The sequence below is a fragment of the Pseudomonas sp. sp1636 genome, assembly GCF_030376615.1.
Taxonomy (GTDB): domain Bacteria; phylum Pseudomonadota; class Gammaproteobacteria; order Pseudomonadales; family Pseudomonadaceae; genus Aquipseudomonas.
In genome coordinates, this window is sequence record NZ_JARRAB010000010.1 from 57672 (window position 1) to 115062 (window position 57391).

Here is a 57391-nt window from a genome sequence, read left to right on the forward strand (position 1 = left end):
AGCTTCACCCGCGCCGCCGAGGAGCTGTTCCTGACCCAGAGCGCGGTGAGCAAGCAGGTCGCGCAGCTGGAGGAGATGCTCCAGCACCTGCTGTTCCGCCGCATCCGCCGGCGCCTGCAGCTGACCCCGGCCGGCTCGCTGTACCTCACCGAGGTCAACAAGATCCTCAAGCAGGTGGAGATGTCCACCCGCTATATCCTCTCCTACGGCGGCGAGACCGAGGTGCTCAAGGTCGCGACCCAGCCGACCTTCGGCGCGCGCTGGCTGATCCCGCACCTCAAGGGCTTCGGCGCCGCCCACCCGGGCATCCACCTGGACATCTGCAATGAGCTGGAACCCTTCGACCTGTTGCAGTCGCGTGCCGACGTGGTGTTCTTCTTCGGCCAGGGCACCTGGCCGGGGGCCGAGTGCATCGAGCTGTTCGGCGAGGCGGTGGTGCCGGTGTGCGCCCCGGATATCCTCCCGGCCGCGCCGCTGGACAGCCCGCTGCAGTTGACCGAGATGCGCCTGCTGCAATGCGCCTCGCGCCCCGAGGCCTGGCACGAGTGGTTCCAGGGCCTGGGCCTGCAGACCGAGCACAGCTACCACGGTCCGCGCTTCGAAACCTTCTATATGTGCATCCGCGCCGCCCAGTCCGGCTGCGGGGTGGCGCTGGTGCCGCGCTTTCTGGCGGCGGACGAACTGGCCGAGGGCAAGCTGGTGATCCCCTGGGATCATCCGGTGAGCAGCAGCGGCGCGCATTTCCTGGCCTACGCCGAGCATGCGGCGGAGGTGCCGAAGATCCGCAGCTTCGTCAGCTGGATCGAGGAGCAGGTCAGGCTCGAACAGAAGCGCTGAAGGACGCGATCTCGGAATTTAAGGAATAACAGCCGCGCTTTTTTTCGTTTGTACGCCGGGTTGAACTCTCGCTTTCATAGCGGCCTATCCCACTAGGCCCAGAGGATTCGCCCATGCCCGCCTGCCAGACGCCCAGCCGTTATCCGTTCCCTTTGCGCCAGTCGGTCGCAGCGGGGGCGCGCCCATGAGCCAGGCGCCGATCAGCAACTCCCTGGCCATCGTCCATCCGATCAGCCTCAGCCATGGGCGCAATGCCGAGGTCTGGGACACGGCAGGCAAGCGCTATATCGACTTCGTCGGCGGCATCGGCGTGCTCAACCTCGGTCATTGCCACCCGCGCATCGTCGCGGCGCTGCGCGAACAGGCCGGCCGCCTGACCCACTCGGCCTTCAATGCCGTGCCCCATGAGGGCTACGGCCAGCTGATGGCGGCGCTGGCGCGCTTCGTGCCGGTCAGCTATCCGCTGTCGGGGATGCTCACCAACAGCGGCGCCGAGGCGGCGGAAAATGCCCTCAAAGTGGTCCGGGCCGCCACCGGGCGCAGCGCGGTGATCGCCTTCGATGGCGGTTTCCACGGCCGCACCCTGGCCACCCTCAACCTCAACGGCAAGGTCGCGCCCTACAAGCAGAAGGTCGGCGTGCTGCCGGGGCCGGTGTATCACCTGCCGTATCCCAGCGCCGACAACGGGGTCAGCCGCGAACAGGCGCTGGCGGCCATGGAACGCCTGTTCAGCGTGGAGATCGACCGCGCCGAGGTGGCCTGCTTCATCGTCGAGCCGATCCAGGGCGAGGGCGGTTTTCAGGTGCTGGATGCGGCCTTCGCCCAGGATCTGCGGCGTTTCTGCGACGTCCACGGCATCCTCCTGATCATCGACGAGATCCAGTCCGGCTTCGGCCGCAGCGGCCAACGCTTCGCCTTCAGTCGCCTGGGCATCGAGCCGGATCTGCTGCTGCTCGGCAAGAGCATCGCCGGCGGCCTGCCGCTGGGCGCGGTGGTCGGCCGTCGCGAACTGTTGGACGCGCTGCCCAAGGGCGGCCTGGGCGGCACCTATTCGGGCAACCCGCTGGCCTGCGCCGCGGCCCTGGCCAGCCTGGCGGAGATGAGCGATGCCAACCTGGCGACCTGGGGCGAGTTGCAGGCCAGCACCATCGAGGCGCGCCACCGCAGCTGGCAGGACAAGCCTTGGGCGCCCATGATCGGCCGGCTGACCGGGGTCGGCGCCATGCGCGGCATCGAGTTGCGCAGCGCCGACGGCGGGCCGGGCAGCGAGCGCCTGGCCGCGCTGCTCGGCGCCGCCCGCGAGCAGGGGCTGCTGCTGATGCCCAGCGGCAAGGCGCGGCACATCATCCGCCTGCTGGCGCCATTGACCTGCGAACGCGAGCTTCTCGAGGAAGGCTTCGACATCTTCGAGCGTTGCCTGGCCGCGCTGGCCTGAGCCGGCCAAGGCGTGGAGATGTGCCCTCGCCGCGCCTGGGGCAGTCTAGAAAACTCGGGGCAGGGCTTTTGCCAGGACCTGCCGGTGAGTTTTCAGGAGAGCCTTGATGCACCCGCTGAGAGAAAGCCTGCACGATGAACTGCACGCGCGCCCGTCGATCTATTTCGCCGGCCCGGCCCATGTCTACCACTTCGCCCTGCTGGATGACGGCCTGTCCCTCGACGGCCTGGTGCGCCAGCTCGACGAACTGGCCGACAACCCCGGGCGAGGCGTGCAGCGTCACGGCCTGCTGCGCATCGCCGGGCATGCGTTCAAGTGGGAGCGTCACAGCGAGTTTCTCTCGCTGACCTGGGTGGTGCCGCGTCAGGCCGACGGCCCGCGCTGGGCGGAGCTGCCGCAACCGCTGCGCGGCCTGCTCGATGCGCACCGCGAGCTGATCATCAATGCCCTGGTGATCCTGGTCGAGGACGAGCAGGACGCCGATGGCCAGCCGTCCAGCTACGGTTTCAAGGATCCGGCCGGCTCGCATGTCGGCGGCGGCGATGCCACGGTCTGGAGCGACTTTCGCCTGTCGGCGCAGGGCTTCAACCGCCTGCTACTGGTCAATCGCGGCCTGAATGCCTACCGGCTGGGGCGGATGGTCCGCCGCCTGGTGGAAATCGAAACCTACCGCATGCTCGCCTCCCTGGGGTTGCCCGCCGCCCAGGAGCTGAGCGGCAGCCTGCAGGAACTGGATCGCGAGCTGATCGGCCTGGCCGAGCGCAATGCCGCCGCCGACAACAGCCAGGCCAAGGCGCTGCTCGACGGCCTGACCTCGCTCTCGGCCCGCTTGATGCGCTGCTCGGCCGGCTGCCGGCAGCGCTTCAGTGCCACCGCGGCCTATGCCCAGATCGTCTTCGAGCGCATCGCCGAGCTGCGCGAAAACCATGCCGACGGCCATCAGCGCCTCGGCGTGTTCATCGAGCGGCGCTTCAAACCCAGCGTGCGTTACTGCGCGGCCACCGAGCAGCGTCTCGACCGCCTGGCCGCCGGCATCGCCAACCTCGGCGAGCTGCTGCAGGCCAAGGCCCAGGTCGAGGTGGAGGAGCAGAACTCGAAGATTCTCGAGAGCCTCAATGCGCGCAGCAGCACCCAGTTGAAGATCCAGAAGGCGGTCGAGGGTTTCTCCCTGATCGCCATCAGCTACTACCTGATTGGTCTGCTCAAGATGACCCTGGAGGGGCTGGCGGCACTGGGTTCGCCGCTGTCCGGCAAGGTGCTGTTCGCCCTGCTGGCGCCGCTGTTCCTGCTCACCCTGGTGCTGCTGGCGCGGCGCCTGAAACAGGCGGCGCAGCACTGACGGATCTGGCCGCAGCGGCCTTGGAAGATTCGTTTAGGGAATGATCAGGAGAAGATTAGTCGTTTGAAACGGGCTATTCGGCTCGCCAGAATGTTTCGCATGAATCACCGGAATAGGTCTCCGCCCTGGAGACCCCGGTCAGAGCGATCAGGCGAAGCGAGGAGTCGAACCCCATGAGTGTGCAAGCGGCCGCCCACCGAGACGCGTGGGTTCACCCGGACGAGATCCGTGCGCAGTTTTCCCGCGCCATGTCGGCCATGTATCGGGCCGAAGTGCCGCTCTACGGCGAACTGCTCGATTTGGTGAGCCAGGTCAACCGGCAGGTGCTGGCGCAGGATGGCGAGCTGGCCGAACGGCTGCAGCTGACCGGGGAGATCCAGCGCCTGGACATGGAGCGGCATGGCGCCATCCGCCTGGGCAGCGCCGTCGAGCTGGCCACCATGCGTCGGCTGTTCGCGGTCATGGGCATGTACCCGGTCGGCTACTACGACCTGGCCTGCGCCGGGGTGCCGGTGCATGCCACCGCGTTCCGGGCGATCCACGAAGATTCGTTGCAACACAGCCCGTTCCGGGTGTTCACCTCCTTGCTGCGCCTGGAGCTGATCGACAATGCCGAGTTGCGCGAATTGGCGCGCAGCGTGCTCGAGCGCCGATCCATCTTTACCCCACGGGCCATCGCGCTGATCGAGCGTTTCGAACAGGCCGGCGGCCTGGCGCAGGCCGAGGCGGACGAGTTCGTCGAGCAGGCCCTGGAGACCTTCCGCTGGCACCGCGAGGCGACGGTCGGCGCGGCGCTGTACCAGCAACTGAGCGAGCAACACCGGTTGGTCGCCGACGTGGTGGCCTTCAAGGGCCCGCACATCAATCACCTGACCCCGCGCAGCCTGGATATCGATGCGGTGCAGGCCGGCATGCCGCAACGCGGCATCGACCCCAAGGCGATTGTCGAAGGCCCGCCTTTGCGGCGCTGCCCGATCCTGTTGCGCCAGACCAGCTTCAAGGCCCTGCACGAGCAGGTAGTGTTCGTCGAGGACAATGGCGAGCGCGCCCTGGGCAGCCATTCGGCCCGTTTCGGCGAGATCGAGCAACGCGGCGCGGCCCTGACCGCCAAAGGCCGCGCGCTCTACGACCGCTTGCTGGACAACGCGCGCCAGGCAGACGGCGACTATGGATCGGCGCTGGCCGAGCAGTTCGGCGAATTCCCGGACGACTACGCCAGCCTGCGCCGCCAGGAACTGGCCTATTTCCGCTACTTCGTCAGCCCGGCCGGGCTGGCGGCCAAGGCGCGTGGCGAGCTGGCGAGCGACCTGGAAGCGCTGCTCGCCGCCGGGCATCTGTGTTGCGAGCCGCTGGTCTACGAAGACTTTCTGCCGGTCAGCGCGGCGGGCATCTTCCAGTCCAACCTGGGCGATGCCGCGCGTGACAGTTACGGCCATTCGGCCAATCAGGACGCCTTCGAGCGCGACCTGGGCGCGCCGGTGTTCGACGAGCTGGCGTTGTATGCCGAGACCCAGCGGCGCTCGCTGGTTCAGTGCGCCGAGCGGCTCGGGTTGGCGGAACTGTTCGGCGACTGACGGCTGGTCGCGTGCTCGGTGTATTGAATAGTCACTTGCCGCCGGGCGCGAGCCTGGCCGTTTTCGAGGAGTCGCATCATGGATAACAGCAAGGGCGTCCGCAGCGGCGGGCAGATTCTGGTCGATGCCTTGCGCATCAATGGCGTCGAACGCGCGTTTTGCGTGCCGGGGGAGAGCTACCTGGCGGTGCTCGATGCCCTGCACGATGCCCGCGACGAGATCGACCTGGTGGTCTGCCGCCAGGAAGGCGGCGCCGCCTATATGGCCGAGGCTTACGGCAAGCTGACCGGTAAACCGGGGATCTGCTTCGTCACCCGCGGCCCCGGCGCCACCAATGCCTCTGTGGGCGTGCACACCGCCTACCAGGACTCGACGCCGATGATCCTGTTCATCGGCCAGGTGGCCCGCGACCAGATGGACCGCGAGGCCTTCCAGGAAATCGACTACCGGCGCATGTTCGGCCAGCTGGCCAAGTGGGTGGTGCAGGTCGACGATGCCCGGCGCCTGCCGGAGTTGCTCAGCCAAGCCTTCCACCGCGCCGTCAACGGCCGGCCCGGGCCGGTGGTGGTGGCGTTGCCGGAGGACATGCTCACCGATTGCGTCGCGGTGGCCGATGCCGGGCCTTGTCGGCGCATCGAGGCGAGTCCGGCCGCGGCCGACCTGCAAGCCATGGACGAGCTGCTGAACCAGGCCCAGCGGCCCTTGCTGATCGTCGGTGGCGGCGGCTGGACTGCCGCGGCGGTCGCAGACATCCAGCGCTTCGCCGAGCGCCGGCAGTTGCCGGTGGCGGCCTCGTTCCGCTGCCAGGATCTGTTCGACAATGGCCATCCTAACTACGCCGGCGACCTCGGCCTGGCGGCCGGGCCGAAACTGCTGCAGGCGGTGCGCGATGCCGACCTGCTGCTGGTGGTCGGCGCGCGCATGGGCGAGATCACCTCCGGCGGCTACAGCCTGCTGGAGATTCCCGTGCCGCGCCAGCAACTGGTGCATGTGCACGCCGGGATCGAGGAACTGGGCCGGGTCTATCAGCCGACCCTGGCGATCAACAGCGGCATGGCGGCCTTCGCCGCCCAGGCCGCCACGCTCGCGCCCGACCGCAATCCGCGCCATGCCGACTGGATCCACAGCCTCAATGGCCACTACCTGGCCAATCTCGACTGTCCGCCTTCGCCGGGGCCGGTGCAGCTCGGCGAGATCATGGCCTGGCTGCGTGAGCGCCTGCCGAGCGACGCCATCCTGACCAATGGTGCCGGCAACTATGCGGTCTGGGTTCAGCGTTTCTACCAGTACCGCGGTTTTCGCACCCAGTTGGGGCCGACCAACGGTTCGATGGGCTACGGCGTGCCGGCCGGCATCGCCGCCAAGATCAGCGCGCCGCAGCGCATGGTGGTGGCCTTTGCCGGCGATGGCTGCTTCATGATGAATGGCCAGGAACTGGCCACCGCGGCCCAGTACGGTGCCAACCTGATCGTCATAGTGGTCAACAACGGCATGTACGGCACCATCCGCATGCACCAGGAACGCCACTATCCTGGACGGGTATCCGGCACCACGCTGCATAATCCGGACTTCGCCGCCCTGGCGCGGGCCTATGGCGTGCATGGCGAGGTGGTGGCCGCCACCGCAGAGTTCCCGGCGGCCTTCGAGCGCGCCGCCCAGGCCGGCATGCCGGCACTGATCGAAATCCGCGTCGACCCCGAGGCGCTGACCCCGCGGCAGAGTCTCAGTCAGATCCGCGCGCAGGCCCTGGCGCAGTCCTGATGGTTTGGGCGGGCGCGCTCGGCGCCCGCCGTTCTCAGTCCTAGCAGGCCGTTGAAAAACGTAGGTGGTATTTCAGCGGCCTGCTAGAGCTTCTGTCCGCGATCCAGCTTGCAGGACAGGATGATCGAGGTGGTGGTCTTCTCCACCCCATCCACCGCGCCTATCTCATCGAGCAGTTCGTCGAGCCGTTCCGGCGATTCGGCGCGCAGCCAGGCGACGAAATCGAACTCGCCACTGACCGTGCACAGCTGCTGGACCTCGGCCATGTGGGTCAGCCGGCGCAGCACTTCCTTGCCCGAGCGCGGCTGCAGGGTGATGCCGACATAGGCCTGCAGGCCGCCATCCAAAACCCGTTGGCCCAGACGCAGGCCATAACCGGTGATGATCTTGTTCTTCTCCAGGCGGGCGATCCGCGAGATCACCGTGGTGCGGGCGATGCCCAGCTTGCGCGCGAGCATGGCGACGCTCTCGCGGGCATTGAGTTGCAGGGCGGCGATCAACTGGCGGTCGATATCGTCCAGGCGAACGGGGGAAAACTCGGGCATCGCGGGGCTACCAGGCAGAGGGTGAGAAGGTGCGGCATCTTAGCAAAAACGCCGCCCGGCCCGCTGTGGGCGGCCGGGCGTAGGGTGCGCCGTGCGCACCGATTTATGACTGCTGAGCGTGGCGTCAGCGACCCTGGCAGGCGTCCACCCGCAGGCGCCGCTCCAGCAGGCGGAAAGCCTGCACCAGCAGGTAGGCGGCGACCAGGTAGAACACCCCGGCGGCGAAGAAGATCTCCACCGGCTGGTAGGTGCGGGCGATGATGGTGCGCGACATGCCGGTCAGCTCCAGCAGGGTGATGGTGCTGGCCAGGGCGCTGGCCTTGAGCATCAGGATCACCTCGTTGCTGTAGGCCGGCAGGCCGATGCGCGCCGCACGCGGCAGGATGATGTGCACCAGGGTGCGCAGGTTGGACATGCCCAGGGCCCGCGCCGCCTCGATCTCGCCGGGCGGAATGGCCTGGATCGAACCGCGCAGGATTTCGGCGATATAGGCGGCCGTGTGCAGGGTCAGGGTGACCACCGCGCACCAGTAGGCATCGCGCAGCAGCGGCCACAGCGGCCCCTCGCGCACCGCCTCGAACTGGGCCAGGCCGTAGTAGACCAGGAACAGCTGCACCAGCAGCGGGGTGCCGCGAAAGAAGAAGATGTAGGCGTAGGGCAGGGCGCGCAGCCACCAGTGCCGCGAGGCCCGGGCAATGCCCAGAGGAATGGCCAGGAGCAGGCCGGCGATCACCGCGATGGCCACCAGTTCCAGGGTCAGCATGGCGCCTTCGGCGATCTTCGGCAGCCACTTGATGATCAATTCCCAGTTCATGCGGCGCTCCTAACGAAACCCTGGCTGGCACGCTTCTCGAGCAGGTGCAGGCCGATCATGGCGAGGATGGTGAGGCTCAGGTAGATGAAGGCGGCCACCAGGAAGAAGGTGAACGGCTCCTTGCTCGAGGTCACGGCGATCTGCGAGCGGCGCATGATTTCCTCCAGGCCGATCACCGAGATCAGGGCGGTGTCCTTCATCAGGATCATGAACAGGTTGCCCAGGCCGGGCAGGGCGATGCGCCACATCTGCGGCAGGATCAGGCGCCAGAGAATCCGCGGTTTGGACAGGCCGAGGGCTTGGCCGGCCTCGCGATGGCCCTTGGGGATGGCCAGGATGGCGCCGCGGAACACCTCGGTGGCGTAGGCGCCGAAGCACAGGCCGAGGGCGATGGTGCCGGCGGCGAAGGGGTTCAGTTCCAGGCTGGCGATGCCGAGCAGGTCGGCCAGGCTGCGCAGCAGGCTGACCGTGCCGAAGTAGATCAGCAGCACCCAGAGCAGCTCGGGGATACCGCGCACCAGGGTCGAATAGGTGCCGCCCAGCCATTGCAGCGACTTGTACGGCGAGGTCTTGGCCAGCGCGCCGAGCAGGCCGAGTACCAGGCCCAGTGAGAGTGCCGACAATGCCAGCTTGATGGTCATCAGGGCGCCGGCCAGCAGCGCCGGGCCGAAGCCGTAGAGATCGAGAGTCATAGTTGGTACCACCTCAGGGACAGGCACGGCGCGACAGGCGCCGCGCCTGTCAGGCCGGTCAGTAGATGCTGAAGGGGAAATACTTGTCGTTGATCTTCTTGTAGGTGCCGTCGGCGACAATTGCCTTGAGTGCGGCATTCAACTTTCCGCGCAGCGGATCGTCCTTGCGCACGGCGATGCCGATCTTGTCGTTGTCGAACACCGGCTCGCCCTTGAACTCGAAGCCCTTGCCGGCGTCGCTCTTGAGCCATTCCCAGTTGACGAAGGTGTCGGCCAGCACGCCGTCGAGGCGGCCCGAGGTGAGGTCGAGGTAGGCGTTCTCCTGGGTGTCGTACAACTTGATGTCGACCACCTCGCCGAGGTTGTCTTCCAGCCAGGTGCCGGCGATGGTGGCGCGCTGCGCACCTATCACCTTGCCTTTGAGGCTGGCGGTGTCGGTCTTGAACTCGGCGCCTTTCGGGGCGATGAACTGCAGCTTGTTGGTGTAGTAGGGCGCGGTGAAGTCGACCGCCTGCATGCGCTCCTCGGTGATCGACATGGAGGCGACGATGGCGTCGAATTTCTTGGCGTTGAGCGCCGGGATTATGCCGTCCCAGTCGGAGGTGACCACTTCGCACTCGGTCTGCATGGTGGCGCACAGCGCCTGGGCGATCTCCACATCGAAGCCGACCGCCTGGCCGCTGGCGTCGATCAGGTTGAAGGGTGGGTAGGCACCTTCGGTGCCGATCTTCAGTTTGTCGGCGGCAACGACGCTGCTGGCGAAAGCCAGGGTCGCGGCGGTGGTCAGCAAGATTTTCTTGTATTTATGCATGCGATGACGCTCCGTTAATGATTGCTGGACATGAACTGCTTGCAGCGCGCCGAGCTCGGGTTATCGAACACCTGGGCCGGCGTGCCCTGTTCCTCCACCAGCCCCTGGTGGAGGAACACCACTTCGCTCGACACCTGGCGGGCGAAGTTCATTTCGTGGGTGACCAGCAGCATGGTGCGGCCTTCATCGGCCAGGGCGCGGATCACGCTGAGGACTTCCTGAACCATTTCCGGGTCGAGGGCCGAGGTCGGCTCGTCGAACAGGATCACCTTGGGCTCCATGCACAGGGTGCGGGCGATGGCCGCGCGCTGCTGCTGGCCGCCGGAGAGCTGGTTGGGGTAGACGTGGCGCTTGTCGGCGATGCCGACCTTGGCCAATAGCGCCTCGGCCCGCTCGACGGCTTCGGCCTTGCTCAGGCCGAGCACCCGGCGCGGCGCCTCGGTGATGTTGTCGAGCACGCTCATGTGCGGCCACAGGTTGAAGCTCTGGAAGACGAAGCCGATTTCGCTGCGCAGCCGGTTGATCTGCTGGCTGCTGGCCGCGACCAGGGCGCCGTCGTGGCCTTTCTTCAGGCGCAGCTCTTCGCCGTTGACCAGGATCTGGCCCTGATGGGGCGATTCCAGCAGGTTGATGCAGCGCAGGAAGGTCGACTTGCCGGAGCCGGACGAGCCGAGGATGGAGATGACGTCGCCGTCGCGGGCGGTGAGGGAAATGCCCTTGAGCACCTCGTGCGCGCCGTAGCGTTTGTGCAGGTCGCGGATTTCCAGTGCAGCTGGGGAACCAGTCATTGAAGCACCTCTTATTATTCTTTTTTCGCGTAACGGATACTGCCGGGTCACGCTGGGCACTGCTGCCGGTTATGCGTCGCCGGCGTTCAGCATTGCGTCAGCCTGGCCCGCTGCAGAGCCAATGTTGCCTGCCCTCTGCTCGTGCGTCAGGGCATCTCTGGGCTCGATGGAAGCAGTTCGCCTAAGCATCCAGCAAACGAAAATAGGGACTCGCATCATTCCGAAAACGACTCGATATGACCCGGCGGCAAGCGCCAAAAGGCCCGCTGGCATAGCGCCTGCGAGCCGGTTTTTGCAGCACCGGAATGCGAGTCTTCCCAGTAACGAAAGACCGCCGCTTATCCATGCCTGGCGTGCAGCGAGGGGCCGCTGCACGCCGGGAGGGAACTCAGGCGGCGTCCTGGGCCTGGTCGCTGTGCTCTTCGTAGGCCAGGCCGAAACGGTTGGCGAGGAAGTCGTCCAGGGATACCTGCTCCTGGCTGATGAAGCCCGCCTGCGGGAGGCGCTGCTCGCGGAACAGGTCGAGTGCCGCGCAGATGCCGGCGGCGGTGGTGATCTGGATGGCGCTGGTCAGGCGGCCGTTCTGCACCGCGGCGAAGATCTTGCGGCTGAACACCTGCTGCACCAGCTTGCCGTCCTTCATGCCGTTGACGGTGACGAACACCAGCACTACGTCCTGCATGGTGCTGGGCACGGCGCCGCGCAGGATGTCCTTGAGCTTGTCCTGATGGCCGGCCAAGCGCAGGTCTTCCAGGAGGAACTTCATCAGGTCGCGGTGGCCCGGATAGCGCACGGTCTTGTAGTCGAGTACCTCGACCTTGCCCTGCAGGGTCTCGCACAGGGTGCCCAGGCCGCCGGAGGTGTTGAAGGCCTCGTACTCGACGCCGTCGAGGGAGAAGTGCTCCAGGCCCTCGAGCGGCTGAACCATCTGCAGCTTACCGTTGCGGATCGCCTCGCAGGGGTGGCAGTACTCGTTGACCAGACCGTCGACGCTCCAAGTCAGGTTGTACTTGAGGGCATTGGTGGGGAACTCCGGCAGGGCGCCGACGCGCATCTTCACTTCGCGTACGCTGTCGAAATCGCGCGCCAGGGAGTGGGCGGCGATGCCGATGAAGCCCGGCGCCAGGCCGCACTGCGGCATGAAGGCGGTCTTGGCATCCTTGGCCAGCTCCATGATGGTCTTGGTCGCGTGGACGTCTTCGGTCAGGTCGAAGTAGTGGGTGGCGCTGTTCTTCGCCGCCTGGGCCACGCCGATCGCCATGTGGTAGGGCAGGGCATTGAGCACCGCGTCCTGGTCGCGCATGGCCGCCTCGAGGGCAGCGCTGTCGGTCGAATCCAGTTCGAGGGTGGCGATTCCTAGTTTGGCGATGGCATTCAGCGAGTTGACTTCGCGATCGGCCACGATCACTTGGTAATCGCCGGATTGTTGCAGCAGTTGCGCGATGGTGTAACCGATGTGGCCAGCGCCGAGCAGGAGTACCTTCATTGTTATTCTCTCCAGAGATTAGGTTGCGACCAGGCCAGTCTAGAGAGCAATAAACTCGACGATAAGGCTTATAAAATAGCAATTAGATGAATTGCTGCTGCTAAATGACTAACAATTGCTGCGATATGTAGCGCCTGCTTAGGCGAAGCATGGGCAACGCCAGTTCGCCTGGTTTCCTAAAAGGGCATCGCATGGTGTTTACTGAGTGCAGTTGCCCAATTGCTCAGTGGATGCCGGATTGCCCCATGTATAAAGACCTCAAGTTTCCCGTGCTGATCGTGCACCGCGATATCAAGGCCGACACCGTGGCCGGCGATCGGGTGCGTGCCATCGCTCGCGAACTGGAGCAGGACGGTTTCAGCATCCTGTCCACCGCCAGCTCCGCCGAAGGGCGAATCGTCGCCTCGACCCATCACGGCCTCGCCTGCATTCTGGTGACTGCCGAGGGCGCGGGGGAGAACAAGCACCTGCTGCAGGACATGGTCGAGTTGATCCGCATCGCCCGCCGGCGTGCGCCGCAGTTGCCGATCTTCGCCCTCGGCGAACAGGTGACCATCGAGAACGCGCCGGCCGAAGCCATGGCCGACCTCAACCAGTTGCGCGGCATTCTTTACCTGTTCGAGGACACGGTGGCGTTCCTCGCCCGCCAGGTCGCCCGCGCCGCGCGCAATTATCTGGACTGCCTGCTACCGCCATTCTTCAAGGCGCTGGTGCAGCACACCGCACAATCCAACTACTCCTGGCACACCCCTGGCCATGGCGGCGGGGTGGCCTACCGCAAGAGTCCGGTCGGCCAGGCTTTCCACCAGTTCTTCGGCGAGAACACCCTGCGCTCCGACCTCTCGGTGTCGGTGCCGGAGCTGGGTTCGCTGCTCGATCACACCGGCCCCTTGGCCGAGGCCGAGGCCCGCGCCGCGCGCAACTTCGGCGCCGACCACACCTACTTCGTGATCAACGGCACCTCGACCGCCAACAAGATCGTCTGGCACGGCATGGTCGGGCGCGACGACCTGGTGCTGGTCGACCGCAACTGCCACAAGTCGATCCTCCACGCGATCATCATGACCGGTGCGATTCCGCTGTACCTGTGTCCGGAGCGCAACGAACTGGGCATCATCGGGCCGATCCCGCTGAGCGAGTTTTCCCGCGAGTCGATTCAGGCCAAGATCGACGCCAGCCCCCTTGCTTGTAACCGTGAGCCGCGCGGCCGCGTGCCCAGCAGCAGCGGGGCCATGATCAAGCTGGTGGTGGTGACCAACTCGACCTACGACGGCCTGTGTTACAACGCCGAGCTGATCAAGCAGACCCTCGGCGACAGCGTCGAGGTGCTGCATTTCGACGAGGCCTGGTACGCCTATGCGGCCTTCCACGAGTTCTACGCCGGGCGCTATGGCATGGGCACGACCCGCACCGCCAATGCGCCGCTGGTGTTCAGCACGCACTCCACGCACAAGCTGCTGGCCGCGTTCAGCCAGGCCTCGATGATCCATGTGCAGGATGGCGGTGCGCGCCAGCTGGACCGCGACCGCTTCAACGAAGCCTTCATGATGCATATCTCGACCTCGCCGCAGTACGGCATCATCGCCTCGCTGGATGTGGCCTCGGCGATGATGGAAGGCCCGGCCGGGCGCTCGCTGATCCAGGAAACCTTCGATGAGGCCCTGAGCTTCCGCCGTGCCCTGGCCAATCTGCGGCAGAACCTCAGCACCGACGATTGGTGGTTCAGTATCTGGCAACCGCCCCAGGCCGAGGGCGCCGACGAAGTGGCCACCGCGAGCTGGTTGCTGCAGCCGCAAGCCGAGTGGCATGGCTTCGGCGAGGTGGCCGAGGATTATGTGCTGCTCGATCCGATCAAGGTCACCCTGGTGACCCCCGGCCTGACCGCGGGCGGCAAGCTCGATCAGTGCGGGATTCCGGCGGCGGTGGTCAGCAAGTTCCTCTGGGAACGTGGCCTTGTGGTCGAGAAGACCGGGCTGTACTCCTTCCTGGTGCTGTTTTCCATGGGTATCACCAAGGGCAAGTGGAGCACCCTGCTCACCGAGTTGCTGGAGTTCAAGCGCAGTTACGACGTCAATCTGCCGCTGACCGTCGCCTTGCCCTCGATTGCCCAGGCGGGCGGTGCGCATTACCACGGCATGGGCCTGCGCGACCTGTGCGATGCGCTGCACCGTTGCTACGGGGAAAATGCCACGGCCAAGGCCATGAAACGCATGTACACGGTGCTGCCGGAAGTCGCCCTGAAACCCGCCGATGCCTACAACCAGCTGGTACGCGGCGAAGTCGAGGCCGTGCCTATCGATCGGCTCGACGGGCGCATCGCGGCGGTGATGCTGGTGCCCTATCCGCCGGGTATCCCGTTGATCATGCCGGGCGAGCGCTTCACCCCGGCCACCCGCTCGATCATCGATTACCTGGAGTTCGCCCGCACCTTCGACCGCAGCTTCCCCGGCTTCGACGCCGACGTGCACGGCTTGCAACGCAACGAAGATCCCGGCGGCAGCGACTACACGGTCGACTGCATCAGGCTGTAAGACGCGCAGGCGCGTTGTCGACGGGACGGCGTGCCAGCCTTACGCGCCTTGTGCGGCTGTCTGCGCCAGATCGAGTGGTTCCTGGCAACAGTTAACAGCGCTTAAGCCCAATGGCGTGTTCTGCGTCACAGAGGCCGGCATCGACATTTATGACGTGCTTGTTATAGTTGCGCGGTTGTAATCACAAGAATGTTCTTGGGCGCGTGCGCGCCGTTTATTGCAGAGGATGACTGCCGTGTCCGACTACAAAGCCTTTAGTGTCGAGTTGGCAGATAAGATCGCCCACGTGGTGATCAATCGCCCGGAAAAAATCAACGCCATGAACGCCGACTTCTGGGCGGAGATCATCGAGATCTTTCGCTGGGCCGACGCCACCGACGAGGTGCGGGTGGTGGTGCTGTCGGGCGCCGGCAAGCATTTTTCCTCTGGTATCGACCTGATGATGCTGGCCCAGGTCGGCACCCAACTGGGCAAGGATGTCGGCCGCAATGCCGAAGCGCTACGGCGCAAGATCCTCGAATTGCAGGCCTCGTTCAACGCCGTGGACAACTGCCGCAAGCCGGTGCTGGCGGCGATCCAGGGCTACTGTCTGGGCGGCGCCATCGACCTGGTCTCGGCCTGCGACATGCGCTATTCGACCCTTGACGCACAGTTCTCGATCAAGGAAATCGACATGGGCATGGCCGCCGACGTCGGCACCTTGCAGCGTCTGCCGCGCCTTATCGGCGACGGCATGATGCGCGAGCTGGCCTTCACCGGGCGCACCATCGACGGCGAAGAAGCGCGCAGCATCGGCCTGGTCAATCGTACCTTCGCCGATGCTTCCGCGCTGCTCGACGGGGTGATGGAAATCGCCCGCGAAATCGCCGCCAAGTCGCCGGTGGCCATCCGCGGCACCAAGGAAATGATTCGCTATATGCGCGACCATAGGGTCGATGACGGCCTCGAGTACATCGCCACCTGGAACGCCGCGATGTTGCAGTCGGCCGATCTGCGCGTGGCCATGACCGCGCACATGAGCAAGCAGAAGCCGGAGTTCGCCGACTGATGCCGCTTCGCAGTCTGTCTTCTCTACCGGCGCGGGAGGCGCACTAGCGCATGGTTTCTGGAGCCACGTCACTGAGTTTGGTGCGTAACGAACTGTTCACCACCATGGAGGAGGCAGAGTCGAGCCTTGAGCATTTCATTGCCGAGCGGCATAACGGCAGCTTGTTGCAGCAGGCGGTGGAAAGCCTTCATCAAGTTCGCGGTACGCTCAATCTGGTCGAGTTGACCGGTGCCGAGTTGCTCGCTCAGGAAGTGCTCGAGCAGGCCACCGACATTCCTGCCGGCGCTGGCGAGGAGCGCGATGTGCAGCTCGCGGCGCTGAGCAATGCGCTGCATGTGCTGCGCCGTTATCTGGAAAACGTCGAAGTGCACCGCCAGGAAATGCCCGAGTTGCTGCTGCCGGCGATCAATGACCTGCGCCAGGCCGGCGGCGGTCAGCCAGCGCTGCCGGAAAGCTTCTTCTTCAGTGTGCGCCTCGACCACGCGCGCCCGCGAAGCGCGCCGGCCGCCCTGGATGCGGCGGCCAAGGAGAGCGAAGGCCGGCGCTTGCGGCATATGTATCAGGTGGGTTTGCTGGGGTTTATTCGCGAACAGAATCCACAGGCCAGTCTGAAATTGATGGGTCGAGCCATGAGCCGGCTCGACAGTTTGTACGCCAACGAACCGCGTGGCCGCTTGTGCTGGATCGGCGCCGCGGCCGTGGAGGCGCAGCTCGATGGTCAGTTATTGGCACGCAAGTCGCGCAAGCAGCTGTTCTCGCGGATCGATCGTGAACTTAAGCAAGCCCTTGGCAACAGTCAGCACGAAGCGCCGCGCAGCCTGCTCAAGGAACTGCTTTATCTGGTGGCCTTGGCCGACAGTCGCGGCTCGGTGGCCACGCCCGTGCGCGAGCTGTTTGGCCTGACCTCGCTGCCATTTACCGACCACCTGCTGGAAGAGGAATACCAACGCTTGGCTGGCCCCGGGCAGGCCGTGATGCGCTCGTTGAGTTCGGCCATTCGCGAAGAGTTGGCCAGCCTCAAGGACATGCTCGACCTGATCGAGCGGGGCACCGTGCAGGCTGAAAGTCTCGGCAATCTGCATACCTTGCTCGGCAAGTTGAGCAAGACCCTGGGTATGGTCGGCCTCAGTTCGGCGGGCAATGTGTTGAACGCGCAACTGCAGATGGTTGCAGGCTGGAGTGAGGCGCACGCACCGCAACAGCAGGAGCTGCTCAAACTGGCCGATGCCGTTCTCTATGTCGAAGGCATGGTGTCCAGCCTGGAGCGCGGCGAGCGGCGCGACCAGAGTGCAGGGCAGCAGCCGCCAGCGGGCAAGGAAATCGAATCCTTCGCCTACTACCAGCTCAATGAAGCACGCATCGTCGTGGTCGATGAGGCCCGCGCCGGCCTGGCGCTGGCCAAACGCGCGATCACGGCCTACCTGGAAACCGGCGGCGACCGCATGCACCTGGCCAATGTGCCGTTCAGTTTGCAGACGGTGCGCGGCGGGCTGTGGTTTCTCGGCCAGGAGCGGGCCGCCATGCTGGTCGGCGCCTGCGCCGAATACATCCAGACGCAGATGTTCGAAATGCCGCAGATGCCTTCCGAGCAAATGCTGGAAACCCTTGCCGATGCACTCAGCAGTCTCGAATATTATCTGGAAGCGGGCGCGGTAATGCGCCCGGAAACCCAGCCAAGCGTGCTCGATTTGGCCGCGGACAGCGTGCGTGCCCTTGGTTTACCGGTAGCCGCATAGATGACTCAGCGTTGGCAGCCCGCCTTACTCGATAGCCAGCAGCCCGGTGGTTGGGCGGTGGCGCATTGTAAACAACACTTCCTGGCGGACGGCAATGGCGTGCTGTTCCCCCGCGAATGGCTGAAAAAGCAAGAGTTGCCTGTGCTCGCCGAACACGGCATCGGTCATTTCGACGGCGATGCCATCTACCTGCTGGAGTTGCAGGAACCGCTCGATATGCCCGGTTGCAGCTGGCAAAGCCTGCGCCAGTTCATGCTGCAAGGCGATGCCGAGACCTTCAAATTGCTCAGCTACGCGACGCAGATCGGCACCTGGGCACGCCAGCATCGTTTTTGTGGCAGTTGTGGTGGTGCCATGCTGCATTTCGCCGGCGAACGGGCGATGCATTGTCCGCGTTGCGAGTTGCACCACTATCCGCGCCTGTCGCCGAGCATGATAGTGCTGGTCACCCGCGACGATGAAATCCTTCTGGCGCGATCGCCGCGTTTCGTCCCTGGGGTCTATAGCACCCTGGCCGGTTTCGTCGAGGCGGGCGAGTCGGTCGAACAATGCGTGGTTCGCGAGGTGCGCGAAGAGGTGGGGGTCGAGATCAGCAACCCGCGGTATCTCGGCAGCCAGGGCTGGCCGTTTCCGCATTCGCTGATGCTCGGTTTTCATGCCGAGTACGCGTCTGGCGAGATCGTCATGCAGGCCGACGAGATCGAAGATGCGCAGTGGTTCAGCGTGCACCAGTTGCCGCCCTTGCCGGCGGCGCGCTCGATTGCCCGCTACCTGATCGATGTGTATGTGGCGCGCCGTCTAGGCCAGCCCGAACCAGTGCTGCCAGGCTAGCCGCGCGGCCAGGGCCAACACCACCAGAATGAATACTGGACGGATGAATTTCGAGCCGCCGCGGATGGCCGTGCGCGCGCCGAGAAATGCCCCGGCCATCAGGGCGATGCCCATGCTGATGCCGAGCAACCAGGCCACTTGCCCGGCGATGATGAACACCGCCAGGGCGCAGGCGTTGCTAACGAAGTTCATGCTGCGCGCCACGCCACTGGCACGAACCAGATCCAGCGGGTAGAGCAGCAGGCTGCTGACCGTCCAGAACGCCCCGGTGCCCGGTCCGGCGACGCCATCGTAGAAGCCCAGACCGAGGCTTTGCGGCCACTGCCGGCCCTGCGCAACAGGCGCGTCGGCGACGAGCGGTGCCGCCGGGGTGCGCCCGAACAGCAGATAAAGTCCACAGGCAAACACCACCAGCGGCAGCAATTGATTGAGCCAGGCAGCTGGTAGCCAGTGCACCAGGGTCGCTCCCAGCAGGGCGCCGATCGCGGTGCCGATCAGCGCATTGCGCCAGGGCCGGGGAGCAAACAGCTTGCGCCGGTAGAAGGTATAGCTGGCGATGGCCGAGCCAAAGGTGGCGCACAGCTTGTTGGTGCCCAGCACCAGATGCGGCGGCAGACCGGCCATCAGCAAGGCGGGAATGGTCAACAGGCCGCCGCCGCCGGCAATGGCATCGATAAAGCCGGCGACGAAGGCCACCAGGGCGAGAACGGCGAGGGTTGCCGGGTCGACGGCAAGCTCGAAAGGCAAGGGCATGGAAAAGACGACCTGTGTCCGATTGTGCGGCGAACCTGCTGTTCGCAGGCGGGGTTGCTGCGCATAATGCCGGCATTTTCACGGGTAAGGAATCGACTCGATGCAATACGACGGTTTGGCATGGGCGATGGCACTGCTGGCAGTGTTGACGGTGTTGATTGCCGCGCGAATTCTGCTCAATAGCCACTGGTTGCTCGGCTGGTTGCGCGGCACCTGTGGCCTGGCCTTTGTGGCGCTTGCCGGCTTCATCGGCCTGGTGGCGTATGACCTCTATAGCTATGCGCCGTTGCCGGAGGACAAACCGCTGGTGACCCTGAGTTTCGAGGCCGACGGCGCGCGTTATCGGGTCAACCTGCTGGAAGGCGGGAGCGAGCGCAGTGTGTTTCTCGAGGGCGACTTGTGGCAGTTGGATGCGCGGTTTTTACAATGGCGGGGGCTCGCTGCCCTGATCGGGTTGCAGCCGGGCTATCGCCTGGAGAAACTCTCGGGGCGCTTCCTCTCCATCGAGCAACAGGCGCTGGCCCAACAGGCCCGAGTCGAGCTGGCACAAAGCCCCTATGGCGTCGATCTGTGGCGCTGGCTGCGCCTGGGCCGGCATGACCTGTTCATGTTCGATGCCCAGGCCCGCCGAGTCACCTTCCTGCCGATTGCCGACAAAGCGGTGTACAGCGTCAGCCTGACACCGACCGGCCTGTTGGCGCAGCCGATGAACCAGGCGGCTAAACAGGCACTGCAGGATTGGCAGTAGAACAAGGCGAGTGGGCTGAAGCCTGCGCCACGCAAAAGGGATCCGCAGATCCCTTGTTCAACGACTGATCTCTATCAGGACAGAAAACCGCCATCGACGTTCAGCGATACCCCGGTGGTGTAGCTGGAGGCGTCGCTGGCCAGGTAAAGCACGGCACCGGCCATTTCGCTCGGATCGGCCACGCGCTTGAGCGGGATGCGTTGCAGGGCCAGGTTGAGGATGGCATCGTTCTTGGTCAGTGCGGAGGCGAACTTGGTGTCGGTCAGGCCCGGCAGCAGGGCGTTGCAGCGGATGCCGAACTGCGCGCATTCCTTGGCAAAGACCTTGGTCATGCTGATCACTGCGGCTTTGCTCACCGAGTAGATGCCCTGCATCTCACCTGGGCTGACGCCGTTGATCGAGGCGACGTTGATGATGCTGCCGCCGCCGTTTTCCTTCATCAGTTTGCCGCCTTCGATGGACATGAAGTAATAGCCGCGGATGTTGACGTCGACGGTCTTCTGGAAAGCCGCCAAGTCGGTCTCCAGTACGTTACCGAACTGCGGGTTGGTGGCGGCGTTGTTGACCAGGATGTCGAGGCGGCCGAACTGTTCGCGGATCTGCGCGAAGACGCTGTGGATCTGCTCCATTTCGCCGATGTGGCAGGCAATCGCGGTCGATTGGCCACCCTCGGCAATGATCGCGTCGGCAACGGCCTGGCAGCCATCGAGCTTGCGGCTGGAGACGATCACGTGAGCGCCTTGCTGGGCCAGTAGCTTGGCGGTGGCCTCGCCGATACCGCGGCTGGCGCCGGAAACGAACGCGATCTTGCCGTCGAGGTCGAACAGTTGGGTCTTGGTCATGGATGTTTCCTTTGTTATTGAAGGCCTGTTCGGCCGATTTACAGCTGCGACTTGGCGATGACCTGCAGGCTCATCTGCTCCAGCAGTTTGTTCATCTGCACGAATTGGGCGAAGCGCTTGTCCTGGGTCTGGCCGTGGTAATAGCGGTAGTAGATCTGCTGGACGATGCCGGCCAGGCGGAACAGGCCGTAGGTGTAGTAGAAATCGATGCTCTTGATCTCGATGCCGGCGCGTTCGGCGTAGTAATCGGCGAACCCCTGGCGAGTCAGCATGCCTGGCGCATTGCTCGGCTGGCGGCGCATCAGCTGTACCGGCGGGGGATCGCCGGCCTCGATCCAGTAGGCGAGGGTATTGCCCAGATCCATCAGCGGGTCGCCGAGGGTGGTCAGCTCCCAATCCAGCACACCGATGATCTGGCTCGGGGTGTGCGGGTCGAGGATCACGTTGTCGAAGCGGTAGTCGTTGTGCACGATAGCCGGCTTGGGGTGGTCGGCCGGCATCTTGTCGTTGAGCCAGGCCTTGACCGGCTCCCACAGCGGGGCGTCGGGGGTCAGGGCTTTTTCGTATCTATCGCTCCAGCCGCCGATCTGCCGCTGTACGTAGCCTTGCGGCTTGCCCAGGTCGCCGAGGCCGCAGGCCTGATAGTCGACGTTATGCAGCTCGACCAGCTTGTCGATAAAGCTCTTGCACAGTGCGCTCGTCTGCGCGGGGCTGAAGTTCAATTCGGCCGGCATGTCCGAGCGCAGAATGATGCCGTTGACCCGCTGCATGACATAGAACTCGGTGCCGATCACAGTCTCATCGGTGCAGTGCACATAGGCTTTCGGGCAATACGGAAAGGCCTCGTAGAGCTGGTTGAGAATGCGGTACTCGCGGCCCATGTCGTGAGCCGATTTGGCCTTGTGGCCAAAGGGCGGGCGGCGCAGGACGAGTTCTTGCTCGGGGTATTCGAGCAGGTAAGTGAGGTTCGACGCACCGCCGGGGAACTGGCTGATCTGCGGTTGGCCAGTCAGGCCGGGAATATGCGCCTTGAGGTATTGGTCGATGATCTCGGCGTCGAGTTCTTCACCCTCGCGGATGCGAGTGGACTGGTCAGTAAGCGCCATGCGTATCCCTTCTATTTATGATGGGTGCCTTAGGGTCTGTTGCCGTTTCAGCGCTTGCGCTGAAACGGCAACAGACCCTAAGTTATTGGTTAATCTAATGCTGCACCCTGGCCGTAACAAGCAATACGCGTCTGCATAGGCGCTCGTGTTGCCGCACAATCAAGCCGCTTGATTGATGCCCGGCTTAGTCGGCAGACGAAAAAAAACCGGAGTACAGGACTCCGGTTTTTTCTGCGACTGTGCGCTCGTGAAGCTTAGACCGGGAACAGTTCGCTCAGCTTCATGGCCAGCATCATGTCGCCTTCGGCGCGCAGTTTGCCGCCCATAAAGGCCTGCATGCCATCGGTCTCGCCGCTGGTGATGCCTTTGAGGGTTTCGGTGTCCATGATCAGGGTCACGTTGGCGTTGGCGTTTTCGCCTTTCTCAACGGTGCAGGTACCGTCCTTGATGATCAGGGCGTAGTTTTCGCCGTCTTCGATGTTGAATTGGAACACCAGATCCAGGCCCGCAGCGGCGCCGGCGTTGAATTTGGACTGCATAGTATTGACGATGTCTGCAACGCTCATGATGTCTTCCTTTATTTTCAGAGTTTTCTTGCGCCCTTATGGGTGCAGTAGGCCGGAGCTCAGCGGTAGGTGATGAGCTCCGGCTCCTTCATCAGCTGTAAATGCACATGGCTGTTGAAGGAGGCCAGGGTCACTTGGCTGCCGCGAAATTTCAGGCAGCTCAGCGAGGTGTTGACGATTTGCCAGTTCAACTCGAAGGCTTTGTCGGCTGGCACGCCGGTGATCAACTGCAGCAGTGCAGCGATGGTGCCACCGGAGGTGAAGACGGCGATGTTGTGTTTGTGATCGGCCTGTTGCAACAGGCGGGTCAGGCCACCCTGCACCTGTTCGACGAATGCCGGCCAGCTTTGCAGACCGGGTTGATCGTATTCGCCGGAAATCCAGCGGCCAATCAGCAGGGCGAACAGGCGTTGGAACTCGGCACGATGCTGCGCGCCATTGCGCAACACGTGCAGGGCTTCGGGTTCTTGCTCAAGCAGGTCGGGGAGCAGGCTGCGGATCACGGCGTCGGCGTCGAACTCGTTGAAGGCGGCGTCCACCTGCAGATCGGGCAGTGCTTGAGCGCTGCCGCTCAGTTGCTGCAACACGGCACTGGCGGTGTGCTGTTGCCGGCGTAGGGCGCCGCTCAGGCTGTGATCGATGCGAATACCGAGTTCGACCAGGTGCGCACCCAGCACTTCGGCCTGACGAATACCGATGGGCGAGAGCACATCGTAGTCATCGGCGCCGAATGAGGCTTGGCCATGTCTGATCAGGTAAATGCTGCCCACGTTCGCCACTGTCCCGGTTCGGTGAAAGTTTCGCGAGGGTATGAGGATCATGCAGGCCTGTCAACGAAAAAACATACGCTTGTTTGAATTGATGGTTGCTACTCATGACGCCGCACCAGGCAACTGGCCGCCAGCCGGTGGCGTCGGTATGCTTGGTTGAAACGAGCGCTGATCGACACTGGGCGCTGGAATGAACGATGAGGGGAAAAGCGTGGAGTTTTTCGCGGAATACGCGGCCTTTCTGGCCAAAACGGTAACGCTGGTTGTGGCTGTTCTGCTGATTCTGGTTGCCGCCGTTGCGGCGCGCAGTAAAGGCCGGCGGGTGACCGGGCAGTTGCAGGTGGACAAGCTCAACGACTTCTACAAGCAGCTGCGCCAGCGCCTCGAACATGCGGTGCTGGACAAGGATCAGCTCAAGGCGGCGCACAAGGAAGAGACCAAGGCGGCCAAGCTGGCGAAGAAAGCCGGGGTGCACAAGCCGCGGGTATTCGTGCTGGACTTCGACGGCGATATCAAGGCATCGGCCACTGACAGCTTGCGCCATGAAATATCCGCCTTGCTGAGCCTGGCCACCCCTCGGGATGAAGTGGTGCTGCGCCTGGAAAGCGGCGGCGGCATGGTGCACAGCTACGGCCTGGCGGCCTCGCAGCTGGCGCGTATTCGTCAGGCGGGCATCCCGCTGACCGTATGCATCGATAAGGTCGCGGCCAGCGGCGGCTACATGATGGCCTGCATCGGCGAGAAGATCATTTCCGCGCCCTTTGCCATGCTCGGCTCCATCGGCGTGGTGGCGCAGTTACCCAACGTGCATCGTCTGCTTAAAAAGCACGACATCGACTTCGAGGTGCTGACCGCTGGCGAGTACAAGCGCACCCTGACCGTCTTTGGCGAAAACACCGAGAAGGGCCGGGAGAAGTTCCAGGAGGATCTGGAAACCATCCATGAGCTGTTCAAGAACTTCGTCGGCCGTTATCGGCCACAACTGGACATCGACGACATCGCCACCGGCGAGGTCTGGCTGGGTCTTGCCGCGTTGGAAAAACAACTGGTCGATGAGCTCAAGACCAGCGACGAATACCTCGCCGAACGGGCCAAGGAGGCGGAGCTGTTCCACCTGCACTACGCCGCGAAGAAAACCCTGCAGGAGCGCGTCGGCCTGGCGGCCAGCGTAGCCCTGGATCGGTTTACCTTGAATTGGTTAAGCCGCCTCAATCAACAGCGTTTCTGGTAATCCACTTTTACCCTGGGGGATGAAGATGACCACGTTCACAGCACTGCAGGCCCGTGAAAGTGCAACGGGTGAATTCGAGCAAGCGATTGTCCAGCGCGACATCAGCGAACTGCCGGCAGGCGATCTGTTGATTCGGGTCAGATATTCGTCGTTGAACTATAAGGATGCCCTGTCCGCCAGCGGCAACCGGGGTGTCACCAAGCAGTTCCCGCATACGCCAGGTATCGATGCGGCGGGTGTGGTGGAGCATTCCGATGTCGCCGAATTCAGCGTCGGCGATGAAGTGATAGTGACCGGCTACGACCTGGGCATGAATACCGCTGGCGGCTTTGCTCAGTACATCCGTGTTCCGGCCGCCTGGGCGCTGAAGCGGCCACAAGGCTTGTCGCTGCGTCAGGCCATGGTGTTGGGAACGGCGGGGCTGACCGCCGCACTCTGCGTCGACAAACTGGAACAGGCCGGCGTGCTCCCGGACGCCGGGCCGGTTCTGGTGACGGGCGCGACCGGTGGCGTGGGAAGTGTTGCCGTGGCGTTGCTGAACCAGCTCGGCTACAGCGTGGCGGCGTCTAGCGGCAAGGCCGAGCAGGGTGAATTCCTCAAGGAACTGGGCGCTCGGCAGGTAATCCCGCGTAGCGACCTGCAGCTGGGGGCGGAGCGTCCGCTACTCAAGGAGCAGTGGGCTGGCGCGGTGGATACCGTCGGCGGCGAGATTCTGTTCAATGTGGTCAAGGCGTTGCGCTACGGTGGCAGCGCCGCTTGCTGCGGGCTGACTGCCGGGGTGGCGTTCACCGGTAGCGTGCTGCCGTTTATCCTGCGCGGGGTCAATCTGCTGGGGGTCGACTCGGTCGAGCTGCCGCTGGTGGTGAAGGCCTCCATGTGGGACAAGCTCTCGCTGCAATGGAAGCTCGACGACCTCGAACGCCTGGTCAGCGAAATCAGTCTGCAGCAGTTGCCCGAGGCCATCGGCCAGATACTCGCCGGCAAGCTGGTCGGCCGGGTAGTGGTGCGGGTGGACTGAGCAGCTCCGCCTGGCGGGTCTTTTTCAGGCTAGGTCTACAGGAGCCCGCTTCGGCCTGCCGGCCCAATCCTTATTCGGGGGGCGCTCCATGAAAAAAGCCCTGCGTTGCAGGGCTTTTTTGCTCAAGGCATCGATCAGGCGCGGCGGCGAAACAGCGGTTGTGGCTGGTCGCTGCAAGCCTGATAAACCTCCGAGAACTCCTCGAAGGCTTTCAGCGCGTCCTGCGGATCCTTGTCTTCGCGCAGGGCGAAGGCATCGAAACCACAGCGCTTGAGCGCGAACAGCTGGTCACGCAACACATCGCCGATGGCGCGTACTTCGCCTTGGTAGCCATAGCGGGTGCGCAGCAAATAAGCGGTGGAGTAGTGGCGCCCGTCGGTGAATGCCGGAAAGTTGAGGGCGATCACCTGGAAGTTATCCAGCTGGTCGGCGATTTCTTCAATCTCCTCACCGGCTTCAAGCCAAACGCCCAGGCCGCCGTCGCGGGCCTTGAGTGCGCGCGGGTGCTCGACCCAGAGCGCTAGGGGTACGATCAGATCATCACAGTTGCTCAGGCCGTCGAGGGGCGTGTCCTTGGGCAGCAGGTGCCAGGCTTCGTCGACCACCTGGCCATTCTTAATGATTCGCTGCATATACGCGCTCCTTGAACGGGGCGACACCGATACGGCGGAAGGTGTCGAGGAAACTTTCTTCATCGGTGCGCTGCTCGACGTAGACCTTGATGATCTTGTCGATCACATCCGGCATGTCTTCCTGGGCAAAGGACGGACCGAGAATCTGCGCCAGGCTGGCCTCACGGCCTGAGCTGCCGCCGATGGATACCTGGTAGAACTCCTGGCCCTTCTTGTCCACACCGAGGATGCCGATATGGCCGACGTGGTGATGGCCGCAGGCGTTCATGCAACCGGAGATGTTCAGTTCGATGTCGCCGATGTCGAACAGGTAATCCAGATCATCGAAACGGCGCTGGATGGCTTCGGCCACCGGGATCGATTTGGCGTTGGCCAGCGAGCAGAAGTCGCCACCCGGGCAGCAGATGATGTCGGTCAGCAGGCCCACGTTCGGGGTGGCAAAGCCGTGTTCGCGCAGCTCGCCCCAGAGCCTGAACAGCTGGGCCTGCTCGACGTCGGCGAGGATGATGTTCTGGTTGTGGCTGTTACGCGATTCGCCAAAGCTGTAGCGGTCAGCCAGGTCGGCGATTGCATCGAGCTGCTTGTCGGTCACATCGCCAGGCGATACGCCTGTGGGTTTGAGCGACAAGGTAACGGCGATATAGCCGGCTTTTTTATGGGCAAAGGTATTGCGCTCACGCCAGCGGGCAAAGCCTGGATGCTCGGCATCCAATGCAGCCAGGGCGGCATCTTGATCGACCAGGGTTTTGTAAGCAGGGTCAACAAAATGCGCTGAAACGCGGGCCACTTCGGCTTCGGTAAGCGTGGTGGGGCCGTCTTTGATCTGTGCCCATTCGGCATTCACGCGCTCGGCAAACACTTCTGGGGTCAGTGCTTTAACCAGGATTTTGATGCGTGCTTTAAATTTGTTATCGCGACGGCCGTAGCGGTTGTACACCCGCAAAATGGCATCGAGGTAGCTGAGCAGGTGCTGCCAGGGCAGGAATTCGTTGATAAAGCTGCCAACCACCGGCGTGCGCCCCAAACCGCCGCCCACGGCGACGCGAAAACCCAGCTCGCCGGCTTCATTGCGCACGGCTTCCAAACCGATATCGTGCACTTCGATGGCGACACGGTCAGTCACGGCGCCGTTGATCGCAATCTTGAACTTGCGTGGCAGGTGAGTGAACTCGGGGTGGAAGGTCGACCACTGGCGGATGATTTCGCACCAGGGGCGCGGGTCGATGATCTCGTCCTTGGCCACCCCGGCAAACTGGTCGGTGGTGGTGTTGCGCACACAGTTACCGCTGGTTTGGATCGAGTGCATCTGCACCGTGGCCAGCTCGGCGAGAATATCGGGCACGTTTTCCAGATCTGGCCAGTTGAACTGCACGTTCGTCCGGGTGCTGATATGGGCATAGCCCTTGTCGTAGTCACGGGCGATCTTGGCAATCATCCGCACCTGCTTGGAGGACATCAGGCCGTAGGGTACGGCGATGCGCAGCATCGGCGCAAAGCGCTGAATGTACAGGCCATTTTGCAAGCGCAGTGGGCGGAACTCTTCGCCACTCAGCTCGCCAGCTAGGAAACGGCGGGTCTGATCACGGAACTGCCGGACGCGGTTCTCGATGATTTGTTGATCGTACTGGTCGTATACGTACATGAAGGGTCCTGTTTTCAGGCTGCTTACAGCAATTCTGCGCGCACGGCCGCGCACCCCTAGCGGAGCTGAAGGAAGATACCAGCTCAGAGTTATGCGCAAAAGTGAAGTTTTAGCATATGGTTAAAGCTTTTAGTGCTAAGGAGGGGCGGGAACATAACCTCCGCACTTGAGCTGGTGCGCGCCCTAGTCTTCACTGCATAAGCGAACCACTGATAAACACAATAAAAGGGGAACCCATGACCGACCAGACCGAGCTCGCAAGCCGAGACAGCATTGCCGACGCCAGGGCGATCTTAGTCCTGATCCTGATCGCTGTAGCCACCGCGGTATTCTGGGTTAGCCAGCAGTAACTCAGGCTGCACAACAAGCCGACGCCAGCCTATGGCTGTCGGCTTGTTGTGCGTTTGCAGGTAGAGGTCGGCCAAGAGTCACCGCCTGCGCACGCTTTGGGGGAGGGCGTAGCCTGCTCTGGTGCGGGTATTTTCCGGTGTCGTGTCTCTTAACCTGAGAGTCTGGCGGCGCCGCCCGCGATCTGCGCATGCAAGGTTATGACGGGTTGGCTAGTTCAAACGCCGGCTAAATGCACTACCAGTTTGACCAGGGTATAGAGCAGCAGCACGAACGACAGGGTGAACAGCACGCCGAGGATGATGAAATGGCTGGGTTTGCCCCGATTGAAATCACGCTTGCGCTTCTTGCCGCTCTGTACGCCAATGGCCGCCGCCAGAACGCTCTGGAGCATTTCCCATAAGCTCAGCGGCTTGTCGTCGGGATCATTCGGCTTGTTCATGCGTCCCCCTGAATTGCGTCTTGTCAGGTCTGTCGAAGATCCATCGAGAGTCGCTTACAACTGTATATGAACCCAGTCGCGGCGTTGCCACATCAAGGCGAAAATCACTGAGGCGAGACCACGCTGGAGAATTTGCAGGCTCCAGATCGCCAGCAAACCATAGCCCAATATGGGCCCAAGCAGATAAGCCAGCGGCAGAAAGAACAACCACTGGTTGCCCAGACTGACCAGCATCACCGTTCGGCTGGCGCCAGCGCCCAGCAGCGCCTGGGTGAGCACCAGGGCGGTGGCGTCCAGCACCATGCCCATGCCGGTCAAGCGCAACGGCCAGCTGCCCAGTTCGATCAACGCCGGATCGCTGACGAACAGCCGCAAGATCAGTTCCGGGTACAGCCAGAAAGGTGCGCCCAGCAGCATCAAGCCGACTGCCGCGACCTTGACCACGTCCCAGCCCCAGCGATGGGCTGCGACGAAGTCCTTCTCGCCCAGGCTGTGGCTGACCAGAGTGGTGGCCGCCATGCCCAGGCCGATGGCCGGCAGGATCAGCAGCAGCGCCAAGTTGATCAGCACGTGGGCCACGGCCAGCTCGGCGGTGCCGACCTGGCCGATGATCCAGAACAGTGCGGTAATGCCGGTGGCGAAGAAGAATTGCTGAGTCGAGTTGGGCATCGACAGGCGCAGCATGCTGCGCAGGTCAATGAAGCTGGGGCGGCGGCTGAGGAAGCCCTGGCGACGAGCGCTGTGCCAGGTTTGCACGGCATAGAACAGTGAGCCCAGGTACAGGGCCAGGGTGGTGCCCAGTCCAGAGCCGGGGGCGCCCATCCGCGGTAACCCGAAGAGGCCGTGGATCAGTGAGTAGCTGATCAGCACATTGGCCAGGTGCATGAGCATCAGGGTGCGCATATACACGCCTGAGCGGTGGCTGCCATTCCAGTAGCCGCGGAAGGAGAAGTTCAGGCCCACGGCGAAAATCGCCAGCACGCGCCACTCGAAGTACGCCGTGCCAATGCCCAGCACCTCGGGATCGCCCGACAGCAGGCGAATGATCGGCTGCGCGTACAGCCAGCAGAACGCCGTCAGCGGCAGGGCGAGGCATAGAGCGATCAGCATGCTGGCATTCAGTGGTGTTGCCAGCTCATCCATACGGCCCTCGCCACGACGGCGCGCAACCAGGGCTTGCACGCCAGCGCCGAGCCCCATGACCAGGGCAATAGCCATGAAATTGGCATAGCTGCCGATGCCGACTCCGGCCAGCGCCTTTTCACCCAGGTGGCCGACCATGGCCGCATCCACCAGGTTGAGCAGGCTCTGGCTGAGCATGCCGCCGATAATCGGTAGGCCGAGGGTGAGGATGTGCTGGAGGCGTTGACGCTCGATCATGCAGGGGCTGCTCTGGGCAATTAAAGCCGGCATCTGTCGCCATTGCCGGAGGGGGCTGCATCTTACGACCAAGAGACCGGGGCATGCCAGGCAGTGTCATGCGCAACGACAGAGCGGCCCGCTGCTAGACCAGGATCGGCTCGCAGCGTACTTCGCTCTTCACCGAATTGGCGATGAAACACTCCTCATGGGCAAGCTGGTGCAGCGCATGCAGTTGCTCGGTACTCGGTTGTCGCGCGCTGGCAAAACTCACCCGCGGTCGCAGCAGCACCTCCGTCATGGCCATGCGCCCTTCGGCATTTCTGGCCATGCTCCCCTGCGCCTGATCTGCATAGCGATCAACCTCAAAGCCCTGCTTGGCGGCCAGGGCCAAGAACCACAGCATATGGCAGCTCGATAGCGAGGCGACGAAGGCCTCCTCCGGATCGACCCCGCCAGCGTCCGACCAAGGCAGCGGCACCACATGGGGCGAGGAGGAGGCGGGCACCTCCAGTCCGCCGTCGAAACGCCAGCGGTGGGCGCGGCTGTAACGGTTATCGAGAAAGCTGTGTTCGCCGCGTTGCCAGAGGATTTCAGCGCTGTACCGGGTCATTGCATGCTCCCATCGAAAATTGGCGGCTTAGCCTAAGTGGTGGCGGCAAACAGTCTATGCTTTTTGCGGCGTCCGCTGGTCAAACGGAGCATGACCGGCAGCGTACTTTGAGTGGGTGCTCAGGAGCGCGCTTTGAGCCTGCTTACAAGTGCAGAGCGCGCTATATTCTTAGCTGGATGGCGACTACATGCAGGAGGCGTACGCTTGATTCCCAGCACATTGCCCCATTCACCCAGTGAGGCGCTCGGCTCTATTGTGCGCGACCTGCTTCCAGCCGCCTTGCGTGAGCTGCTCAAGGCACTCAGGCTGGCGTTGGCCGAGCAGCGCCTGAAGTCTTTCTCCAATCTGGAGGCGCAGGCCTGCGACGACTATCTGCGCTTCTGCACGACCCAGGGCGAGTTACAGCTTGAGAATACCTGGGCGACGATCTGCCGCTGTCTTCCCCAAGGGCTGGCGAAACAGCCGGAGATACCTGACAGCCACGGCGAGTGGAGCCTGGTGGACGACGCTGAGGTGGAGGATCTGCTACTGGCTCGCCGCCTGGTGCGAACTTTGCGCGAAACCCTGGGCAGGCACGAGTGGCGGGTCTGTGGTTGCCTCAATCGCCTTACCGGGCACTTTGTGCCAGATGCCGATCACCCCCTGTCGCTCGAGTTTCTGATCCGCCAGTTGTTGCGCGATCTACGCTTGCGCGCGCAACCCGCGGCGATTCGCAACGCGTTCCTGAGCGAGGCGGGACGGGTCTTGCCCACCGCTTTGCAGTCATACCTGCATGCGTTGGCTGCAGCGTTTGAGGCGTATCGCGTGGAGCCGTTGCCTGAGCCGGAAGCACCGAACCGTGGCCGTCAGGGCACGCGCGCCAGGTACACGGCGTCGGCAGATGCGGCATACCGCGCGATTTGCCGCATGCGCCAGGCCGAAGCTGAAGGGCCGCCGCCGGAATCCGTGGCGCGTATCGAGCTGGACGAAACCTCGCCCAGTGAAGCATTGGCCACACTGTACGCCCAGCCAGTGCCGGCAGACGGCTGGGACGCTCGGCAATTGCTGGCGCGATTCGAACTACAGGGCTGTCGGCTGACCTCGCGCCAGCGTGAGGATACCCATCTGGTCAGCGAAGTGTTCCAGGCGCTGGGGCAGCAAGCCGGGATGGCTCCGGCGCTCAAGCCGGCCGTGCAGCGTCTGCTGCTGCCCGTGCTCGAAGCCACCCTGAAGGAGCCCGCAGCCATCGCCGATGGCAGCCACCCGGTGCGTACCACGCTTGACCGCATGTTGCGTCTGTGCGACTTCTGCGAACCGCCGAATGAGACATTGGAGGCTCGTCTGGAGGCGCTGGTCGGTCGCGTCGTGAGCGAATACCGAGGGGATGTCGGCGTATTCACGGCCTGCGATAGGGAGCTCGACGAGCTGTTGCAAGCCCAGCAGCGTGCCTACCGCCGTAGCGCTGAACGCGTGATGCAATTGCACCGGGGCCACGACATTCTGGAAAACGCCCAACGCGAGGTGGCGATGGCCCTGGCCGAGCTTTATGGCGAACGGGTGCCGACGCTGTTGCTTGAATGGTTGGCGGTGGGTTGGCGCGATCTGCTGGTCAACGAGTTGATCCGTGCGGGCGCGGATAAGTACTCCTGGCGTGGCGATCTGGCGCTTACCAACCTGCTTGTACGCAAGCTGCAGGAAAAGTCGGAGGGCCAGGCTGAACTCGCCCCGGCCACACCGAACGATGACACTGACCACTTGCTGCAGATCCTGCGGCGGCGGATGGACGAGTTCGGTGCCGGGAGTTTTCAATACGCCCCGGTAATGAAGCGTTTGCGCTGTCAGCTGCTGGGCGATGAGCCGGTGGAGTTCGCCGTACCGCCGCCGTTGCCGCCCGTTGCGTTGCCCATCCCGCCAGAAATGCAGCGTTGGGGCGAGCGGCTCGAAGCGTTGCAGGCGGGTGACTGGTTGCAAGCCCGTGACGGGCAGGCGCTACAGTTGATCTGGCGCAACCCGCAGATGGATCACTATGTGCTTGTCAATACCCAGGGGCGCGAGGCGGGCAGCTACGGTTCGGCCGAACTGATCGGCTTGCTGGCGGCGGGCGACTTGTTGATCGGCGATGCTGCGCCCGGGGACGACAGCCCGATCCAGCGCACGCTGCAAAACATCGTCGGGCAACTCTACCGGGAGATTGCTCATGCCCGCAGCCATGACGAGCTGACCGGGCTGTTCAACCGCCGCAGTTTCGAGGGCGCAGTGGCGCAGAGTTTGTCCGCCAACGCCCGGCCGGCCTTCTTCATGGCACACATCGACCAGTTCAGTCTGATCAACGGGCATGCCGGGCCGGTAGCGGGAGATGCCTGCCTGCGTCAGCTCGCTAGCCAGCTGCGCCAGCAGCTACCCGATAGCGCCTATCTGGCACGGGTTGGCGGCGTGGAGTTCGCCGCCGTGTTGCCCGACTGCGGGGAAGTACGGGCGGCCGACCTGGCCGAAGCGTTACGCGCCGCGGTGGAGCAGCAGGGGTTTGCCTGGGATGGGCAGCAGCATGGCCTCACCTTGAGCATTGGCGTGGTCGGGGCCGCGCAGCGGCATGACGTGAGCAACTTGTTCTGCGACCTGCAGGCCGCCTGCAACGCGGCTAAAGAGTCCGGCCGCAACCGCGTGCATTGCTTCAATATGGCCGCCGATGATACCCGTATCGGTTTGCAGGCCATCGCCGCCCGGGTCGACGACATCGTCGAGCGCGATAGCCTGTCCTTGCGCGTACAGCAAATCGCCCCGGCCGCGGCCGGTTCGCTCGAGCTTCCCCATTACGAACTGTTGCTGGTCATGCAGAACGAGCTGCTTCTGCAGGACTTCATTGCCGCCGCCGAGCGCTACAGCCGCATGACCAAGGTCGACCGCTGGGTGCTGCGGCGGATCTTCAGCGAACTGGAGCGTCACCCCCAGTTGTGGGCGCACTGCAGCAGCCTGTCGATCAACCTCTCCGGCAGCAGCCTCAACGACGACAAGTTGCTCGGTTTTATCGAAAGCCTGTTCGAGCGCTATGCGGTCGACCCGCGCAACATCTGCTTCGAACTCACGGAAACCGCGGCCGTGGCCAACCTGGCCAAAACCGCCGACCTGGTGCGTCATCTGCAGCGTGCCGGCTGTACCTTCGCCATTGATGATTTTGGGGTTGGCTTTTCTTCGTTCGACTATCTCAAACGCCTGCCGGTGGACTACGTGAAGATCGACGGCAGCTTCGTCAAAGAAATCGAACGCTCCAGCAGCGACCTCGCCATGGTTCGCTCGATCAATGAAGTCGCCCACGCGCTCGGTCGCCGAACCATCGCCGAATATGTGGAGACCCCCAGCATTCGTACTCGCTTGGCAGAGATGGGCGTGGACTATGTGCAGGGTTTCGGCGTGCAGAAGCCACGCCAGCTGGGCGACTGGTTGATGGAGGAGACGGTGGCGCTCAGCATCTCGTGATGCTCGGTGCCCGTCGCGATGTCGGCAGAGAGTTGTGGGAGGCGCCGATCTGCGCGCTCCAGCCGTGATCTGCCGCCGGCCTGGCGAAACCTTCGGGCGGGGCGAGAACTTAGTGCGCCCGCTTATGCAACAGGCGGGTGTTGATCACCTCCACCGCTCGCGCGCGCAACTGGCCACAACCGCCGTCGATATCCTGGCCGGCGGAGTTGCGCACTTTGGTCAGTACGCCGCGGCTGTGCAGGTAGCGCACGATCTGCACGATACGTTCGCCATCCGGGCGCTGGTAGTCGTCGGCTTCCAGGCTGTTGTAGGGAATCAGGTTCATGATCGCGAATTTGCCCTTGAGCAGGCGCAGGATGCCGTCCATTTCCGCCTGGCTGTCGTTGATGCCCTTGAGTAGCGTCCACTGGTACTGGATCGGATAATCGATCTGCCGGGCGTAGGTTTCGCCCAGTTCGACCAACTCCTCGGGATCGATACGCGGTGCGCGGGGTAACAACTGCTGGCGCAGTGCGCCATCGGTGCTGTGCAGCGACAGAGCCAGCGCCGGCTTGATTCGCTGTTGCGGCAGGCGTTCGAACACCCGCGGGTCGCCCACCGTGGAGAACACCAGGTTGCGCTGGCCAATGCCGCCAGCGGTGCCGAGCAGGTCGATGGCCTGCAGTACGTTGTCGAGGTTGTGCGCCGGTTCGCCCATGCCCATGAACACCACTTTCTTTACTGGACGAAAGCGCCGGGCCAGCGCCACCTGGGCGACGATCTCGGCAGTGCTGAGTTGGCGTAACAGGCCGCTCTTGCCGGTCATGCAGAACACGCAACCCACCGCGCAACCGACCTGGCTCGACACGCACAGGCCATCGCGCGGCAGCAGCACGCTTTCCACCATCTGCTGGTCGGCCAGCGCCACCAGCAAACGTGCCGAGCCGTCCGCCGCCGGGTGCTCGGAACTGAGGCGAGCGAGGGCGTCGAGCTTTTCCGTCAACTGCGGCAGGGCGTTGCGCACCGCCAACGGCAGAAAGTTCTCGCTCTTCTGGTTGCGTGTCCCGCTATCCAGCGGCTTGCCTTGCAGCCAGGCACGGCTGATCCGCCCGATATGCATGGGCTTGGCGCCGAGGTCGGCGAGCTGTTGGTAAAAATCTTCGATCTGCATGGGGCGCGCATGCTATCACCAGGCGTGCGGCGACGGTATCCATCGAGCGCTGGGGCAATTGCATGGCAACGGACGACTGAATTCGGACGAGAGCTTTGCGCAAGCCTTCCGCGCACTCATACTAGCGCCTTGATTGGCCTGACCCAGCTGTGCGGAGCGCTAGATGAAATTCATACACCAGCGCGAACACCTCAACGAAGACGACGTAGTCGTGATCGAGTGCTCGCAGACCTGCAATATCCGCTTGATGAGCGATGCGAATTTTCGCAGTTTCAAGAATGGCGGCCGGCACACTTACCATGGCGGTGCATTCGACGCCTTCCCGGCGAAAATCACCGTGCCGAGCAGCGGCTTTTGGAATATCACCATCGATACCGTTTCGCGCCGCGCCATCAGCGTAACGCGCAAGCCGACGCTCAAGCACTCGATCAAGATCATCCGCAAGTCGACCTCGCGGCTGAGCTGAGCCGGGCAGCGGTGGATAAAACGCCTCATCCACCCTGGTGGGCCTGCCAGGGTGGAAAGTGCGCCGGGCATTTTCCACCGCCGATCGCCGTCGATCTCAGTTGTCATACCCCAAGTTCGGCGCCAACCAACGCTCGCTGACATTCAAGGCCTGACCCTTGCGCGCCGCATAGCTTTGCATCTGATCCTTGTCGACCTTGCCCACGGCAAAGTATTGCGCCTGCGGGTGGGCGAAGTACCAGCCGCTGACCGAGGCGGCGGGGAACATGGCGTAGTGGTCGGTGAGGAACACGCCGCTACGGCCAGGCTGGCCTTCTTTGGCGGCGGGATCGAGCAGGTTGAACAGGGTGCCTTTCTCGGTGTGATCCGGACAGGCCGGGTAGCCGGGGGCAGGGCGGATGCCTTTGTACTGCTCCCTGATCAGGTCTTCGTTGCTCAGTTGTTCATCCGGCTCGTAGCCCCAGTAGGTCTTGCGCACCTGTTGGTGCAGCCATTCGGCGCAGGCCTCGGCCAGGCGGTCGGCCAGGGCCTTGACCATGATCGAGTTGTAGTCGTCGCCCGCCGCTTGATAGGCCTTGGCCACTTCTTCGGCACCGATGCCGGCGGTGGCGATGAAGCCACCGACGTAATCGGTGATGCCGCTTTCCTTCGGCGCGACGAAGTCGGCCAGGGAAAAATTCGGCTTGCCGTCGGTCTTGATGGTCTGCTGGCGCAGGTGGTGCAGCACGGCCAGTGGCTCGCCGTTGTCGCCATAGACCTCCAGGTCGTCCTGGTTGACCTGATTGGCCGGCCAGAAGCCGAATACGGCGCGGGCCTTGATGAGTTTTTCATCGATCAGCTTGGTCAGCATCGCCTGGGCATCGCTGAACAATGAGGTGGCCGCCTCGCCGACCACTTCGTCGGTGAGAATGCGCGGGTACTTGCCGCTCAGATCCCAGGCGATGAAGAACGGCGTCCAGTCGATGTATTCGGCCAGAGTACGCAGGTCGATGTCTTCCAGCACCCTGCTGCCGGTGAAGGTGGGGTTGACCGGCGTGTACTCGCTCCAGTCGAACTTGGGCTTTACCGCGATGGCCTGCTCGTAGCTGAGGCGTTCGGTACGGGCGCTGCGGTTGGCGGTACGCTCGCGGATCATCGCGTACTCTTCGCGGGCCTTCTCGGCGAAGACCGGCTTGAGTTCTTTCGACAGCAGGGTGGTGGCCACGCCGACGGCGCGCGAGGCGTCGGTGACGTAAACCACCGCATCGTTCTTGTAGTGCGGGTCGATCTTGACCGCCGTATGCGCCTTGGAGGTGGTGGCGCCGCCGATCATCAGTGGCAGGTTGAAGCCCTGGCGCTGCATTTCCTTGGCGACATGCACCATCTCGTCGAGCGAGGGGGTGATCAGCCCGGACAGGCCGATGATGTCGCATTTCTCGGCGATGGCGGTCTGCAGGATCTTCTCCGCCGGCACCATCACACCCAGGTCGACGATGTCATAGCCGTTGCAACCCAAGACCACGCCGACGATGTTCTTGCCGATGTCATGCACGTCGCCCTTGACCGTGGCCATGAGGATCTTGCCTTTGGCTTCCGGTTTGTCGCCTTTTTCCGCCTCGATGAAGGGAATCAGGTGGGCCACCGCCTGCTTCATCACCCGGGCGGACTTGACCACCTGGGGCAGGAACATCTTGCCCGAGCCGAACAGGTCGCCGACCACGTTCATGCCGGCCATCAACGGGCCTTCGATGACTTCGATGGGCCGTGCGCACTGTTGGCGGAATTCTTCGGTGTCTTCGACGATATGCGTGGTCACGCCCTTGACCAGTGCATGCTTGAGCCGCTCGACCACATCCCAGCCGCGCCACTCCTCGGTTTCGGCCTCCTTGACGCTGCCGTCGCCCTTGAATTGGTCGGCAATCGCCAGCAAGGCCTCGGTGCCGTTGGGCGTGCGGTTGAGCACCACGTCTTCGACCGCATCGCGCAGCTGTTTGGGAATCTCGTCGTAGATTTCCAGCTGGCCGGCGTTGACGATGCCCATGGTCAGGCCATTCTGGATCGCGTAATAGAGGAACACCGAGTGGATCGCTTCGCGCACCGGGTTGTTGCCGCGGAACGAGAAGGACACGTTGGATACGCCGCCCGAGGTCAGGGCATGGGGCAGGTGGTCGCGGATATAGGCGCAGGCTTCGATGAAGTCCACCGCGTAGTTGTTATGCTCCTCGATGCCGGTGGCGATGGCGAAGATGTTCGGGTCGAAGATGATGTCTTCCGGCGGAAAGCCGACTTCGTCGACCAGGATGTCGTAGCTGCGCTGGCAGATCTCGCGCTTGCGCGCGGCGGTGTCGGCCTGGCCGGCTTCGTCGAAGGCCATCACCACCACGGCGGCGCCGTAGCGCTTGCACAGCTTGGCGTGGTGTTTGAAGGCCTCGACGCCTTCCTTCATCGAGATCGAGTTGACGATGCCCTTGCCCTGGATGCATTTGAGACCGGCCTCGATCACCTCCCACTTGGAGGAGTCGATCATGATCGGCACCCGGGAGATGTCCGGCTCGCCGGCGATCAGGTTTAAGAAGGTGACCATGGCCTTCTGCGAGTCGAGCATGCCCTCGTCCATGTTGATGTCGATCACCTGGGCGCCGGCTTCCACCTGTTGCAGGGCGACTTCCAGGGCTTCGGTGTAGTTGTCCTCGCGGATCAGGCGGGCGAACTTGGCCGAGCCGGTGATATTGGTGCGCTCGCCGACGTTGATGAACAGCGAGTTGCGGTCGATGGTGAAGGGTTCCAGACCGGACAGACGGCAGGCCTTGGGGATATCCGGGATGGCCCGTGGCGGGTATTTGGCCACGGCTTCGGCAATCGCCTGGATATGCGCCGGGGTGGTGCCGCAGCAGCCGCCGACGATATTGAGGAAGCCGCTCTGGGCGAATTCCTCGATCACCGCCGCGGTTTGCGCCGGGGTTTCATCGTATTCGCCGAAGGCATTCGGCAGGCCGGCGTTGGGGTGGGCGGAGACATGGGTTGCGGCCTTGTTCGCCAGCTCTTCCAGATAGGGGCGCAGATCCTTGGCCCCCAGGGCGCAGTTCAGGCCCACGGAAATCGGCTTGGCGTGGCGTACCGAGTTCCAGAAGGCTTCGGTGGTCTGCCCCGACAGGGTGCGCCCGGAGGCGTCGGTGATGGTGCCGGAGATCATGATCGGCAACTCGACGCCATCGTCCTCGAACACCTGCTGCACGGCGAAGATCGCCGCCTTGGCATTGAGGGTGTCGAAGATGGTCTCGATCAGGATCAGATCCGCGCCGCCTTCGATCAAGCCGCGGGTGGCTTCGCTGTAGTTCTCCACCAACTCGTCGAAGGTGACGTTGCGGTAGCCGGGATTGTTGACGTCCGGCGACAGCGAACAGGTGCGACTGGTCGGGCCGAGCACGCCGGCAACGAAACGCGGTTTGTGCGGTGTCTCCAGAGTCTTGGCATCGGCGACCTGGCGCGCCAGGCGTGCGCCTGCGACATTCAGCTCATAGACCAGCGCTTGCATGCCATAGTCGGCCTGGGATACCTGGGTGGCATTGAAGGTGTTGGTTTCGAGAATGTCGGCGCCGGCGTCCAGGTAGGCCTTCTCGATGGCGCCGATCACATCCGGACGGCTGAGGATCAGCAGGTCGTTGTTGCCTTTGACGTCCTGCGGCCAATCGGCGAAGCGCGTGCCGCGGTAGTCTTGTTCCTCCAGTTTGTAGCTCTGGATCATGGTGCCCATGCCGCCGTCGAGGATCAGGATGCGCTCCTGCAGGGCTTGCTGAAGGGCGTGGAGGCGGGCGCTGCGATCGGACAGGGACATGGCGGAACTACCTGAGCAAAGCTGACACAATGGGAAGGCGCAATCATAACAAAGCTGCACGCTTTTGCAGTGCCTCGGTCGTTTGCATGAATTGCGCTCATGTTGCGTGCTTGGCGACACGACCGTCAAACTTACTATTACGCTCACTCTGGGAATAGGCATATGCCTTATCGCGCACTGCTCAGCGCTTGCTTGTTGTTGATCAGCGCCTTACTGGCGGCAGAGCCGATCTCGTACGGCCGCGATATTCAACCGATCTTCACCCGCTATTGCGTGGCTTGCCATGCCTGCTACGACGCGCCTTGCCAGCTCAATCTGGGCAGCGCCGAGGGCGTCGAGCGCGGGGCACACAAGCTGCCGGTATACGACGGCAAGCGCCTCGAGGCGCAGGACACCACGCGCCTGTTTCTCGATGCGCAGGGCAGCGCGGCTTGGCGGCGCAAGGAGTTCTTTTCGGTGCTTGAACAGCCGGGCAGCCAGGCGGCATTGCTGGCGCGCATGCTCGAGCTGGGCCAGGGCGCGGCGCCTAAGCCCAATGCCAAATTGCCGGCCGAGTTGGATATCGGTATCAAGCGCGATAACCAGTGTCCGCGGCCTGACCAGTTCGCTGCCTTCGCCAAGGAGAATCCACAAGCCGGCATGCCCTTCGCGGTGACCGGCCTGGGCGAGACGGATTATCAAACCCTGCAACGCTGGTTGCAGCAAGGTGCCCCCGTCGATCAACAAGCATGGCGGGCCAGTGCGGCCGAGGCACGGCAGATCGAGGCCTGGGAGCAGTTTCTGAACGCCCCGGGAGCGCGTGAAAGCCTGGTGTCACGCTGGTTGTACGAGCACTTGTTTCTCGCGCACCTGTATTTCAACGGGGGCGAGTCAGGGCATTTTTTCCAGTTGCTGCGTTCGCGCACGCCGACCGGTCAAGCGGTCGATCCTATTGCTACACGCCGCCCGAACGAGGATCCGGGCGGCACATTTTATTATCGTCTGGCGCCGATCCAGGGCGTGATCGTGCACAAGACCCACATGACCTATGCGCTCAGTGCGAACAAGTTGGCGCGGGTCAAGGAGCTGTTCTTCTCCGGCGACTGGCGGGTTGATGCGCTGCCTGGTTATGGTGCCCAGCGCCGTGCCAACCCGTTCGAAACCTTCGCGGCAATTCCGCCTCAGGCGCGCTACCAGTTCATGCTGGACGATGCCGAATACTTCGTGCGCACCTTTATCCGTGGCCCCGTGTGTCGCGGGCAAATCGCCACCGACGTGATCCGCGATAATTTCTGGGTGGTGTTCCAGGATCCTCGGCATGATCTGTATATGGTCGACGCCAGGTACCGCGCCAAGGCGACGCCGCTGCTGGCCATGCCCGGTCAGTTCGACGATATCGGCAATCTCTTCAGTTTGTGGCGTACCTATCGCAACAAGCGCAATGAGTACGAGGCCTTGCGCATGGACAGCTACGCCGCTGCCCCGGCACCCAGTTGGGCGCATATCTGGGCCGGTAACGACAATGCCCTGCTGACCATCTTCCGCCAGCACGATAGCGCTTCGGTGCGCAAAGGCCTGATTGGCGAGATCCCGCAGACCCTCTGGTGGATGGACTATCCACTGCTTGAGCGAACCTATTATCAGTTGGTGGTTAACTTCGATGTGTTCGGCAATCTGTCGCACCAGGCGCAGACGCGCTTGTATTTCGACCTGATCCGCAACGGCGCCGAGCAGAACTTCCTGCGGTTGATGCCGGCCGACGCCCGCCAGGCGATCCTCGATGACTGGTATCAGTACAGTGGCCGGCTGAAGCTGTGGCTGGACTACCCGCGCATCGACACCCATAGTCGGACAGCCCTGCAATTGCCGACAACAGACCCCATACGTGGCTTCGCCGAGGCCTTGTTGAACCGTTATGACAGCCTCAATGCGCGACCGGATCCGATCAGCCGGTGCAAGGGCGCGCCCTGCCATCGTGCTGGCCTGCCGGCCGAACTGCAGGCGGCCGAGCAGGCGCTGAGCCGCTTGACCGGCAAACCGGCGGGCGGGTTCAAGGTCATTCAGCAACTGCCGGAAGCGACTCTGCTGCGCGTCGAACTGGCCGATGGCACGCGCGAGGTCTATAGCCTGCTGCGCAACCGAGCGCACAGCAACGTGGCCTTCATGTATGGCGAGGGACTGCGTTATCAGCCCGCGCTGGATACCTTGACCGTTTATCCGGGAGTGCTCAGCAGTTACCCGAACTTCATGTTCAGCCTCGCCGCGCAGGAGGTTCCCGAGTTCGTACGCCGCATGGAGTCGGTGCGTGATCCCCAGGCGTTTGATCAACTGGTCGTGCGTTGGGGTATTCGGCGTAGCCATCCCGAGTTTTGGCGCTATTTCCATGACCTGACGGCGTATATTCGCGAACACGAACCGGTCGAGGCCGGTGTGCTGGATATGAACCGTTATGAGAATCTGTGACGGTTGGCGCCAGGAGGCATTGGGCGGAGGCGATTGTGTGCAGGCCCGTCGCGCTGCCAGTGGCGACTATGGCGCCGCGGCCGTCGCGGCAAAACTATTCCGAGATAAACGCTCAGACTTTATTGAAAGCCGGAGGTTGGCGTACACTGCAGCCATGTTCGCGAGGAGTTGCCATGAGCACCATTACCATTACCGACGCTGCCCACGATTATCTGGCTGATCTGCTGAGCAAGCAGAACACCACAGGCATTGGCATCCGTGTCTTCATTACCCAGCCAGGCAGCCAATACGCCGAAACCTGTATCGCCTATTGCAAGCCGGGCGAGGAGAAGCCGGATGATACCGCGATTGCACTGGCCAGCTTCACTGCCTGGATCGATGCGGTCAGCGAGCCCTTTCTGGACGATGCCGTGGTCGATTACGCGACTGACCGCATGGGCGGCCAGCTGACCATCAAGGCACCCAATGCCAAGGTGCCGATGGTCAACGCAGACAGCCCGATCAACGAGCGGATCAACTATTACCTGCAAACCGAGATCAACCCGGGGCTGGCCAGCCATGGCGGCGAAGTGAGCCTGATCGATGTGATCGAAGACGGCATCGCGGTATTGAGGTTTGGTGGCGGCTGCCAGGGCTGCGGCCAGGCCGACCTGACCCTCAAGGAAGGCATCGAGAAAACCCTGCTTGAGCGCATCCCGGAACTTAAAGGCGTGCGCGACGTGACCGACCACAGCAACAGGGAAAACGCCTACTACTGAGGCATGTTTTTCAGTCAGCTCCGCACAAAGGTGGCCCAATGGCCACCTTTGTTGTTTTTATCTTGCAACTATCGAGGTTTTTTACCGTAAAAAGGCGGCCTACCGTTAAGATGAAAAGGCCGTTAGCCTAGCGTATCGATATCGGATAGCGCTTAATTGCCCGGATCCCGGCCAGCAGACAACTATAAAAAGTGATGCGCATGACCGTTAGCACTCTGCTTATCTGCGACGACTCCAACATGGCACGCAAACAATTGCTGCGTGCGCTGCCCGCCGACTGGCCCGTCGCTATCGTTCAGGCGGCCAATGGCATGGAGGCCATGGCGGTTCTGCGCCAAGGCCAGGTCGATGTGATGCTGCTCGACTTGACCATGCCCGAGATGGATGGCTATCAGGTGTTGGCTGCCCTGCAAGCCGAAGGTCTGTCCTGCAAGGTCATAGTGGTGTCTGGCGATGTGCAGGAGCAGGCACGCCAGCGGGTCATGCAGTTGGGGGCTCTGGACTTTGTGCAGAAACCGGCCGATCCGGATCTGCTCGAACAAACCCTCAAGCGCTTGGGCTTGTTCAAAAAAAACAGCGGCAATCTGGCCCTGTGCATGGGCCAGGACGAATCCAGTATCAGTTTCGTCGATGCCTTTCGTGAGGTGGTCAATGTCGCCATGGGGCGTGCTGCGGCCTTGCTGGCGAAACTGCTGGGCGTGTTTGTGCAATTGCCGGTGCCGAATGTCAGCCTGTTCGAGGTCGGCGAGTTGCACATGGCCCTGGCCGATGCCCAGCGGGGTGACGGACTGACCGCCGTATGCCAGGGGTTTATCGGTGGCGGCATTGCTGGCGAAGCGCTGCTGATTTTCCATGACTCGCAAGTGGGCGAAATGGCCCGACTGATGAGTGGCTTCTCGTCCGAGTATTCCGAAATGGAAATGCTCCTGGATCTTTCCACTGTCCTGATCGGCGCCTGTTTGAACGGTATTGCCGAGCAAGTCGATGTGCAGTTTTCCCTAAGCCACCCCACGGTATTGGGCGAGCATGCCTCCATCGAAGAGTTGATCAAGTTCAACCGACCACGCTGGAAGACCACCCTGGCCGTGGAGATCAGCTACAGCATCGAAGGCCACCATATTCATTTCGACTTACTGCTGCTGTTTACTGAAGACTCGGTGTCGTTGCTTTCCAACAAGCTTGCTTACCTGATGAACTGAACATGAATGAGAATCTGGAGTTCAACGAGTTCCACTGGCTGCTGGCCGTGGTGCAGAGCATCGATGTAGGTGTCGTGGTGCTTGATCGCGACTACCGCGTACAGGTCTGGAACACCTTCATGGAGAACCGCTCGGGCCTGCAGCCCCACGAGGTGCATAAGCAATCGTTGTTCAGCCTGTTTCCCGAAATCGAAGAAAACTGGTTTCGGCACAAGGTCGAAGGGGTGGTGACTCTGGGCACGCCGGCTTTCACTATCTGGGAGCAGCGGCCTTATCTGGTGAAGTTCAAGAACTACCAGCCGATCACCGGGCAGGAAGAGTACATGTTTCAGAACACCACCATTCTGCCGTTGCAAGCCACCAATACGAACATCGAACATATTTGCCTGATCATCTACGACGTGACCAGTGTGGCGATAAACAAGCAGCAGTTACAGGCGACGAACCTGCAACTGCAACAACTCTCGCGTACCGATCGCCTGACCGGCCTGAACAACCGTGGCTACTGGGAAGAGTGCCTGCAGCACGAATATGCCCGGCACCGGCGTTACCAGAGCATGGCCGCGCTGGTGATGTTCGATATCGATCACTTCAAGAAAGTTAACGACACCTATGGCCACCCGGCTGGAGACAAGGTGATTCAGGCCGTCGCCGCGGTGGTGCGCGAGCAGGTGCGCGACACCGATATTGCCGGGCGTTATGGCGGTGAGGAGTTCGTGGTTCTGCTCCCGGATGTCGACAGTAGCGGTGCCATGCTCTTTGCCGAACGCCTGCGCCTGCGCATCGAATCCCTGCTGGTTAGCTATGAGGGCCAAACTATCCCGTTCACCATCAGTCTGGGGGTGGCTGACCTGAGCCATCCTGTCCAGGACTATCCGCAGTTGATCGAGCACGCTGACCAGGCCCTTTATGCATCCAAGCAGGGTGGCCGCAACCAGGTCAATTGCTACGGCGGGTGAGCCTACTCCTCTGCAGAAGCTAGCCGGCACTGCATGCCCAACGGTTAGCCTATTGCCAATACTTGGGGCTGCGTCCGTTGCGCACGGCATTGCGTCCATCAGTTCGAGACCCACCTAGCCAAGCGATGGACACCTGTCACGGCGGTGGGCGAGCTGGCATAGCGATAGCCCCGCCGCGCATTTTGCGCAGCAGATCAAGCATTGAACTTTCCTTCAGGGCTCGGCTGTTCGCGGGCAACCGTTAGGGACGGGAGTGCGTTCGCGGGACTCGGGATAGCGCTCCAGCTTGTCTGCCGGACGCCGCGGCCTGGGCAGCAGTTCGCCACCACAGTTAGGGCAAGTGCCTTGCAGGCGCCTAGTCGCACAGTCACGGCAGAAGGTGCACTCGAACGAACAGATCAAGGCATCAACCGAGTCGGCGGGTAGGTCACGGTCACAGCATTCACAGTTGGGGCGCAGTTGCAGCATGCTTGACTCCGGCTTGGATAAGTACGCGTCAGGCAATGGTTGTCAGCACATCCATGGGCCATTCTCGCTGAGCGATGGATGCAGTTTGCGCTCAGCGAACAGGTGGCAACAAGGACAATAAGCCCACAGATATTGCCACTTTTACCGGCTCCAAATCAGAGCAGATCAGGAGGAGGGCACCGCTACCCTGGCATTGCACGCGAGTGCACGGTGCCATTCACCGTCAGGATTACTCCGGCATGCTCCAGGGAGCCAGGTCGTAACCCTGCTGGCTCAATTCGGCGCGAGACTTGTTTAGCACGCTAGCCAGCTGCACCGGGTCGCTGTAGATGCTGCTCGATAGCTGAGTACGGCCGAGTAGACGGGTGCTGGTGCGGTCGATGACCGTCAGGCTGAGTTCGCCGCTACCGTCTTGCGGTGCCCAGGCGACGCACTGGAAAGGTTGAAAGGCGCGATCGGCGATCAGCAGTGCTTCGTTAAAACGCAGCGGGGCGTTCATGGGGTCGTGTTCTCCGAGGTGATCCCAAAATCATAGGGCCTGCGACGCGGGTCGCTCGCTGGCCAGTCATAGTGTTGATGATTGAAGTTGACCAATAAGTCACACGCACAGGCAAATAATGTGCACTCTGTCGAAAAAATTGTTATGCCCCCTTGGGCCGGTTTACACACCTGCGCCGGGGGGAAAGGTTTAAATTCTTCTCCGCCATCGAGAAAACGCTCAATTACGGTACTTTTAGCTATTTGTGGCGATTGGCCGCCATAGCCCGGAAGTGGAGCCACGACGCCGTTTGTCGGCTTCGCTGAGCGAAAAATGAACGTATTCGGGCTTCCCCGCTCTTAAACTAGCCAGACGAGAGCGAGGGATTCACCCGCGTTTTCACCAGTCCAGGAGTTTTTCTCACATGAAAGAATCATGTGCGGGAAAGCGTTTACTTTTGAAAGAGGAAATCGAATGATGAAAAGTTCATTCGCCAGGCTGTTTATGCATTTGATGTTTCACACCTGAAACCGAAAGCTGCACTGGAGTATTTCTTCACTGCAAATGTAAAACTAAATGAATCATATGACGCAGATAGTCTGATTCACCTGAATATAAAAAAGAGGCACCCATGGACTTTACTATTCTCACTTCGTTTTTTGAACAAAAAACGGCCATGGAGTTTATGCGTTTAGGGATTGTTTATGCGCACCTGATCGCCTGTTGCGTTGCAATTGGCATGGTATTAACCAGCGATGTCGCAATGGTCAAAGAATTGCTGAAAGGCAAGCACAGTCATCTGCAAGACAACCAGCATATGGAGCATTTGCAAAAGACGGTTTCTGCTGCACTGACGGTACTCTGGATAACGGGTCTGGCAATTATCTGGGTCGATATTGGCGATAAGGGCTTGTCCTACCTGCTCAATCCGAAGTTGCAGGCTAAAATCACCATCGTCATGTTGCTGACGTTCAATGGCATGCTGCTGCACAGCCTGGTGCTTCCTGCGCTGCAGAAGGCCGGATCGCTGCTCAAATTAGAGTTCAACATGCGCATGTTCGCGCTCTTTGCCGGTGCACTCTCTGGCGTGTCCTGGTTCTATGCCGCGATGCTCGGCGTCGGCCGTCCTCTGTCCTGGAAGTATTCGCTGATTGAAATTCTGGCGGCGTACCCAGTATTGATCGTCGGCGGGTTCATGATGATGGCACTGCTGACCCAGTGGGCAAAAAACCGTGAAGAAAGCGAGGGGATCCCGGCTAACGCTTATGCCCTGAGGAATTCGGCCCTGGCCGCCTGGTAATATTAACTGTTATACCTGTCGGCATTCTTGCCGTTAATCGCGCTACCCCCTAGCGCTGCTGGATAAAGACGCCCCGGATCCTGACAGTAACTCTGCGACTGTCATGGCCTGGGGTGTCTTGTTTTATGCGTGCTCTTAATGAGCGATGACCGCGACCTGCACGCCAAGTCCCGTGCCGCGGCCTTGATCATCAGGATCCGAATCGCCCCATGCTCGCCTCCAACACGCAAGAACGCGATGATAGAGCTTCAGCCACACCGCCCCAGCGACTTGATCTGGCACACTTGCTCGATGGCATGCTGCTCAAGCGGGCTTGAGCAAATTCAGCTTGAGTTAAGTCCAGCGCAGTAACCTTAACTCCGTCGAAACAACCCTCACGGAGACTCACCATGAAAGCATTGATCGCCCTGTTCGCAATTGCTGCTCTGGCCGCCGCCGGTATCGCTCAAGCGCGTGACCTCGGCCCGGATGAAGCCCTGAAACTGCGTGATGCGGGTACTATCCAATCGTTCGAGACGCTCAATGCCGCTGCCCTGGCCTTGCAGCCAGGCGGCAAAATCGAGGAAACCGAGTTGGAAGAGGAATACGGCCGCTACATTTATCAGGTCGAGGTGCGCGACGCGCAAGGCGTGCGATGGGACATAGAGCTGGACGCCAGCAATGGCCAGATTCTCAAGAATCAGCAGGACGACTGATGCGCAAGGTTCTGCGCGATCAGGCCCTGTGCGGCATGCTTCTGCTTGCGCTGAACGGTACTGCCGGTGCCCGTGATCTGGATCAGGATGAAGCCTTGCGCTTGCGCCGCGAGGGGCTGATTTTGCCGCTTGAGCAACTGATGCGTACGGCCTTGCAGCGTTATCCAGGAGCCACCTTGCTCGAAGCCGAGCTGGAGGAGGAGGACGACATCCTGGTCTATGAGCTCGAGTTGCTGACCTCGCGAGGCGTGGTGCGCGAACTGGAGCTGGACGCCCGCGACGGGCGCATCCTGAAGGATGAGGTGGACGACTGAATGCGCCTGTTGCTAGTGGAAGACCATGTGCCTCTGGCTGACGAGCTACTCGCCGACCTGGCACGCCAGGGCTATGCGGTGGATTGGCTGGCGGATGGCCGCGATGCGCTGTATCAGGGCGCCAGCGAGCCTTACGATCTGATCATTCTCGACCTGGGTTTGCCGGGCAAACCTGGTTTGCAAGTGTTGACGGAGTGGCGAGCGGGCGGCCTGAGCGTCCCGGTGTTGATCCTCACCGCACGCGGCTCCTGGGCCGAACGCATCGAGGGCCTTAAGGCCGGCGCCGACGATTACCTGAGCAAACCCTTTCACCCGGAAGAACTGCAACTGCGCATTCAGGTGTTACTGCGCCGCGCGCACGGCCTGGCCAATCAGCCGCAATTACAGGCGGCCGGATGGTTGTTGGATGAAGGGCGGCAGTGCGTCAGACGCAAGGGTGAGGGTGAAGAGGTGGAGCTGACCTCCGCTGAGTTTCGCCTGCTGCGCTATTTCATGCTACACGCCGGGCAGATCCTCTCGAAAAGCCACCTGGCCGAGCATCTCTATGACGGTGAGACAGAGCGCGACTCGAATGTCATTGAGGTTCACGTCAATCACTTGCGCCGGAAAATCGGCCGGGAAATGATCGAAACCCGGCGTGGCCAGGGCTATCGGTTCAGCGGGGGCGCTGTTTGAGATCGATTCAGCGGCGCTTGAGTCTGGGCTTGATCGGCATATTGCTGGTGATTGGCCTACTCCTGATGCAGACCAGTCTATGGCTGTTCGATCTTGGTCTGCGCCGCTACCTGCAAGCCGACCTGCGCGACGAAGCCGAGTCGCTGCTGGTGGCCATGGTGCGCGGGCCGCAAGGTCTGCAGTTGAATGAACAACGCCTCAGCGCCGCTTTCCAGCGGCCATACTCCGGGCATTACTTTCGTATCGATTTTGCCGACAAGAATTGGCGCTCGCGTTCGCTGTGGGACAGCGAGTTGCAACCGGCGCCGGAGCCGGGACTGCAAGATCAGTTGAGCGACGGTCCGCAGGGGCAGTTACTGCTCAGTTATCGTGGCGACTATCAGCGTTTCGGCCAGCGGCTATCCGTCCATGTGGCCCAGGACTATACGCCGGTGCTGCAGAGCTTTCGCCGGGTGCAACAGCTGGGCCTGGGGGTGGGCGTGGCCGCCTTGCTGTTGATGCTGTTGCTGCAACGCCTGACCGTCAGCCGCGCATTGCGCCCGCTGGAACAGGTGCGCCAGCAGATCGCCCAGCTGCAACGGGGGCAGCGCAGCGCGCTGGACAGCCGCGTGCCCCGCGAGTTGGAGCCTCTGGTGGCGCAGATCAATCACCTGCTGGCGTACACCGAAGACACCCTGAGACGCTCGCGCACTGGCCTGGGCAACCTCGGCCACGCCTTGAAAACGCCACTGGCGGTGCTGCTCAGCCTGGCCGGACGGGACGAGCTGAAAGGCTGTCCCGAGTTGCAGGCCAGCCTGCTCGATAACCTGCGGCAGATCGAACAACGCCTGGCGCGTGAGCTGGGACGGGCGCGCTTGGCCGGGGAGGCCTTACCCGGCGCGCATTTCACTTGCGCCGAGGAGTTGCCGGGGCTGTTCGCCACCCTGGCGATGATCCACCGGCGCAACCTGCGCCTGGATTGGCAGGCCGCGCCAGGTTTGCGTTTACCCTGGGATCGGGAAGATATGCTCGAACTGCTCGGCAATCTGTTGGATAACGCCTGCAAATGGGCGAAAAGCCAGGCGCGCTTGAGTATCGAGTGCACGGTTGCAGGCTACCTGCTCAAGGTCGACGACGATGGCCCCGGCATCGAAGCCGGGCGGCGTGAGGAAGTGCTGAGCCGTGGCACGCGCCTGGATGAGCAGATGGCCGGACACGGTTTGGGCCTGGGCATAGTGCGCGACATCGTCGATGCCTGGGGCGGGCGCCTGGAACTGACGGACAGTGAACTAGGCGGTTTGTGCGTGCGCATTCAGTTACCACCATCGGCAGTGCGCAAGGCGTAGCGGATTCGCCTCACTGAGCGCTACGGCCAGCCGCTGCGCCCGTGCTAAAGGCTGATCTTGTCGGCGCTCAGCGAAATGAAATCTTCGTGTTTCATCTTGGTCATCAACACTTGCCAATGCGGCAGCAGTTCGATGTTGCCGGCTACCTGTAGGTTGCTCTGCTCAAACCTGTACAAGTGCGTGGAACCGAAGGCGAACTGCATCTGCAGATCGAGGCGCTGGCTAATGGGTAGAATTTCTGCGGTTAGATTGTCCAGCAGTACGGGCTCCACGCCGCTATCAGGCCAGAAACCCAGCACCATATGGGCCTGTTTGGTCGAGGCCAGCGTCGCGTAGATAAGGCGCAGGCTTTGCTCGGGGATCCCGAGCAGGCGCAGGGTGAAGTACTTGGCGAGGGCGAAATCTTCACAGTCGCCGGCACCTAGCTCAAGGGTTTCCAGCGGCGAGGCCCAGTAGTCGATTTGTCCCCGCAGATCCCGGTCTTCGGCAAACCGGGTACGCCGATTGAAAAAGCCGTTGACCGCCTGCAGTTTCTCCACCTCGCTTAGTGGCATCGACTGGGCGATCAATGACTGCCAATCCTGCAGCCGCTGCGCCACCTGTTCATCCCGATGCTCGCGCGGCGAGTGAGGTGCGGCTTTGGCCCCTCCCATAATCAGGCCGCCACCGAGCAGGAGGCCTGCCAGGATATGTCGCCGGCGACCGAGCAAGATAAATAGAAGGCGGTACAGACCGGTCAAATGGGGCTCCTTTGGCGGCGACAGATGTCGGTGACACATCGTTACCTGCCGGATGATGTTGACAGGCGAATTCACCATAAAACCCCAACCTAGCCGAGGGCAAGGTACGTTGGTCGGCCGGCGGCTGTATCCGACGGGCTGCCTGTAACAGCGCACCTCGCCAGTGCTCTCATAGGGTGGGGGAACGCTTCATTTAGAGGATCGCATCATGAAATCGATACTGCATACGACGGCACTCGCCGTCTTGATAACAGGAGCGGTGACTGCGGTACAGGCGAGCGAAGCAACAGGACTTTTGCTGGCAGAAGGCGGCAGTGAGCGACTGATGGACTATCGCCTGCAGCAGGAGGTTCTGCTGAGCAATAGCCCCAGCCAGAGTTCCGGCCAACGTTTTGCTCAGATGCTCGAGGAACAGCCCACTGCGGCTGGTTCCGCGTTCGAGCAACAGGAGCAACAAGTCGGCGCTTCGGAAAGCCGTTTCAGATCCCCCATACTGAGGGATAGGGCGCTCTACGGTAGCCCTCATTAATAGCGCACATGTGTTGTCTGAAGTAGGGGGCTTATCCCAGCAACACTGGGATAAGCCCCTGGCACATACCGTTGGCAAACACCGGATTACTCGTATCGAGGCTTTCGCGCACGGGTTTCCGCGGCAGTGGCGCCAGCCCCGGATCGATCGCGTCGCTCGGCTCGTCGGTGGTTTGTTCGCATTGCCTTAGGCGCCTGCGACCGATTCCGCGCGGTTGCCGTTACGACCGAAGCCGGCAGCCAAGGCGATGTGCAGGGGGCTGCCGACCGCGAAAAATCGAATGCCAAGGCATAAGGTTCCTGCCGCTCAGACCCGGAATTGATCCATCAGGCTCTGCTGGTGGTTGGCCAACTGGTTCAGGTTCTGGCTGATATTCGCCGACTCATGGGCCTGCCCGGAGATCGATTCGGTGACATCGCGGATGGAGGCGACGTTACGGTTGATCTCCTCGGCCACCGAGCTTTGTTCCTCGGCAGCGCTGGCGATTTGCAGGTTCATGTCGGTGATGACGCTCACCGCTTGGCTGATCCGCTGCAGAACGGCAACGGCCAGCTCGACCTGCTCGACACTGCCCTGGGCCTGGCGGTGGCTGCTGTGCATGGTACTGACCACCTCGCGGGTACCCTTTTGCAGGGTTTCGATCACCTGACGGATTTCCTCGACCGAGTCCTGGGTGCGCTTGGCCAGGTTGCGTACTTCATCGGCGACTACGGCAAAGCCGCGCCCGGCCTCACCGGCGCGGGCCGCTTCGATGGCGGCGTTGAGTGCCAGCAGGTTGGTCTGTTCGGCAATCGAGCGGATCACTTCCAATACCGAGCCGATCTGTTCGCTGCTGTTGGCCAGGCCTTCGACTTCCTGCATGGCGACGTTCATTTCGTTGGCCAGCAGCTCGATGGTCGAGGTGGTCTTGCCGATCACCCCGAGGCCTTCGCGGCTGGCTTGGTCGGCGCTGTTTGCCGCGTCGGCGGCTTGCGCGGCGTTGTGCGCCACATCCTGGGCGGTGGCGCTCATTTCCTGGAAGGCGGTGGCCACCTGGTCGACCTCACGAAACTGCTGCTGCATGCTGGCGCTGGTCTGACTGGCGATGGCGGAGGACTGGTCGGCGGTGCCGCGGGCATCCTGCACGCTGCGCTTGACGTCGGCAATGATCGGCTGGAGCTTGTCGAGGAAGCGGTTGAACCAGCCCGCCAGCTCGCCCAGTTCGTCCTGTCTGGGGTAGTCGAGGCGGCGGGTCAGGTCGCCTTCGCCGCTGGCGATGTCCTTGAGCATGGCGGCGACGTCAAGGATCGGCCTGGTCACTCCGCGGGCGGTCAGCCACATCAGCAGCAGGCCGAGCAGCATGGCCAGCAGACCGATCGTCAGGGCCACTGCGCTGTCGCCGGTTCGCCGCTCTTCCAGTTGCCGCTCGAGTTGCAGAGCGGGTGCGAGCAGTTCCTGCTCGGGCACTTCAAGCAATACGTTCCAGGGCTTGGCCTCGGGAATCGGCTTGAACGGTTGCAGCACGCGCAGCATCTCGCCGTGCTGCAGTTCGGCGGCTGTGCCGTTCTGGATCAACGGGAGTAATTCGCTGGCGTGCTCGCTGTAAGCCTTGTCGACTGTCTGGCCGAGCAGGCCGGCATCGCGGCTGTGTCCGGCCAACAGCCCGGCCGGGCTGAAGATGCTAACGTGGCCGGCACCGTCATAGAGGCCGCGATTGGCCTGCAGGCTCAACTGTTGCAGGCTGTCCAGGCTGATATCCAGCCCCACTACGCCAATCACCTTGCCGTCCAGTTCAAGTGGAAAAGCGATGCTGGTCATCAGCACCTGTTGACCGCCAACTTCGTCGAAGTAGGGTTCCAGTACACAGGTCTTGCCGCTGTCGCGTGGGCAGGTGTACCAGGCATTGTAAGGATCACCGCTGGGGCCGGTTTTGGTGTCGCCAAGCATCTCCTCGTTCATCGACTCCGAGGTCAGTTCGCCCGGTTTGGGCTGCGCCCAGTACAGCGAGAAACGCCCCTGGTCGTTGCTGCCCAGTTCGGGTAGGTCGGTGAACAGTTCGTCCTTGCCGTCCAGCCCATTGGGTTCGAACACCAGGTACAGGCCGAGTAGGGTCGGGTTGGCCTCCAGGCTGCTACGCACTTGCCGGGTCAGGTCTTCGCGCAGGTCGAAGGCATCGAGAAAGCGTTTTTCGGCCTGGTCGCGAAGGAACAGGATTTGTCGGGAAAAGCCTTTGCCGTACTGGTAGGCGTCCATGAAATAGCGCTGGATGCGGATCGCCTGCAGCTCGCCGCGAGCCTGCAGGCGCAGCTTGGCGCTGTCTGCCAGCATGCTGCTGCTGGAACTGCGCACCAGCTCGGCGCTGCGCGTGGATTGCAGGAGAGAGGCGCCGACCAGCAACGTCACGATCGCCAGCAGGCACAGACCGGCAAGCAGGGTGATTTTCCACTGGATCGAAAGACGGCTGAACGGCATGAAGTGCTCCTTACTGGGTTGTTCTAGCGTGGCTATCGGCGCGGGTACGATTTTCTTGATCGAACCGATGGCGCGACGAGAGGCCTGAGGGTGGCCTGGCAGCACAGTTCCGGGGCGGGATTATGCACGGCTTGATCAATATTTCACACGGGGGTGTTTTGACAGCTCGGGGCGCTTACGGCAGAGTACGCGGCTTTTTTCAGGACACAGCGACAGTTGCCGGTTTACTGCTGTGCACTGCTGAGCGGGGATGCGGCCAGGCATCGCCCATGTTCACGCAACCTCCCTCCGGTTTTTTCGGCAAAGCTTCATTAGGGGCAGTTCAATGAATGCAGTAATCGCAGCGGTCGGCATCATGCTGATCCTCAGCCTGTGCCGTGTGCATGTGGTGGTCGCACTGATCGTCGGCGCATTGGCCGGCGGTGTGCTCGGTGGTTTGGGCCTCGAAGGTTCGTTGGCGGCGTTCAATCAGGGGCTTGGCGGCGGCGCCACCGTGGCGTTGTCCTATGCCTTGCTTGGCGCTTTTGCCGTGGCGATTGCCAAATCCGGCTTGGCTCACGCGCTGGCCGACAAGGCCCTGGCCTTGGTCGGCAGACAGGATGCCCAGGGCGGCGGGCTGCTCAAGTGGGTCTTGATCGCATTGCTGCTGACGGTGGCGATTGCCTCGCAGAACGTCTTGCCAATCCACATCGCCTTCATTCCGCTGCTGGTGCCGCCGTTGCTCTATGTGTTGAGCAAGCTGCAGCTGGATCGCCGGCTGATCGCCTGCGTGCTGACCTTTGGCCTGATCACGCCTTATATGTTCTTGCCGGTCGGTTTTGGCGGCATCTTCCTCAATGAGATCCTGCTGGCCAACGTGGCCAAGGCCGGGGTGGACGTGAGCGCGGTCAGCATCACCGAGGCCATGGCGATTCCGGCGCTGGGCATGCTGTGCGGCCTGTTGGTGGCGGTATTGTTCAGCTACCGCGGCAAACGTGTCTACGACCTGGCGAAGATCGAGCAGGCCGAGCGTATCGACGCGGCCTACAACCCGCTGAGCCTGCTGGTGGCCGCGGTGGCGATTGGCGCGGCCTTCGTCGTGCAGTTGTGGCTGGATTCGATGATAGTCGGCGCCTTGGTCGGCTTCGTGATTTTCTCGGTATCCGGTGTGGTGCGCTGGAAAGAGGCCGACGGCCTGTTCACCGAAGGCATGAAGATGATGGCGATGATCGGCTTCATCATGATCGCCGCGGCCGGTTTCGCCGAAGTGATGAAGGCCACCGGCGAGGTGAAAAGCCTGGTCGACGGCGCGGCCGAGCTGGTCGGTCAGGACAAGGCCATAGGCGCGCTGCTGATGCTGCTGGTTGGCCTGTTGGTGACCATGGGTATCGGTTCGTCGTTCTCCACCGTGCCGATCATCGCCGCGATCTTCGTGCCGCTGGGCGTCCAGCTGGGTTTCAGTCCGCTGGCCATCGTCAGCATCGTCGGCACTGCCGGGGCCTTGGGTGATGCCGGCTCGCCGGCCTCGGATTCGACTCTCGGCCCGACCTCGGGGCTGAATGTCGACGGCCAGCACAACCATATCTGGGACAGCGTGGTGCCGACCTTTCTGCACTACAACCTGCCGCTGCTGCTGTTCGGTTGGGTCGCGGCTATGGTGTTGTAAGTAGCGCCAGGAGGCGCGGACGTCGCGCTCGACCCGGCCATGGCTTGCCGGGCGTTTGCCGGACGGGCACAAAGCGGTATGGTGCGCGCTTTGCCCCCGCCTAATTGGAGAACCCCGATGAGCCTGCATGGTGACTACGACCCGCAAAACATCTTCGCCCAGATCATTCGCGGCGAGGCGCCCTGCTACAAACTGTACGAGGACGACGATGTGTTGGCCTTCCTCGACCTGTTCCCGCAGTCCCTCGGCCATACCCTGGTGATTCCCAAACGCGCGGCGGCGCGCAACATCTTGGAGATCGACCCGGACAGTCTGGCCAGGCTGATGCGGGTGACCCAGCGCTTGGTTCGGGTGCTGGTCGACGAGTTGCAGCCGGACGGCGTGCAGGTGGCGCAGTTCAACGGCGCCCCGGCCGGGCAGACGGTGTTTCACATCCATATGCACATCGTCCCGCGCTTTGCCGGCCTCGGCCTGGGCAACCATGCCAGCCAGAAGGCCGAGCCGGCCGAACTGGAGGCGCTGCAGGCGCGGCTGGTCAAGCGCATCGACGGTTGAACGACGGCCGCGCCCGGGATTTCCGCCAGCTACCGGCAGTACCCTGGGCGACCGGCTGCAGGGCAACGGCCAGCCCATCGACAGCATCAGCCGGCAGTCTGGGGGGCGTTCGCCTACGCTTCTGCCTATAGGTGCCGCGGCACCCGAGCCAGCCGTCGAGGTCGAGCATGGCCACTCCTTCACGCAGCGCTAAGCGTGTTCTGGGCAAGGGGGCGCATATCGTCACCCTGACCCTCAGCCCCGCGCTGGATATCGCCACCCAAGTCCCGCGCCTGTGCCCGGATGCCAAGCTGCGTTGCAGCGCGCCGAGTTATGCCGCCGGCGGGGGCGGCATCAACGTCGCCCGGGCCATCCACCTCCTCGGCGGCAATGCCTTGGCGCTGTTCCCCGCCGGCGGCTCCAGCGGTCGGCATCTGATCGAACTGCTCGATGCCGAAGGGGTGCCGAATCGGCCGCTGGCCATCGCCAACGGCACCCGCGAATGCTTCAACGTGGTGGAGCAGGCCAGTGGTCGGCAATACCGCTTGGTCATGCCCGGCGCGCTGCTCAGCCCGGTCGAGCAGGAACAGCTGCTGGCCAGCCTGGAGGCGCTGCCGGCCCTCGACTACCTGGTGATCAGCGGCAGCCTGCCCGCCGGTTTGGCCGCAGACTTCCTCCCGCGTGTGCTGCAAGGCGCCAGACGCCGCGGCGCGCGCTGCCTCATCGACAGCTCCGCCGCGGCGCTGCGCCAGGCCCTGGCGGTCGGCGGGGTGCTGATGATCAAGCCCAACCTCAGCGAGCTGAGCGCCCTGGTCGGCGAAGAGATCAGCGAGCCGCAGCAGCTCGCCCGCATCGCCCAGGGGCTGGTGCGGGACGGCCAGTGCGAAACGGTGCTGGTCTCGCTCGGCGCCGCAGGCGCCTTGTTGGCCAGTGACGGCCTGAGCGAGCGGATCGCCGCGCCGTCGGTGCCCCGGCGCAGCACCGTCGGCGCCGGCGACAGCCTGGTCGCCGGCATCACCCTCAAGCTGGCCGCCGGTGCCGGCTGGCGCGAAGCCGCGCGCTTTGGCGTGGCCGCCGGCAGCGCTGCGATCATGAGCGAAGGCAGCGCACTGTGCCGGCGCAGCGACACCGAGCGGCTGTATGCCTGGCTGCAGGCCTATGGGGGCTCCTGAGCAGGCTCGCCGAGGCGATCCCGGCCGCGGACGGATTCCAGGCTCTGCCCCGTTCCAGCCGGCAAGCGCGCGCTTGCCGGTACGCCCCGGCTTCAGCCGGGCAACTGGCGCAGCAGGGCGAAGGCGTTCTGCAGGCGCCCCTCGCTGACCACGAAGCCGCGCAGCTGCGCCTGTTCGTCGAAGGCCTGCGCCAGCATGCCTTGCTCGTCGAAGCTGAGCCGCCAGTCGAGGTGGTCGCCGCTGGTCTCGCCAGCCAGGTGCAAGGGCAGGCGCGGTGTTTTCACCCGGATCAGCATGGGCGGCAGCTGCAGCGCCTGCGGTTGGCCGAGCAGGGTCTTGGCCAGGGCGCTGGCCGCCAGTTGGATCGGCTGCAGGAACGGCAGCACGCGACCACTGATCTCGGCGCAGTCGCCCAGGGCGTAGATATGCTCGGCGCTGGTCTGCAGATGGCGGTCGACCTGAATGCCACGGTCTACGGCGAGCCCGGTCTGGCGTGCCAGTTCGATGCTCGGACGCAGGCCGATGGC

General features: G+C 62.7%; 50 protein-coding genes and 1 pseudogene (2 of these 51 only partly in view). 27 read left to right on the forward strand and 24 right to left on the reverse strand.

Annotated features, from left to right (window positions below; genetic code table 11):
- The 5 genes from P8H27_RS11755 to P8H27_RS11775 all read left to right on the forward strand — a co-directional run.
- Positions 1-837, forward strand: partial view of a LysR substrate-binding domain-containing protein gene (locus P8H27_RS11755; RefSeq protein ID WP_289637696.1) — the 3' portion only. It extends 66 nt beyond the left edge of the window; the window shows 837 of its 903 coding nt (coding positions 67-903); its start codon lies beyond the left edge, outside the window; the stop codon is at positions 835-837.
- 184 nt (positions 838-1021) lie between these two features.
- Entirely contained in the window at positions 1022-2272 is a 1251-nt protein-coding gene (locus tag P8H27_RS11760) for an aspartate aminotransferase family protein (protein WP_289637697.1), read from the forward strand.
- 106 nt (positions 2273-2378) lie between these two features.
- Positions 2379-3611 (forward strand): DUF3422 domain-containing protein, encoded by a 1233-nt coding sequence (locus tag P8H27_RS11765; protein WP_289637699.1) that lies wholly within the window; start codon positions 2379-2381, stop codon positions 3609-3611.
- A gap of 173 nt (positions 3612-3784) precedes the next feature.
- Complete coding sequence (locus P8H27_RS11770) at positions 3785-5185, forward strand: VOC family protein (protein ID WP_289637701.1); 1401 nt, start codon at positions 3785-3787, stop codon at positions 5183-5185.
- 78 nt (positions 5186-5263) lie between these two features.
- On the forward strand, positions 5264-6946 hold the full coding sequence (locus P8H27_RS11775; RefSeq protein WP_289637703.1) for a thiamine pyrophosphate-binding protein: 1683 nt from the start codon (positions 5264-5266) through the stop codon (positions 6944-6946).
- An 83-nt stretch (positions 6947-7029) separates the two neighbouring features.
- On the opposite strand, the gene P8H27_RS11780 is transcribed toward P8H27_RS11775, so the two are convergent.
- The 6 genes from P8H27_RS11780 to P8H27_RS11805 all read right to left on the reverse strand — a co-directional run bounded on the left by P8H27_RS11780 (position 7030) and on the right by P8H27_RS11805 (position 12082).
- A complete protein-coding gene (locus P8H27_RS11780; protein ID WP_289637705.1) occupies positions 7030-7491 on the reverse strand; it encodes an Lrp/AsnC family transcriptional regulator in 462 nt (153 codons plus the stop codon).
- Positions 7492-7615: 124 nt separating this feature from the next.
- A complete protein-coding gene (locus P8H27_RS11785) occupies positions 7616-8305 on the reverse strand; it encodes an ABC transporter permease (protein ID WP_289637707.1) in 690 nt (229 codons plus the stop codon).
- Positions 8302-8997 (reverse strand): ABC transporter permease, encoded by a 696-nt coding sequence (locus tag P8H27_RS11790; protein ID WP_289637709.1) that lies wholly within the window; start codon positions 8995-8997, stop codon positions 8302-8304. Before P8H27_RS11790 ends, P8H27_RS11785 begins: the two co-directional genes overlap by 4 nt.
- Before the next feature lie 58 nt (positions 8998-9055).
- Positions 9056-9808, reverse strand: coding sequence for an ABC transporter substrate-binding protein (locus P8H27_RS11795; RefSeq protein ID WP_289637711.1), 753 nt, complete (start codon positions 9806-9808; stop codon positions 9056-9058).
- A gap of 14 nt (positions 9809-9822) precedes the next feature.
- Positions 9823-10596, reverse strand: a complete 774-nt coding sequence (locus P8H27_RS11800) for an ABC transporter ATP-binding protein (protein WP_289637713.1) — start codon at positions 10594-10596, stop codon at positions 9823-9825.
- A 388-nt stretch (positions 10597-10984) separates the two neighbouring features.
- Complete coding sequence (locus tag P8H27_RS11805; protein WP_289637715.1) at positions 10985-12082, reverse strand: saccharopine dehydrogenase family protein; 1098 nt, start codon at positions 12080-12082, stop codon at positions 10985-10987.
- A gap of 245 nt (positions 12083-12327) precedes the next feature.
- Between P8H27_RS11805 and P8H27_RS11810 the strand changes: the two genes are divergently transcribed.
- From P8H27_RS11810 to nudC, 4 genes are all read left to right on the forward strand, one after another.
- Positions 12328-14613: an Orn/Lys/Arg decarboxylase N-terminal domain-containing protein gene (locus P8H27_RS11810; protein ID WP_289637717.1), complete on the forward strand. Its 2286-nt coding sequence runs from the start codon at positions 12328-12330 to the stop codon at positions 14611-14613.
- A 235-nt stretch (positions 14614-14848) separates the two neighbouring features.
- Positions 14849-15661, forward strand: a complete 813-nt coding sequence (locus P8H27_RS11815; protein ID WP_289637719.1) for a crotonase/enoyl-CoA hydratase family protein — start codon at positions 14849-14851, stop codon at positions 15659-15661.
- 50 nt (positions 15662-15711) lie between these two features.
- Positions 15712-17397: a ferrous iron transporter B gene (locus P8H27_RS11820; RefSeq protein WP_289637721.1), complete on the forward strand. Its 1686-nt coding sequence runs from the start codon at positions 15712-15714 to the stop codon at positions 17395-17397.
- Positions 17398-18228, forward strand: a complete 831-nt coding sequence (nudC, locus tag P8H27_RS11825; protein WP_289637723.1) for an NAD(+) diphosphatase — start codon at positions 17398-17400, stop codon at positions 18226-18228. It abuts the gene before it with no gap.
- On the opposite strand, the gene P8H27_RS11830 is transcribed toward nudC, so the two are convergent.
- A complete protein-coding gene (locus P8H27_RS11830; RefSeq protein ID WP_289637857.1) occupies positions 18196-18975 on the reverse strand; it encodes a TSUP family transporter in 780 nt (259 codons plus the stop codon). The genes nudC and P8H27_RS11830 overlap by 33 nt on opposite strands.
- 106 nt (positions 18976-19081) lie before the next feature.
- Here P8H27_RS11830 and P8H27_RS11835 point away from each other — a divergent pair, with 106 nt between their 5' ends.
- On the forward strand, positions 19082-19729 hold the full coding sequence (locus tag P8H27_RS11835; RefSeq protein ID WP_289637725.1) for a hypothetical protein: 648 nt from the start codon (positions 19082-19084) through the stop codon (positions 19727-19729).
- A gap of 74 nt (positions 19730-19803) precedes the next feature.
- On the opposite strand, the gene P8H27_RS11840 is transcribed toward P8H27_RS11835, so the two are convergent.
- From P8H27_RS11840 to P8H27_RS11855, 4 genes are all read right to left on the reverse strand, one after another.
- Positions 19804-20571 carry an SDR family oxidoreductase gene (locus tag P8H27_RS11840; protein WP_289637728.1) on the reverse strand — a complete coding sequence of 256 codons (768 nt, stop codon included), beginning with the start codon at positions 20569-20571 and terminating at the stop codon, positions 19804-19806.
- 38 nt (positions 20572-20609) lie between these two features.
- Complete coding sequence (locus P8H27_RS11845; protein WP_289637730.1) at positions 20610-21677, reverse strand: phosphotransferase family protein; 1068 nt, start codon at positions 21675-21677, stop codon at positions 20610-20612.
- Between the two features lie 254 nt (positions 21678-21931).
- Entirely contained in the window at positions 21932-22246 is a 315-nt protein-coding gene (locus P8H27_RS11850; protein WP_289637858.1) for an SCP2 sterol-binding domain-containing protein, read from the reverse strand.
- Positions 22247-22302: 56 nt separating this feature from the next.
- Positions 22303-23013, reverse strand: coding sequence for a histidine phosphatase family protein (locus tag P8H27_RS11855; RefSeq protein ID WP_289637732.1), 711 nt, complete (start codon positions 23011-23013; stop codon positions 22303-22305).
- A gap of 211 nt (positions 23014-23224) precedes the next feature.
- Here P8H27_RS11855 and sohB point away from each other — a divergent pair, with 211 nt between their 5' ends.
- Positions 23225-24244, forward strand: a complete 1020-nt coding sequence (gene sohB, locus P8H27_RS11860; RefSeq protein WP_289637734.1) for a protease SohB — start codon at positions 23225-23227, stop codon at positions 24242-24244.
- A gap of 25 nt (positions 24245-24269) precedes the next feature.
- Positions 24270-25262: a YhdH/YhfP family quinone oxidoreductase gene (locus tag P8H27_RS11865; RefSeq protein ID WP_289637736.1), complete on the forward strand. Its 993-nt coding sequence runs from the start codon at positions 24270-24272 to the stop codon at positions 25260-25262.
- A gap of 134 nt (positions 25263-25396) precedes the next feature.
- Here P8H27_RS11865 and P8H27_RS11870 read toward each other — a convergent pair whose 3' ends face one another.
- The 5 genes from P8H27_RS11870 to P8H27_RS11890 form a co-directional block, all read right to left on the reverse strand.
- Positions 25397-25894, reverse strand: coding sequence for a DUF934 domain-containing protein (locus tag P8H27_RS11870; RefSeq protein WP_289637738.1), 498 nt, complete (start codon positions 25892-25894; stop codon positions 25397-25399).
- Entirely contained in the window at positions 25878-27536 is a 1659-nt protein-coding gene (locus tag P8H27_RS11875; protein ID WP_289637740.1) for a nitrite/sulfite reductase, read from the reverse strand. Before P8H27_RS11875 ends, P8H27_RS11870 begins: the two co-directional genes overlap by 17 nt.
- A 565-nt stretch (positions 27537-28101) precedes the next feature.
- Complete coding sequence (locus tag P8H27_RS11880) at positions 28102-28326, reverse strand: DUF2970 domain-containing protein (RefSeq protein ID WP_289637742.1); 225 nt, start codon at positions 28324-28326, stop codon at positions 28102-28104.
- 54 nt (positions 28327-28380) lie between these two features.
- Positions 28381-29706, reverse strand: coding sequence for an MATE family efflux transporter (locus P8H27_RS11885; RefSeq protein ID WP_289637743.1), 1326 nt, complete (start codon positions 29704-29706; stop codon positions 28381-28383).
- 124 nt (positions 29707-29830) lie between these two features.
- On the reverse strand, positions 29831-30298 hold the full coding sequence (locus P8H27_RS11890; protein ID WP_289637744.1) for an OsmC family protein: 468 nt from the start codon (positions 30296-30298) through the stop codon (positions 29831-29833).
- 204 nt (positions 30299-30502) lie between these two features.
- Between P8H27_RS11890 and P8H27_RS11895 the strand changes: the two genes are divergently transcribed.
- Complete coding sequence (locus P8H27_RS11895; protein ID WP_289637746.1) at positions 30503-33751, forward strand: DUF1631 family protein; 3249 nt, start codon at positions 30503-30505, stop codon at positions 33749-33751.
- A 109-nt stretch (positions 33752-33860) separates the two neighbouring features.
- On the opposite strand, the gene P8H27_RS11900 is transcribed toward P8H27_RS11895, so the two are convergent.
- Positions 33861-34901: an RNA methyltransferase gene (locus P8H27_RS11900; RefSeq protein ID WP_289637748.1), complete on the reverse strand. Its 1041-nt coding sequence runs from the start codon at positions 34899-34901 to the stop codon at positions 33861-33863.
- Positions 34902-35064: 163 nt separating this feature from the next.
- On the opposite strand from P8H27_RS11900, the gene P8H27_RS11905 reads away from it, so the two are divergent.
- Positions 35065-35367: a DUF1883 domain-containing protein gene (locus tag P8H27_RS11905; protein ID WP_289637750.1), complete on the forward strand. Its 303-nt coding sequence runs from the start codon at positions 35065-35067 to the stop codon at positions 35365-35367.
- Between the two features lie 96 nt (positions 35368-35463).
- Here the strand turns inward: P8H27_RS11905 and metH are convergent, their stop codons facing one another.
- On the reverse strand, positions 35464-39180 hold the full coding sequence (gene metH / locus P8H27_RS11910; RefSeq protein WP_289637751.1) for a methionine synthase: 3717 nt from the start codon (positions 39178-39180) through the stop codon (positions 35464-35466).
- Between the two features lie 162 nt (positions 39181-39342).
- Here metH and P8H27_RS11915 point away from each other — a divergent pair, with 162 nt between their 5' ends.
- The 4 genes from P8H27_RS11915 (at position 39343) to P8H27_RS11930 (ending at position 44538) form a co-directional block, all read left to right on the forward strand.
- Entirely contained in the window at positions 39343-41622 is a 2280-nt protein-coding gene (locus P8H27_RS11915) for a fatty acid cis/trans isomerase (protein WP_289637753.1), read from the forward strand.
- Positions 41623-41795: 173 nt separating this feature from the next.
- A complete protein-coding gene (nfuA, locus tag P8H27_RS11920; RefSeq protein WP_289637755.1) occupies positions 41796-42380 on the forward strand; it encodes a Fe-S biogenesis protein NfuA in 585 nt (194 codons plus the stop codon).
- A gap of 200 nt (positions 42381-42580) precedes the next feature.
- Entirely contained in the window at positions 42581-43579 is a 999-nt protein-coding gene (locus P8H27_RS11925; protein WP_289637757.1) for a response regulator, read from the forward strand.
- A gap of 2 nt (positions 43580-43581) precedes the next feature.
- Positions 43582-44538 carry a sensor domain-containing diguanylate cyclase gene (locus P8H27_RS11930; RefSeq protein WP_289637759.1) on the forward strand — a complete coding sequence of 319 codons (957 nt, stop codon included), beginning with the start codon at positions 43582-43584 and terminating at the stop codon, positions 44536-44538.
- Between the two features lie 213 nt (positions 44539-44751).
- On the opposite strand, the gene P8H27_RS11935 is transcribed toward P8H27_RS11930, so the two are convergent.
- Together P8H27_RS11935 and P8H27_RS11940 are read right to left on the reverse strand one after the other, a co-directional pair.
- Positions 44752-45006 (reverse strand): DUF1272 domain-containing protein, encoded by a 255-nt coding sequence (locus P8H27_RS11935; RefSeq protein WP_289637761.1) that lies wholly within the window; start codon positions 45004-45006, stop codon positions 44752-44754.
- A gap of 229 nt (positions 45007-45235) precedes the next feature.
- Complete coding sequence (locus P8H27_RS11940) at positions 45236-45505, reverse strand: hypothetical protein (RefSeq protein ID WP_289637763.1); 270 nt, start codon at positions 45503-45505, stop codon at positions 45236-45238.
- Positions 45506-46115: 610 nt separating this feature from the next.
- Between P8H27_RS11940 and P8H27_RS11945 the strand changes: the two genes are divergently transcribed.
- The 5 genes from P8H27_RS11945 to P8H27_RS11965 all read left to right on the forward strand — a co-directional run bounded on the left by P8H27_RS11945 (position 46116) and on the right by P8H27_RS11965 (position 49793).
- Positions 46116-46784 (forward strand): hypothetical protein, encoded by a 669-nt coding sequence (locus P8H27_RS11945; RefSeq protein WP_289637764.1) that lies wholly within the window; start codon positions 46116-46118, stop codon positions 46782-46784.
- Between the two features lie 389 nt (positions 46785-47173).
- Entirely contained in the window at positions 47174-47479 is a 306-nt protein-coding gene (locus P8H27_RS11950) for a PepSY domain-containing protein (protein ID WP_289637766.1), read from the forward strand.
- A gap of 35 nt (positions 47480-47514) precedes the next feature.
- Positions 47515-47793 carry a PepSY domain-containing protein gene (locus P8H27_RS11955; protein WP_374761345.1) on the forward strand — a complete coding sequence of 93 codons (279 nt, stop codon included), beginning with the start codon at positions 47515-47517 and terminating at the stop codon, positions 47791-47793.
- Positions 47794-48468: a response regulator transcription factor gene (locus P8H27_RS11960; RefSeq protein WP_289637771.1), complete on the forward strand. Its 675-nt coding sequence runs from the start codon at positions 47794-47796 to the stop codon at positions 48466-48468. It begins immediately after the preceding gene.
- Positions 48465-49793, forward strand: a complete 1329-nt coding sequence (locus tag P8H27_RS11965) for a sensor histidine kinase (protein WP_289637772.1) — start codon at positions 48465-48467, stop codon at positions 49791-49793. Before P8H27_RS11960 ends, P8H27_RS11965 begins: the two co-directional genes overlap by 4 nt.
- 44 nt (positions 49794-49837) lie before the next feature.
- On the opposite strand, the gene P8H27_RS11970 is transcribed toward P8H27_RS11965, so the two are convergent.
- Complete coding sequence (locus P8H27_RS11970) at positions 49838-50611, reverse strand: transglutaminase-like cysteine peptidase (protein ID WP_289637773.1); 774 nt, start codon at positions 50609-50611, stop codon at positions 49838-49840.
- A 130-nt stretch (positions 50612-50741) separates the two neighbouring features.
- Between P8H27_RS11970 and P8H27_RS11975 the strand changes: the two genes are divergently transcribed.
- Positions 50742-51062: a hypothetical protein gene (locus P8H27_RS11975; RefSeq protein ID WP_289637775.1), complete on the forward strand. Its 321-nt coding sequence runs from the start codon at positions 50742-50744 to the stop codon at positions 51060-51062.
- Between the two features lie 306 nt (positions 51063-51368).
- Here the strand turns inward: P8H27_RS11975 and P8H27_RS20660 are convergent, their stop codons facing one another.
- Both P8H27_RS20660 and P8H27_RS20665 read right to left on the reverse strand, forming a co-directional pair.
- On the reverse strand, positions 51369-52124 hold the full coding sequence (locus P8H27_RS20660) for a methyl-accepting chemotaxis protein (RefSeq protein WP_374761346.1): 756 nt from the start codon (positions 52122-52124) through the stop codon (positions 51369-51371).
- Between the two features lie 102 nt (positions 52125-52226).
- A pseudogene (locus tag P8H27_RS20665) lies at positions 52227-53513 on the reverse strand (HAMP domain-containing protein); the annotation flags it as partial.
- Between the two features lie 325 nt (positions 53514-53838).
- Between P8H27_RS20665 and P8H27_RS11985 the strand changes: the two are divergent.
- The 3 genes from P8H27_RS11985 (at position 53839) to P8H27_RS11995 (ending at position 56864) form a co-directional block, all read left to right on the forward strand.
- Complete coding sequence (locus tag P8H27_RS11985; protein ID WP_289637779.1) at positions 53839-55158, forward strand: Na+/H+ antiporter family protein; 1320 nt, start codon at positions 53839-53841, stop codon at positions 55156-55158.
- A 117-nt stretch (positions 55159-55275) separates the two neighbouring features.
- Positions 55276-55713 (forward strand): HIT family protein, encoded by a 438-nt coding sequence (locus tag P8H27_RS11990; protein WP_289637781.1) that lies wholly within the window; start codon positions 55276-55278, stop codon positions 55711-55713.
- A gap of 167 nt (positions 55714-55880) precedes the next feature.
- On the forward strand, positions 55881-56864 hold the full coding sequence (locus P8H27_RS11995; RefSeq protein ID WP_289637782.1) for a 1-phosphofructokinase family hexose kinase: 984 nt from the start codon (positions 55881-55883) through the stop codon (positions 56862-56864).
- A 92-nt stretch (positions 56865-56956) separates the two neighbouring features.
- Here the strand turns inward: P8H27_RS11995 and norW are convergent, their stop codons facing one another.
- Positions 56957-57391, reverse strand: the 3' end of a protein-coding gene (gene norW, locus P8H27_RS12000) for an NADH:flavorubredoxin reductase NorW (RefSeq protein WP_289637784.1). The gene runs 699 nt beyond the window's last position; 435 of the gene's 1134 nt are visible here — the last part of the coding sequence; its start codon lies off the right edge, out of view — the gene reads right to left on this strand; the stop codon is at positions 56957-56959.

Bases quoted from the DNA above. Each gene is read 5' to 3' on its own strand.
- P8H27_RS11760 (WP_289637697.1), top strand. From the start codon at position 1,022: ATGAGCCAGGCGCCGATCAGCAACTCCCTGGCCATCGTCCATCCGATC.
- P8H27_RS11765 (WP_289637699.1), top strand. From the start codon at position 2,379: ATGCACCCGCTGAGAGAAAGCCTGCACGATGAACTGCACGCGCGCCCG.
- P8H27_RS11770 (WP_289637701.1), top strand. From the start codon at position 3,785: ATGAGTGTGCAAGCGGCCGCCCACCGAGACGCGTGGGTTCACCCGGAC.
- P8H27_RS11775 (WP_289637703.1), top strand. From the start codon at position 5,264: ATGGATAACAGCAAGGGCGTCCGCAGCGGCGGGCAGATTCTGGTCGAT.
- P8H27_RS11780 (WP_289637705.1), bottom strand. From the start codon at position 7,491: ATGCCCGAGTTTTCCCCCGTTCGCCTGGACGATATCGACCGCCAGTTG.
- P8H27_RS11785 (WP_289637707.1), bottom strand. From the start codon at position 8,305: ATGAACTGGGAATTGATCATCAAGTGGCTGCCGAAGATCGCCGAAGGC.
- P8H27_RS11790 (WP_289637709.1), bottom strand. From the start codon at position 8,997: ATGACTCTCGATCTCTACGGCTTCGGCCCGGCGCTGCTGGCCGGCGCC.
- P8H27_RS11795 (WP_289637711.1), bottom strand. From the start codon at position 9,808: ATGCATAAATACAAGAAAATCTTGCTGACCACCGCCGCGACCCTGGCT.
- P8H27_RS11800 (WP_289637713.1), bottom strand. From the start codon at position 10,596: ATGACTGGTTCCCCAGCTGCACTGGAAATCCGCGACCTGCACAAACGC.
- P8H27_RS11805 (WP_289637715.1), bottom strand. From the start codon at position 12,082: ATGAAGGTACTCCTGCTCGGCGCTGGCCACATCGGTTACACCATCGCG.
- P8H27_RS11810 (WP_289637717.1), top strand. From the start codon at position 12,328: ATGTATAAAGACCTCAAGTTTCCCGTGCTGATCGTGCACCGCGATATC.
- P8H27_RS11820 (WP_289637721.1), top strand. From the start codon at position 15,712: ATGGTTTCTGGAGCCACGTCACTGAGTTTGGTGCGTAACGAACTGTTC.
- nudC (WP_289637723.1), top strand. From the start codon at position 17,398: ATGACTCAGCGTTGGCAGCCCGCCTTACTCGATAGCCAGCAGCCCGGT.
- P8H27_RS11835 (WP_289637725.1), top strand. From the start codon at position 19,082: ATGCAATACGACGGTTTGGCATGGGCGATGGCACTGCTGGCAGTGTTG.
- P8H27_RS11840 (WP_289637728.1), bottom strand. From the start codon at position 20,571: ATGACCAAGACCCAACTGTTCGACCTCGACGGCAAGATCGCGTTCGTT.
- P8H27_RS11845 (WP_289637730.1), bottom strand. From the start codon at position 21,677: ATGGCGCTTACTGACCAGTCCACTCGCATCCGCGAGGGTGAAGAACTC.
- P8H27_RS11865 (WP_289637736.1), top strand. From the start codon at position 24,270: ATGACCACGTTCACAGCACTGCAGGCCCGTGAAAGTGCAACGGGTGAA.
- P8H27_RS11870 (WP_289637738.1), bottom strand. From the start codon at position 25,894: ATGCAGCGAATCATTAAGAATGGCCAGGTGGTCGACGAAGCCTGGCAC.
- P8H27_RS11875 (WP_289637740.1), bottom strand. From the start codon at position 27,536: ATGTACGTATACGACCAGTACGATCAACAAATCATCGAGAACCGCGTC.
- P8H27_RS11880 (WP_289637742.1), bottom strand. From the start codon at position 28,326: ATGAACAAGCCGAATGATCCCGACGACAAGCCGCTGAGCTTATGGGAA.
- P8H27_RS11885 (WP_289637743.1), bottom strand. From the start codon at position 29,706: ATGATCGAGCGTCAACGCCTCCAGCACATCCTCACCCTCGGCCTACCG.
- P8H27_RS11890 (WP_289637744.1), bottom strand. From the start codon at position 30,298: ATGACCCGGTACAGCGCTGAAATCCTCTGGCAACGCGGCGAACACAGC.
- P8H27_RS11900 (WP_289637748.1), bottom strand. From the start codon at position 34,901: ATGCAGATCGAAGATTTTTACCAACAGCTCGCCGACCTCGGCGCCAAG.
- P8H27_RS11905 (WP_289637750.1), top strand. From the start codon at position 35,065: ATGAAATTCATACACCAGCGCGAACACCTCAACGAAGACGACGTAGTC.
- metH (WP_289637751.1), bottom strand. From the start codon at position 39,180: ATGTCCCTGTCCGATCGCAGCGCCCGCCTCCACGCCCTTCAGCAAGCC.
- P8H27_RS11915 (WP_289637753.1), top strand. From the start codon at position 39,343: ATGCCTTATCGCGCACTGCTCAGCGCTTGCTTGTTGTTGATCAGCGCC.
- nfuA (WP_289637755.1), top strand. From the start codon at position 41,796: ATGAGCACCATTACCATTACCGACGCTGCCCACGATTATCTGGCTGAT.
- P8H27_RS11925 (WP_289637757.1), top strand. From the start codon at position 42,581: ATGACCGTTAGCACTCTGCTTATCTGCGACGACTCCAACATGGCACGC.
- P8H27_RS11930 (WP_289637759.1), top strand. From the start codon at position 43,582: ATGAATGAGAATCTGGAGTTCAACGAGTTCCACTGGCTGCTGGCCGTG.
- P8H27_RS11935 (WP_289637761.1), bottom strand. From the start codon at position 45,006: ATGCTGCAACTGCGCCCCAACTGTGAATGCTGTGACCGTGACCTACCC.
- P8H27_RS11940 (WP_289637763.1), bottom strand. From the start codon at position 45,505: ATGAACGCCCCGCTGCGTTTTAACGAAGCACTGCTGATCGCCGATCGC.
- P8H27_RS11945 (WP_289637764.1), top strand. From the start codon at position 46,116: ATGGACTTTACTATTCTCACTTCGTTTTTTGAACAAAAAACGGCCATG.
- P8H27_RS11950 (WP_289637766.1), top strand. From the start codon at position 47,174: ATGAAAGCATTGATCGCCCTGTTCGCAATTGCTGCTCTGGCCGCCGCC.
- P8H27_RS11955 (WP_374761345.1), top strand. From the start codon at position 47,515: ATGCTTCTGCTTGCGCTGAACGGTACTGCCGGTGCCCGTGATCTGGAT.
- P8H27_RS11960 (WP_289637771.1), top strand. From the start codon at position 47,794: ATGCGCCTGTTGCTAGTGGAAGACCATGTGCCTCTGGCTGACGAGCTA.
- P8H27_RS11970 (WP_289637773.1), bottom strand. From the start codon at position 50,611: ATGGTGAATTCGCCTGTCAACATCATCCGGCAGGTAACGATGTGTCAC.
- P8H27_RS11975 (WP_289637775.1), top strand. From the start codon at position 50,742: ATGAAATCGATACTGCATACGACGGCACTCGCCGTCTTGATAACAGGA.
- P8H27_RS20660 (WP_374761346.1), bottom strand. From the start codon at position 52,124: ATGCAGCAGCAGTTTCGTGAGGTCGACCAGGTGGCCACCGCCTTCCAG.
- P8H27_RS11985 (WP_289637779.1), top strand. From the start codon at position 53,839: ATGAATGCAGTAATCGCAGCGGTCGGCATCATGCTGATCCTCAGCCTG.
- P8H27_RS11990 (WP_289637781.1), top strand. From the start codon at position 55,276: ATGAGCCTGCATGGTGACTACGACCCGCAAAACATCTTCGCCCAGATC.
- P8H27_RS11995 (WP_289637782.1), top strand. From the start codon at position 55,881: ATGGCCACTCCTTCACGCAGCGCTAAGCGTGTTCTGGGCAAGGGGGCG.